Source organism: Pseudomonas sp. SORT22, assembly GCF_018417635.1.
In the GTDB taxonomy this organism is placed as follows: Bacteria; Pseudomonadota; Gammaproteobacteria; order Pseudomonadales; family Pseudomonadaceae; genus Aquipseudomonas.
The window spans coordinates 992,501-1,048,413 of sequence record NZ_CP071007.1 but is presented as its reverse complement, the minus strand read 5'-3'; the positions used below and the strand labels follow the sequence as shown (position 1 = coordinate 1,048,413).

At 58.6% G+C, this 55,913-nt stretch carries 55 protein-coding genes, 7 tRNA genes and 3 rRNA genes (2 of these 65 running past the window's edge); 20 read left to right on the top strand and 45 right to left on the bottom strand.

Going from position 1 to position 55,913, the window contains the following annotated elements:
* The 3 genes from JYG36_RS05020 to JYG36_RS05010 all read left to right on the top strand — a co-directional run.
* Positions 1–428 carry the 3' portion of a TatD family hydrolase gene (locus JYG36_RS05020; protein ID WP_213603267.1) on the top strand. 352 nt of this gene lie to the left of the window's left edge, so only the last 428 of its 780 coding nucleotides appear in the window; the start codon falls outside the window, past its left edge; it ends in the stop codon at positions 426–428.
* Positions 429–526: 98 nt separating this feature from the next.
* Entirely contained in the window at positions 527–1,021 is a 495-nt protein-coding gene (locus tag JYG36_RS05015; protein ID WP_123566525.1) for an Hcp family type VI secretion system effector, read from the top strand.
* Positions 1,018–1,722: a DUF4225 domain-containing protein gene (locus tag JYG36_RS05010; RefSeq protein ID WP_093379504.1), complete on the top strand. Its 705-nt coding sequence runs from the start codon at positions 1,018–1,020 to the stop codon at positions 1,720–1,722. Before JYG36_RS05015 ends, JYG36_RS05010 begins: the two co-directional genes overlap by 4 nt.
* 381 nt (positions 1,723–2,103) lie before the next feature.
* Here the strand turns inward: JYG36_RS05010 and JYG36_RS05005 are convergent, their stop codons facing one another.
* Entirely contained in the window at positions 2,104–2,361 is a 258-nt protein-coding gene (locus JYG36_RS05005) for a nucleotidyltransferase family protein (protein ID WP_213603266.1), read from the bottom strand.
* Positions 2,362–2,364: 3 nt separating this feature from the next.
* On the bottom strand, positions 2,365–3,141 hold the full coding sequence (locus JYG36_RS05000; protein WP_213603265.1) for an AraC family transcriptional regulator: 777 nt from the start codon (positions 3,139–3,141) through the stop codon (positions 2,365–2,367).
* A 95-nt stretch (positions 3,142–3,236) separates the two neighbouring features.
* On the opposite strand from JYG36_RS05000, the gene JYG36_RS04995 reads away from it, so the two are divergent.
* Positions 3,237–4,112 (top strand): EamA family transporter, encoded by an 876-nt coding sequence (locus tag JYG36_RS04995; RefSeq protein ID WP_213603263.1) that lies wholly within the window; start codon positions 3,237–3,239, stop codon positions 4,110–4,112.
* Here JYG36_RS04995 and JYG36_RS04990 read toward each other — a convergent pair.
* Positions 4,109–4,711, bottom strand: a complete 603-nt coding sequence (locus JYG36_RS04990) for a transglycosylase SLT domain-containing protein (RefSeq protein WP_045197126.1) — start codon at positions 4,709–4,711, stop codon at positions 4,109–4,111. The two genes, JYG36_RS04995 and JYG36_RS04990, sit on opposite strands and share 4 nt — an antisense overlap.
* A gap of 464 nt (positions 4,712–5,175) precedes the next feature.
* Between JYG36_RS04990 and JYG36_RS04985 the strand changes: the two genes are divergently transcribed.
* The 3 genes from JYG36_RS04985 to JYG36_RS04975 all read left to right on the top strand — a co-directional run bounded on the left by JYG36_RS04985 (position 5,176) and on the right by JYG36_RS04975 (position 6,203).
* The gene (locus JYG36_RS04985) at positions 5,176–5,403 is read left to right on the top strand and encodes a hypothetical protein (protein WP_045197124.1); all 228 of its coding nucleotides are present in this window, start codon (positions 5,176–5,178) and stop codon (positions 5,401–5,403) included.
* Between the two features lie 65 nt (positions 5,404–5,468).
* The gene (locus JYG36_RS04980) at positions 5,469–5,771 is read left to right on the top strand and encodes a DUF3077 domain-containing protein (RefSeq protein ID WP_195885019.1); all 303 of its coding nucleotides are present in this window, start codon (positions 5,469–5,471) and stop codon (positions 5,769–5,771) included.
* 63 nt (positions 5,772–5,834) lie between these two features.
* A complete protein-coding gene (locus tag JYG36_RS04975) occupies positions 5,835–6,203 on the top strand; it encodes a YcgJ family protein (protein ID WP_249744399.1) in 369 nt (122 codons plus the stop codon).
* Between the two features lie 66 nt (positions 6,204–6,269).
* On the opposite strand, the gene JYG36_RS04970 is transcribed toward JYG36_RS04975, so the two are convergent.
* The 3 genes from JYG36_RS04970 to JYG36_RS04960 form a co-directional block, all read right to left on the bottom strand.
* Positions 6,270–6,800: a hypothetical protein gene (locus JYG36_RS04970; RefSeq protein ID WP_249744398.1), complete on the bottom strand. Its 531-nt coding sequence runs from the start codon at positions 6,798–6,800 to the stop codon at positions 6,270–6,272.
* A 301-nt stretch (positions 6,801–7,101) separates the two neighbouring features.
* Positions 7,102–7,305: a hypothetical protein gene (locus JYG36_RS04965; RefSeq protein WP_213603261.1), complete on the bottom strand. Its 204-nt coding sequence runs from the start codon at positions 7,303–7,305 to the stop codon at positions 7,102–7,104.
* A 140-nt stretch (positions 7,306–7,445) separates the two neighbouring features.
* Positions 7,446–8,282, bottom strand: coding sequence for a hypothetical protein (locus JYG36_RS04960; RefSeq protein WP_249744397.1), 837 nt, complete (start codon positions 8,280–8,282; stop codon positions 7,446–7,448).
* A gap of 604 nt (positions 8,283–8,886) precedes the next feature.
* Between JYG36_RS04960 and JYG36_RS04955 the strand changes: the two genes are divergently transcribed.
* Together JYG36_RS04955 and JYG36_RS04950 are read left to right on the top strand one after the other, a co-directional pair.
* On the top strand, positions 8,887–12,333 hold the full coding sequence (locus tag JYG36_RS04955) for a P-loop NTPase (protein WP_213603259.1): 3,447 nt from the start codon (positions 8,887–8,889) through the stop codon (positions 12,331–12,333).
* The gene (locus JYG36_RS04950) at positions 12,330–13,250 is read left to right on the top strand and encodes an HD domain-containing protein (RefSeq protein WP_213603257.1); all 921 of its coding nucleotides are present in this window, start codon (positions 12,330–12,332) and stop codon (positions 13,248–13,250) included. The genes JYG36_RS04955 and JYG36_RS04950 overlap by 4 nt, the downstream gene beginning before the upstream one ends.
* 108 nt (positions 13,251–13,358) lie before the next feature.
* On the opposite strand, the gene JYG36_RS04945 is transcribed toward JYG36_RS04950, so the two are convergent.
* The 10 genes from JYG36_RS04945 to JYG36_RS04900 all read right to left on the bottom strand — a co-directional run bounded on the left by JYG36_RS04945 (position 13,359) and on the right by JYG36_RS04900 (position 22,485).
* Positions 13,359–14,213 (bottom strand): hypothetical protein, encoded by an 855-nt coding sequence (locus JYG36_RS04945; RefSeq protein WP_213603255.1) that lies wholly within the window; start codon positions 14,211–14,213, stop codon positions 13,359–13,361.
* A gap of 88 nt (positions 14,214–14,301) precedes the next feature.
* Positions 14,302–17,202, bottom strand: coding sequence for a DUF927 domain-containing protein (locus JYG36_RS04940; protein WP_213603253.1), 2,901 nt, complete (start codon positions 17,200–17,202; stop codon positions 14,302–14,304).
* A complete protein-coding gene (locus tag JYG36_RS04935; protein WP_213603251.1) occupies positions 17,199–17,483 on the bottom strand; it encodes a DUF3077 domain-containing protein in 285 nt (94 codons plus the stop codon). Before JYG36_RS04935 ends, JYG36_RS04940 begins: the two co-directional genes overlap by 4 nt.
* On the bottom strand, positions 17,480–17,743 hold the full coding sequence (locus tag JYG36_RS04930) for a hypothetical protein (protein WP_249744396.1): 264 nt from the start codon (positions 17,741–17,743) through the stop codon (positions 17,480–17,482). The genes JYG36_RS04935 and JYG36_RS04930 overlap by 4 nt, the downstream gene beginning before the upstream one ends.
* A gap of 570 nt (positions 17,744–18,313) precedes the next feature.
* The gene (locus JYG36_RS04925) at positions 18,314–18,907 is read right to left on the bottom strand and encodes a hypothetical protein (protein WP_213603247.1); all 594 of its coding nucleotides are present in this window, start codon (positions 18,905–18,907) and stop codon (positions 18,314–18,316) included.
* Positions 18,904–19,167 carry a helix-turn-helix transcriptional regulator gene (locus JYG36_RS04920; RefSeq protein ID WP_033701417.1) on the bottom strand — a complete coding sequence of 88 codons (264 nt, stop codon included), beginning with the start codon at positions 19,165–19,167 and terminating at the stop codon, positions 18,904–18,906. The genes JYG36_RS04925 and JYG36_RS04920 overlap by 4 nt, the downstream gene beginning before the upstream one ends.
* 52 nt (positions 19,168–19,219) lie before the next feature.
* On the bottom strand, positions 19,220–20,173 hold the full coding sequence (locus JYG36_RS04915) for a hypothetical protein (protein WP_213603245.1): 954 nt from the start codon (positions 20,171–20,173) through the stop codon (positions 19,220–19,222).
* 298 nt (positions 20,174–20,471) lie between these two features.
* The gene (locus tag JYG36_RS04910) at positions 20,472–21,767 is read right to left on the bottom strand and encodes a tyrosine-type recombinase/integrase (protein WP_213603243.1); all 1,296 of its coding nucleotides are present in this window, start codon (positions 21,765–21,767) and stop codon (positions 20,472–20,474) included.
* A gap of 161 nt (positions 21,768–21,928) precedes the next feature.
* Positions 21,929–22,004, bottom strand: a tRNA-Thr gene (locus tag JYG36_RS04905).
* Between the two features lie 70 nt (positions 22,005–22,074).
* Positions 22,075–22,485: a pilin gene (locus tag JYG36_RS04900; RefSeq protein WP_093379440.1), complete on the bottom strand. Its 411-nt coding sequence runs from the start codon at positions 22,483–22,485 to the stop codon at positions 22,075–22,077.
* 217 nt (positions 22,486–22,702) lie between these two features.
* Between JYG36_RS04900 and JYG36_RS04895 the strand changes: the two genes are divergently transcribed.
* From JYG36_RS04895 to yacG, 4 genes are read left to right on the top strand one after another with little or no spacing between them, the layout of a single operon-like run.
* Positions 22,703–23,911, top strand: coding sequence for a type II secretion system F family protein (locus tag JYG36_RS04895; RefSeq protein WP_213603241.1), 1,209 nt, complete (start codon positions 22,703–22,705; stop codon positions 23,909–23,911).
* 2 nt (positions 23,912–23,913) lie between these two features.
* Positions 23,914–24,783: a prepilin peptidase gene (locus JYG36_RS04890; RefSeq protein WP_213603239.1), complete on the top strand. Its 870-nt coding sequence runs from the start codon at positions 23,914–23,916 to the stop codon at positions 24,781–24,783.
* The gene (gene coaE, locus JYG36_RS04885; protein ID WP_045200827.1) at positions 24,783–25,406 is read left to right on the top strand and encodes a dephospho-CoA kinase; all 624 of its coding nucleotides are present in this window, start codon (positions 24,783–24,785) and stop codon (positions 25,404–25,406) included. The genes JYG36_RS04890 and coaE overlap by 1 nt, the downstream gene beginning before the upstream one ends.
* Positions 25,403–25,603 (top strand): DNA gyrase inhibitor YacG, encoded by a 201-nt coding sequence (yacG, locus tag JYG36_RS04880; RefSeq protein WP_045200825.1) that lies wholly within the window; start codon positions 25,403–25,405, stop codon positions 25,601–25,603. The genes coaE and yacG overlap by 4 nt, the downstream gene beginning before the upstream one ends.
* 4 nt (positions 25,604–25,607) lie before the next feature.
* Here the strand turns inward: yacG and JYG36_RS04875 are convergent, their stop codons facing one another.
* Both JYG36_RS04875 and JYG36_RS04870 read right to left on the bottom strand, forming a co-directional pair.
* Positions 25,608–26,297, bottom strand: coding sequence for an energy-coupling factor ABC transporter permease (locus JYG36_RS04875; RefSeq protein ID WP_045200823.1), 690 nt, complete (start codon positions 26,295–26,297; stop codon positions 25,608–25,610).
* A gap of 45 nt (positions 26,298–26,342) precedes the next feature.
* Entirely contained in the window at positions 26,343–26,804 is a 462-nt protein-coding gene (locus JYG36_RS04870; protein WP_213603237.1) for a hypothetical protein, read from the bottom strand.
* A gap of 121 nt (positions 26,805–26,925) precedes the next feature.
* Here JYG36_RS04870 and JYG36_RS04865 point away from each other — a divergent pair, with 121 nt between their 5' ends.
* The 3 genes from JYG36_RS04865 (at position 26,926) to JYG36_RS04855 (ending at position 29,277) form a co-directional block, all read left to right on the top strand.
* Positions 26,926–27,555: a DUF1780 domain-containing protein gene (locus tag JYG36_RS04865; RefSeq protein WP_010220617.1), complete on the top strand. Its 630-nt coding sequence runs from the start codon at positions 26,926–26,928 to the stop codon at positions 27,553–27,555.
* Positions 27,556–27,723: 168 nt separating this feature from the next.
* Complete coding sequence (locus tag JYG36_RS04860; RefSeq protein ID WP_045200819.1) at positions 27,724–27,897, top strand: DUF3094 family protein; 174 nt, start codon at positions 27,724–27,726, stop codon at positions 27,895–27,897.
* A gap of 84 nt (positions 27,898–27,981) precedes the next feature.
* Positions 27,982–29,277 carry an NAD(P)/FAD-dependent oxidoreductase gene (locus tag JYG36_RS04855; RefSeq protein ID WP_045200816.1) on the top strand — a complete coding sequence of 432 codons (1,296 nt, stop codon included), beginning with the start codon at positions 27,982–27,984 and terminating at the stop codon, positions 29,275–29,277.
* A 134-nt stretch (positions 29,278–29,411) separates the two neighbouring features.
* Here the strand turns inward: JYG36_RS04855 and JYG36_RS04850 are convergent, their stop codons facing one another.
* The 8 genes from JYG36_RS04850 to rluD form a co-directional block, all read right to left on the bottom strand.
* A complete protein-coding gene (locus tag JYG36_RS04850) occupies positions 29,412–29,942 on the bottom strand; it encodes a dihydrofolate reductase family protein (RefSeq protein ID WP_093379425.1) in 531 nt (176 codons plus the stop codon).
* 96 nt (positions 29,943–30,038) lie between these two features.
* Positions 30,039–30,115 (bottom strand) — tRNA-Pro (locus JYG36_RS04845).
* 100 nt (positions 30,116–30,215) lie between these two features.
* Positions 30,216–30,291: transfer RNA gene (locus JYG36_RS04840), tRNA-Lys, on the bottom strand.
* Between the two features lie 5 nt (positions 30,292–30,296).
* Positions 30,297–30,373 (bottom strand) — tRNA-Pro (locus tag JYG36_RS04835).
* A 10-nt stretch (positions 30,374–30,383) separates the two neighbouring features.
* Positions 30,384–30,459, bottom strand: a tRNA-Asn gene (locus JYG36_RS04830).
* A 303-nt stretch (positions 30,460–30,762) separates the two neighbouring features.
* A complete protein-coding gene (gene clpB / locus JYG36_RS04825; protein WP_045200814.1) occupies positions 30,763–33,327 on the bottom strand; it encodes an ATP-dependent chaperone ClpB in 2,565 nt (854 codons plus the stop codon).
* 124 nt (positions 33,328–33,451) lie between these two features.
* Positions 33,452–34,192: a peptidoglycan editing factor PgeF gene (gene pgeF / locus JYG36_RS04820; protein WP_213603235.1), complete on the bottom strand. Its 741-nt coding sequence runs from the start codon at positions 34,190–34,192 to the stop codon at positions 33,452–33,454.
* Positions 34,189–35,151 (bottom strand): 23S rRNA pseudouridine(1911/1915/1917) synthase RluD, encoded by a 963-nt coding sequence (gene rluD, locus JYG36_RS04815; RefSeq protein ID WP_038998723.1) that lies wholly within the window; start codon positions 35,149–35,151, stop codon positions 34,189–34,191. Before rluD ends, pgeF begins: the two co-directional genes overlap by 4 nt.
* A 150-nt stretch (positions 35,152–35,301) precedes the next feature.
* Between rluD and JYG36_RS04810 the strand changes: the two genes are divergently transcribed.
* Both JYG36_RS04810 and JYG36_RS04805 read left to right on the top strand, forming a co-directional pair.
* A complete protein-coding gene (locus tag JYG36_RS04810) occupies positions 35,302–36,324 on the top strand; it encodes an outer membrane protein assembly factor BamD (RefSeq protein ID WP_045200810.1) in 1,023 nt (340 codons plus the stop codon).
* A 93-nt stretch (positions 36,325–36,417) separates the two neighbouring features.
* The gene (locus tag JYG36_RS04805; RefSeq protein ID WP_038998721.1) at positions 36,418–36,648 is read left to right on the top strand and encodes a PP0621 family protein; all 231 of its coding nucleotides are present in this window, start codon (positions 36,418–36,420) and stop codon (positions 36,646–36,648) included.
* A gap of 74 nt (positions 36,649–36,722) precedes the next feature.
* Here the strand turns inward: JYG36_RS04805 and thiO are convergent, their stop codons facing one another.
* From thiO to JYG36_RS04780, 5 genes are read right to left on the bottom strand one after another with little or no spacing between them, the layout of a single operon-like run.
* Positions 36,723–37,826, bottom strand: a complete 1,104-nt coding sequence (thiO, locus tag JYG36_RS04800) for a glycine oxidase ThiO (RefSeq protein WP_213603233.1) — start codon at positions 37,824–37,826, stop codon at positions 36,723–36,725.
* Positions 37,827–37,853: 27 nt separating this feature from the next.
* Positions 37,854–38,252 (bottom strand): type IV pilin protein, encoded by a 399-nt coding sequence (locus JYG36_RS04795; protein WP_093387269.1) that lies wholly within the window; start codon positions 38,250–38,252, stop codon positions 37,854–37,856.
* Positions 38,253–38,272: 20 nt separating this feature from the next.
* The gene (locus JYG36_RS04790; RefSeq protein WP_213603231.1) at positions 38,273–38,782 is read right to left on the bottom strand and encodes a pilus assembly protein PilX; all 510 of its coding nucleotides are present in this window, start codon (positions 38,780–38,782) and stop codon (positions 38,273–38,275) included.
* The gene (locus JYG36_RS04785) at positions 38,775–39,434 is read right to left on the bottom strand and encodes a PilW family protein (RefSeq protein ID WP_213603228.1); all 660 of its coding nucleotides are present in this window, start codon (positions 39,432–39,434) and stop codon (positions 38,775–38,777) included. The genes JYG36_RS04790 and JYG36_RS04785 overlap by 8 nt, the downstream gene beginning before the upstream one ends.
* Positions 39,431–39,610, bottom strand: a complete 180-nt coding sequence (locus JYG36_RS04780) for a pilus assembly protein PilV (protein WP_213603226.1) — start codon at positions 39,608–39,610, stop codon at positions 39,431–39,433. Before JYG36_RS04780 ends, JYG36_RS04785 begins: the two co-directional genes overlap by 4 nt.
* Positions 39,611–39,776: 166 nt before the next feature.
* Between JYG36_RS04780 and JYG36_RS04775 the strand changes: the two genes are divergently transcribed.
* The gene (locus JYG36_RS04775) at positions 39,777–40,253 is read left to right on the top strand and encodes a GspH/FimT family pseudopilin (protein ID WP_249744394.1); all 477 of its coding nucleotides are present in this window, start codon (positions 39,777–39,779) and stop codon (positions 40,251–40,253) included.
* Here JYG36_RS04775 and ispH read toward each other — a convergent pair.
* The 6 genes from ispH to murJ form a co-directional block, all read right to left on the bottom strand.
* Positions 40,242–41,189 carry a 4-hydroxy-3-methylbut-2-enyl diphosphate reductase gene (gene ispH, locus JYG36_RS04770; protein ID WP_213603222.1) on the bottom strand — a complete coding sequence of 316 codons (948 nt, stop codon included), beginning with the start codon at positions 41,187–41,189 and terminating at the stop codon, positions 40,242–40,244. The two genes, JYG36_RS04775 and ispH, sit on opposite strands and share 12 nt — an antisense overlap.
* Before the next feature lie 14 nt (positions 41,190–41,203).
* A complete protein-coding gene (gene fkpB, locus JYG36_RS04765) occupies positions 41,204–41,641 on the bottom strand; it encodes an FKBP-type peptidyl-prolyl cis-trans isomerase (protein ID WP_045200794.1) in 438 nt (145 codons plus the stop codon).
* The gene (gene lspA / locus JYG36_RS04760; RefSeq protein ID WP_045200792.1) at positions 41,634–42,149 is read right to left on the bottom strand and encodes a signal peptidase II; all 516 of its coding nucleotides are present in this window, start codon (positions 42,147–42,149) and stop codon (positions 41,634–41,636) included. The genes fkpB and lspA overlap by 8 nt, the downstream gene beginning before the upstream one ends.
* Positions 42,142–44,973 carry an isoleucine--tRNA ligase gene (gene ileS / locus JYG36_RS04755; protein ID WP_093379387.1) on the bottom strand — a complete coding sequence of 944 codons (2,832 nt, stop codon included), beginning with the start codon at positions 44,971–44,973 and terminating at the stop codon, positions 42,142–42,144. The genes lspA and ileS overlap by 8 nt, the downstream gene beginning before the upstream one ends.
* Complete coding sequence (gene ribF / locus JYG36_RS04750) at positions 44,970–45,920, bottom strand: bifunctional riboflavin kinase/FAD synthetase (RefSeq protein ID WP_045200788.1); 951 nt, start codon at positions 45,918–45,920, stop codon at positions 44,970–44,972. Before ribF ends, ileS begins: the two co-directional genes overlap by 4 nt.
* Before the next feature lie 118 nt (positions 45,921–46,038).
* Complete coding sequence (gene murJ, locus JYG36_RS04745) at positions 46,039–47,577, bottom strand: murein biosynthesis integral membrane protein MurJ (RefSeq protein ID WP_213603220.1); 1,539 nt, start codon at positions 47,575–47,577, stop codon at positions 46,039–46,041.
* Between the two features lie 251 nt (positions 47,578–47,828).
* On the opposite strand from murJ, the gene rpsT reads away from it, so the two are divergent.
* Positions 47,829–48,107 (top strand): 30S ribosomal protein S20, encoded by a 279-nt coding sequence (gene rpsT, locus JYG36_RS04740; RefSeq protein ID WP_010220592.1) that lies wholly within the window; start codon positions 47,829–47,831, stop codon positions 48,105–48,107.
* Between the two features lie 140 nt (positions 48,108–48,247).
* Here rpsT and JYG36_RS04735 read toward each other — a convergent pair whose 3' ends face one another.
* From JYG36_RS04735 to JYG36_RS04700, 8 genes are all read right to left on the bottom strand, one after another.
* A complete protein-coding gene (locus tag JYG36_RS04735) occupies positions 48,248–50,548 on the bottom strand; it encodes a PqiB family protein (RefSeq protein WP_093379382.1) in 2,301 nt (766 codons plus the stop codon).
* A complete protein-coding gene (locus JYG36_RS04730; RefSeq protein WP_010220589.1) occupies positions 50,541–51,164 on the bottom strand; it encodes a paraquat-inducible protein A in 624 nt (207 codons plus the stop codon). The genes JYG36_RS04735 and JYG36_RS04730 overlap by 8 nt, the downstream gene beginning before the upstream one ends.
* Entirely contained in the window at positions 51,151–51,810 is a 660-nt protein-coding gene (locus tag JYG36_RS04725) for a paraquat-inducible protein A (protein ID WP_045200780.1), read from the bottom strand. Before JYG36_RS04725 ends, JYG36_RS04730 begins: the two co-directional genes overlap by 14 nt.
* Positions 51,811–51,995: 185 nt before the next feature.
* Positions 51,996–52,111, bottom strand: a 5S ribosomal RNA gene (gene rrf / locus JYG36_RS04720).
* A 134-nt stretch (positions 52,112–52,245) separates the two neighbouring features.
* Positions 52,246–55,135 (bottom strand): 23S ribosomal RNA (locus tag JYG36_RS04715).
* 222 nt (positions 55,136–55,357) lie between these two features.
* Positions 55,358–55,433 (bottom strand) — tRNA-Ala (locus JYG36_RS04710).
* A 10-nt stretch (positions 55,434–55,443) separates the two neighbouring features.
* Positions 55,444–55,520: transfer RNA gene (locus JYG36_RS04705), tRNA-Ile, on the bottom strand.
* A gap of 85 nt (positions 55,521–55,605) precedes the next feature.
* A 16S ribosomal RNA gene (locus JYG36_RS04700) occupies positions 55,606–55,913 on the bottom strand; it runs 1,229 nt beyond the window's last position.
* Together the 16S, 23S and 5S rRNA genes with 2 tRNA genes alongside form the textbook arrangement of a ribosomal RNA operon.

The following is a 55,913-nucleotide window of genomic DNA, read 5'->3' as shown; positions in this document are numbered from 1 at the left end:
CCCAGCTGCAACTGGCCGCAGACTGCAACCTGCCCGCCCTGCTGCACGTGCGCCGCAGCCACGCCGTGGTGATCGCCACGCTCAAACGCTACAAACTCAAGCGCGGCGGCATCATCCACGCCTTTGCCGGCAGCGTCGAAGAAGCCCGCGAGTACCACAAGCTCGGCTTCAAACTCGGCCTCGGCGGCGCCGCGACCTGGCCGCAGGCGCTGCGCTTGCACAAGGTGCTGCCACAGTTACCGCTCGACAGCGTGGTGCTGGAAACCGACGCGCCAGACATGGCCCCGGTGATGTTCCCCGGCGTGCGCAACAGCCCGGAGCACCTGCCGCAGATTGCCCAGGCGCTGGCCGCGATCATGGGGATTGAGGTTGAGCGGTTGGCTGAGGTGAGTACGGGTAATGCTTGTGAGTTGTTTGGCTGGGCGTAAATCTTTCAGGCCAAAGCAACAATTTTCGGAAACGACCTACATACCCATCTGCTTATTCGAATCTAGGCTGCGCTCTCTGACTACAGGGAGTAATGCTTATGGCCAATCATGGATACATGACCATCACCGGCAGGCAGCAAGGGTTGATCTCGGCTGGCTGCTCCACCGCAGACTCAATGGGCAATAAGTATCAGTCCGGGCATTGCGACGAGATCATGGTGCTGGCGTACAGTCATAACCTTTCCAACCTCGGCAACACCCAGAACGCCACCCACCGCCCGATTGTCATCAGCAAAAACATAGACAAGGCATCACCGTTACTGGCTCAGGCGTTGGCCAATCGAGAGGAGCTGAAGTGCCTGATCAACTTCTTTCGAATCTCTTCCAGCGGCCACCATGAGAAGTACTACACCATAGAACTCAGGGGCGGGATGGTCGTCGATTTGAGGATCGATGTACCCCACGCGGTTCTCCAGCACGACATGGATGCCCAGGAACACCTTGCCATCCGCTATCGCGACATTTTCTGGACTCATCACCTGGCAGGCACCAGCGGTCATGCCTTTTGGGGGGACAAGCAATGGAGCGAATGAAGAAAAAACCTGAACTGCGCTCACATGATCTATGGGAAGTCAGTAGCGCCGCCGCACGCCTGACCAGCTACGCCTGCTCGATCAGTGCCCGACATCTTCAGGATGATGGTGTACGCATGCAATTCAACCGCGAGCTGGCGTACTACGCCAAGCGCGTGGTCGATGATGTCGAGCAGCGACGCTTGAGCCCTGAGGAAGGGCTTAGAGAAATTCAGGAGGAGCAGCGGAGTTTGCTTAGCCAGTCGGGCGAAATTTTCAACAAAGGGTTGGGCCTGGCAGCGGGTACGGCTCAAGTAGCCGCAGGGGGAGGCATTTGCTACGCCTCGGTGGGAACCCTGTGCGTACTATTTGGCGTACCGCTTATGGCCCATGGAGCGAACAACATTTATGAAAACAGTCAAAACTTATTATTGAGCAGAAACGATACGCAGGGGCCGGTCAGAAAAGGGTACCAGCATGCAGCAAAAATGCTGGGCCATCAGAGCCGGGAGGGCAATATAGCTTATGGTAGTGTTGATTTAGGTCTTTCCGTATATGGCCTTAGCCGGTACGTTCTAAAGAAAGACAGCTGGCGATTGTTTCGATACTTGAAATCAGACTATGAGCGCGGATTCAAAAATTTGGGAAGCGTATCACTAGGCACTGAGATTATAAGCGATGTAATTACAGGCACGCGAATCTATGAGGAAATTAAAAAATGATAATTACTGCTTTTTTCGCGTTTGCAACCCTGGGCATTTCATTAGCACTTCTATTAAAGAAGCGCTTCACCGGGGCTGACCTAGGCTGGACAAAGTTCCTTATCTGCTTGACCTGCAATGTCTTTTTCGGCAGTTGCTACCTCTATCTAGTGAACCATGAAAAATACACCTACCTTAGAATTCAAAACTACTCATCGGATGATTACCCGCTCATAGGTTGGCTCTCCATGGCACTAGTACTATTTCATGGATGGGCTTATCCGCGAAAGCTATAAAACCCGAGTACGAGCCCAGCGAGAAATGATCCCACCAGCTTTCATCGGGTTTTCGCTTTCTGCAGGGACTCAGCCACCCCACAAAAGGACATCAGCCAACACACCGCTACCGTGGCCACTTACTCAACCACGCCTTGCCCGCAATCCGCTCCTCATAAACCTGCCGCTTATCCACCACAAAGCGCCGACTCGGCCTGAGCAGCAGCGCGAATAAGTCATCAAGCCCCAAAGGCGTCGACACTTCACACCTGTCATCAACAGTACGCCGTACCGCAATGGCGGTAGCCGTTTCACACCAGAAGGACATCGCTTCGGCGGATGAACCATAGGGCGCATCGCCGTTGCGGCTGTGCATGCGCGCCATGATTCATAGCGCATCCTTGCTGAAATACCGACTCGGCGCCGCCCCCAGCACCTTGCGAAACACACTGGTAAACGCACTCGGGCTGCTATAGCCCAGGTCCACCGCCACCCGGGTAATCGGCTCGCCATTGCCCAGGCGCACCACCGCTGCCAACAGGCATGCCTGCTGGCGCCATTCAACATAGCTGATACCGGTTTGCTGACGAAACAGCCGGGTAAACGTACGCCGGCTCCGGCCCACCTGCCGGGCCATGTCATCGATGCTCACCTCAAGCGAGGGTTGCTGCAACAGCCGCTGGCACGCCTGGGCCAGGCGCGGATCATCCGGCAGCGGCGCATTCAGCGACAGCGGCGCCATGTTGGCGATTTCGTGCAGCAGCAAGGCCATCAAATGACCGTCGCGCTGTTCTTGCGCATACAGCGCCGGCACGTCTGCTGCCTGAATCAGCAACTGGCGCAAAAACGCCGACACATCGAATACCTGACACAACCCCGGCAGCGCCAAACGTGCCGCCGCCTCGTTGCTGATGTAAGTGTTGAGCATGGTCACCGGCCCGCTCATGACCATCTCATGGGGCACTTGCGCCGGCACCCAGATGGCCCGTTGCGGCGGCACCACCCAGTTGCCCTGGCGGGTGAACACGGTGATCACCCCACAGGCCGCATAGGCGAACTGCCCGCGCTGGTGGGTATGCAGCGCGAAGTGATGGCCATCGGCATAATCAACGGCGGTCACCACTACATCGCGGGGAATGTGTTCAGACGGGTCAATTTCAATCATGGCCCGAATCTACCGATATGCGACCCGATAGCGCAAGCGGGCCAGCGCCTGCATTGCGCATAGTTGCGCCCTGCCCGCCTGTGGATAACAACACCATGCAACCAAAACACTTGCTGCTCGCCGTGCTGGTGACCGCCGTCTGGGGCCTGAACTTCCCCATCAGCAAACTGGCCCTGGCCGAGATCGACCCGCTGTTGCTTACCGCCCTGCGCTTCGGCCTCGCCGCCCTGCCCTGGGTGTTGTTCATCAAACGCCCGTCCGTGGCCCTGGGCTGGCTGGCCGCCTATGGCTTGATCTTCGGCGTGGCAATGTGGGCGCTGATCAACTTAGGCATCAGCCTGGGCGTGCCACCCGGCACCGCTGCCCTGCTGATCCAATTCAGTGCCTTCTTCACCTTGGGTTGGGGCGTGCTGCTGTTTCGCGAAGGCATGAGCCTTGGCCAGTGCGTTGGCGTGGTACTCGCCGCCCTGGGTTTGATCTGCATTATCGCCAGCAGCCCCGGCCAGGCGACGACCGCGGGCTACAGCGTGTTGCTGGTCAGCGCCTTCAGCTGGAGCGTTGGCAACGTCATCATCAAACGCTCGAAAGTGCGTGAGATGTTTGCCTTTGTGGTGTGGGCCAGCCTCTTCCCGCCGATCCCCTTGCTGCTGCTCACCTGGCTCAACCATGGCAGCGCGCCGTTCACCGCCCTGGCCAGCCACCTTGAGGGCATCGCCCTGCTATCGCTGGTGTTCCAGGTCTACGCGGCGACGCACTTCTGCTACTGGGGTTGGAACCTGTTGCTGCGCGAGTACCCGGTTTCAACCGTTGCGCCGCTGTCGTTGCTGATCCCTATATTCGGCATCGCCGGCTCCATCGTCATGCTCGGCCACCTCATCGATCGCAACGAAGGCATCGCCATTGCCCTGATTCTGGCGGCCCTTGCAGCGGGCCTGATCAAGACCCGCCCGCTGCTGCGCCGAACGGTCTAGAACCAACCGCGATCATCTTCCAGCTCCTGGCGACAGGCCTTGAGCTGGGCGCCATAGACCCGCGACTGCGCCTCCACCTTGCGCGCCACCTGCATCAACCACGGCTTGCTGCGATAGGTCCCACGACTAAAACCGCCGCGCCCTTCGTGATAGGCCAGGTACTGATTGTAGGTATCCCACTTGGAAATCCCCAACTGGCGCTGGGTGCCAGCGGTGTACCAGCCGATGAACATGACCGCGTCATCGAAGTTATCGCGCGAGCCGCCATTGCCGGTGCCGGATTTGTACTCACCCCAGACCGGGTCCTGGGCCTGTGCATAACCATAGGCCGAACTCACCCGCCCCCACGGAATTACCCACAGCAAGTAGTCGCGGGGCGGCAGCGCATCGGAGACGAAGCTGCTTTCCTGCTTCATGATCGCCATCGCCACATGTTGCGGCGTGCCGAACTGCTGCTGCATCTTCAGCGAATCTTCGTACCAGTCCGGGTACTGGCGGTAGATATTGCACAGATTGTTCTGATCCCTCGGCGGCGCCGTGGCGCAGCCCGACAAGACCGCAACCATCAACATCAGCGCCCACACTCGCCCTTGTTTCATCCATCGCCCCAGCAGAAAAGAGGGCTTTCGTTGCCCTTCGTATAAAACGCAGCGCCTGGCAGGGCCAGGTTGCGGTGACCTCCTATGATGGCGTGGGTGATGGCAGGGTCACCAGCGTGGAGCGTGGATTTGTAACGAATAGTCGCGAGAACGGTACGTTAACGGCGGAAATCTTCAGAATTTCCTGATTCCATGTAGTCCATTTCCCAATCATACTTTTGCCGCGCGTAAACCATTGCGATGGCATTGGCCTCACTCTAGTCTCGACCGGTCGTTGACCTTTAACGACAGGCTTTGACAGGCCTCCAGATCTCTAGAACACGTGCACGCTTTATGGCGGCAGTACGTGGGGCACCTCGTGTGCGCCGAGTTTCTAGAGTCCTCGGTCTGTCAACCCGCGTACCGCTGCCACCTACTTGTTTGACAGCAGGTCTGTAGCAGCCTCGATGACTCTAGAGGTTCGCATGCTCAAAATCGTCCCAGACCCACCGCATCATCCCAACCAATCCCTTGAAGACCTTCTCGTCCAGACGTCCGGATATTTGGTCCGTGCGCTGACTATTGCTCAGCAGACCGTGCTGCTCCATCCCAGGCCGCCTGAGCAGGTACTGACCTTGGCCACCATGCACGAGATTGAACACGCCCGAAGCTTGATTGAAGTGGCTTTGAGCAAGGTTCAGTTGAAGCACTGAGGTCAATTTCAGAAGAGCGCCAGTGTTGCTTCGGCAATGCTGGCTGCCTGCTTTGGGAGGTATGGATGAGCGAAGATCGTGCTTCAGTTCTGAAAACGATAGGCGTCGGCACCTTCGGCGAAGGCCCGGGCGGGAAGACCACCGAACGACTGTTTCGGGTTGAGCCAGGGCACAGTGTGGAATTTGTGCTGGAACAGGCAGCTTTGTTGATGGGCTGCGTGAGCAAGCTGACTCATCACGTGATGATTGAAGAAGATGAAGCGATGACTTGTGCGGCTCATTTTCTCAGTGGGATGGCGAAGGCATTGATCGAGGATTTGGCGACGGCAAATGAATCGCCTGGTCTCGCAGAAACCTCTTTGCCTTAACATGGTCTGCTAACCTGCAGCGCCGTGGCTTGCGTAAATCTGAAACCCACTGAACGAAGTCCAATGAGTATGAATAAATCACCTCTACTGTTCTCTTTGGCGCTGCTGCTGGCCGTGGGCGTGATGCCCGCACAGGCCAAACAGCGAACCGCACTGAAAACGCCTGCATCGGGCGTACTCTGCGACCGTTACGTGTGCGCCAATGACAAAGGCATCTCCCGCGAGCTAACGGAAAAGTACCTAGGCAAGAAGGCAGCGACGACCGACGTATTCACATCGAGTGACGTTGACCTGACCGAATTCACCTTCGTTAACGGGATATTCTGCGACGTGAAAGAGCGGCTATGTCGCGAGGATCGGTACTACGGCGCGAACGGGGAGCGATCCGGGGCCGTCTCCAAAAAATACACCAAGGCGCTGTTTGGCGAATGACCAAAAGGTGGCGGGCGAGGTTGAGCAAGTTTGGTTATCCTCGCCAACACCGCCTCCCTGTTGCACTCAGCCCTCCGCTGTTCCCTTCCTCAAGCAAGCGCCGGCCTTTCCGAGTTCGAAAAATCTTCTCAAATTATCGAGAACGTCGTACTCGGATACTTTCTCGTCCCGAACCATGATGGCCTTTTGTTTAGTTAGCCATAGATGGTTTTCCTTGTTCTTATTAGGAACTACAGAAATTTCGAAGCTCATCTTTGAGCTCCCCGGCACGGCGCCGGGCACCTTGGCGTGAGTGAAGCTGAACGTGAGTTCATTGTCTTTGCTTGGCGAGGCGTTTTGCACGCTAATAATGGGCATTTCGGCTTTTGCAACTGATGGGAGCTTGGCGGAGTACGACACGCTTCCAGTGTTTACCTGCTTGGTTATTTCTAAAAAATATTTCTCGTTGTCTTCCGCACTTGTCGGAATCTTGCAGTCTTCACCTTCAGTTATGAAGTATGTGCCCTCGTACTCATAAGAGGGTGCTTTCTCACAGGCTACGAGGAACAGCGAAACTGTACCGATTAATACTAACCTCCATTTTTTCACACTGGACACTCCATGAATTCCATTATCCGTAATACTTATCTATGGTACCACCTGAACATCCATACTCAATCCCTGGACCAGCAGAGAGACAACAAGACATCAGAAAAAACCAGAAACAACAAAGCCCGCACAAGGCAGGATTTGTTGGGTATTTCGTAGAGGCCTCAAACAGCTAGAAATCAGATAGCTGGTGCGGAGACAGGAACCAAATCTAGGTGGTTTTGCCTAGTATTTACTGGGCGACAAGCTAAATCTTAGCAGTCTGTATCCCTAAACGTATCCCTAAACGGCAATTCACCTATGAGCTCTCTCAATGACGTTGATGCTTGGCCGCCCCTAATGATTCTTGGTGATGCTCCTGCGCAGCAGCGAACAGGAATTCCACCTCCGCTTTCAACCGCTCAACCTCTGCTGCCGGCAGAACCCCCTTGGACTCTTCGTATCTGCGCAGGGCAGCGACTGCAGTTTCATACAGAGCCATCTGCTCTTTAATGGCTTTTTTCTCGAATGACATGGCTTCACCTCCTGGAAGGGGCTAGCTGAAGGTGCAATCCGCACACTGAAGTGAAGCCTAGTTGATTGAGCGTGAAAGGTACCTGTCCCTGTTCTAGAGCTAGGCATACAGGCAGACATTCCGGCGTTGCCTACCTGCCCTCAGTGGGAGGAGCCGAGATTCGCGGAAGGATCACTTCTCAAGTGCAAGTCCACTTGGCGGATGATTCGTCCCGACTTATCGTCGATTTTGAACACAGTCTGATCGACGAGCAAGAATGTGCTCTTGCCGTCGGCCAAGATGAGGTGGCCAGTGAGCTGCATCTGTTTTTCAGTGACGATCGTTTGCACACGCTCCAATCCATAAGCTGCATCCAACGTGGTGAATTTATTGAAATCTTTTCGGCCTACGTCTCCCCCGTTGATTAAGCCAATCGCTGGGACAAAAAACGCAAAGAACAACAACATTCCAACCCACGTTGAAGAACCAATGATCGCGTTTACCTTTGTTCGATGGGCGATAGCTTTGATGAAAAAGGCTGCGACGAGGACGAATGCCAAGGCTGTCAGACCTGGAACAACGACAGGATAAGAGTCAGAAGCTCTAAAGGTTCCTTCCAGTATGTTTATGTAGCCCTGCAGGAGTAGCGCCGGGGTGTTCAGAGCCACTTCATTGATATCAATGCCAAATTGCTCGTAATACCCCACCTTGTGCGAGTACCCGTAAACCACCAAAGCAGCTTGTGAGGCTACGGCGCCCAAGGTCACCAGCTTGACCGCTAAATCTTTGTTGGTTGCGGAGTCCTGAGCCACAGAGGGTTGAGTTGGCGGCTGACAGGGAGAGGCCGGAACATCAATGGTCACGGGCGTGACCAACTCCACTCTGACAGTCTTCTCTTTTTTCCAGAACATTTCGCTTTTCCACGAGAACCATGAGGTGAAGAAGTTACCCTCAAGGCTATGGTGCGAGCCAGGACATTCGCGACGACGCCAGATCACGAGGGTTTCAATCAGGTGCCAGGAAGGAAAACTGTAGCGCTTTGCCGGCGGCCGGCGTGACGATGATTGACAAGTGACGAAGCCGACGGTCGGCTAATGACGGATCAGTAGCCAGAAGAATGATCAAGCGGGGTTACCACCCGATCGAGTGAGTTCACCCGGTTCACCTGTTCACTAAGCTGGAAACCCTGCTGCTAACAAAGTCCCGCGGGTTCCCGTCCCCGTATCCTTCAGCATACCCCAGGGTCCCCGGGGACTTCCTCCCTCTTCGTACCCTTTCTCTCGAAGTGAATCTGCTCGCTGAAGGTTTGGACTCCACGTGGGGCGTGGGCTCAAGCTCTTCCATCTAAGGGTTTCAGGTGTGACAGGTGTGTCAGCGATCGTAAGCTATTGATTTAAAAGATATAAAATCTTGTCCCCCTGACTGTACGCTCCGTGTAACATTGCCACACGTGCGGATGAGGTGTTAGCAATGCCTCTACGACTTGCGCGCTGTTCGCCGCAGCTGTTTTCAGTGGGTGGCTTAATCGACTTTCCATCCAAGATGCGGTCGTTACAATTGTTAGACACTAAAATTTTGAATTTGCAATGACAAGGAGCTCAAGTGGAAAACAAGGTCAGCGAATTCTGTGAACGTTTATCAAGAGAGCACACGCCGAATTTTTTGGTATTGGGGCAAAACTGCTTAAGCCTTGGTGCAGAATCAGATGTGTTCCTCGACTCTATATTAAAAAAATACAGCGACGAGCACGTAGTAGATGGCGTTGGTTACAACAAAATTTTCAACACTCGCATTCGCAACGATATTGAATCATCCAGAGCCTGGATAAGCGACAAAGCAAACCTTCTAGTAACTCCTACATGGCTAAAGTATATTGCCGAGTTCGCTTGGAGCGGAGTCGCCACATCAACTTTTGACGGGTCCCTGAATCGCGCGTTTCGAAATGAATGGAGAGAAGTTCAACCAATAACATCTCCAGACTTACAACCTCTAGACCCAAGAAACCAAAAGAACCTACACATTACATATCTGTATGGTTCTATCAGCCGCTCCGAAAGAGATCATTCGTCGCCCTTCGATTGGTTTGAGCTGACCTTACGAGCACCAGCCGCAATTGGGTTACTACAGCGTCTACCCGAAGCAATTACTCCACTTGGCACATTGGTAATTGAAGGGTACAACCCAGAAACAGATTGGTTGCAATCACAACAACTTTATCCAATTCTTATGTCACTGGAAAAGGGCCAAGCATTCCTTTTCAGCTGTGGGCAGCAAAAAATTACTGACCCCTTCCTAACACGAGCAATAGAAGAAGGAAAACTCAGCACCTTTGAGCAGTCTCTGGCCTCTGTTATGGCACGGGGAATAGAGCTCGGGATAATTCAACCAGGAACAAAATTCCATTCATCTTCTAAAGATAGAACGCTTACACTCGGTAAAACCGAAGTCCCACTGAACGAAAACCTATGGAATACTGTAAGTCGCTTTGCGACTATATTAGATAGCGATCTTCCTGTTCCATATAAAAGCCAATCCGCAGAAAAAAGATATTCAGAGTTCAGAAAATTTTTATCTGAATCAGGCACAAAACCGTTGTGGTCAGCTTTTTCACAGAATCTGCCTTTTGAAAGAGACTGTGAGGCGACTCTAGTCCGCGCTGCCACCACAAGGTTGCAGGGACAAATGTTCAATGCTGACCCTGTTATTTTCCACGGACAAGCGGGGTCCGGCAAAACAATAGCAATGGCGAGCGTCGCTCTAAAAATTCACAACGAAAGCAAGTATGCGGTTGTTTTTATACCTAGACGAAGTCAAAAATTTAACTTCGCAGACTTGGACGCTTTTTGCCAGTGGGCTGAAGAAAGCGGCTTTCCAGCATCCCTTATTGTATGGGATGGCATGCAAGATCTTGAGCAATACGATCTTCTCCATCAATACTTACTTGGGCGCGGAAGAAAATTCGTCCTACTTGGAAGCGCTTATAGAAACGAGGTAGATGAGCGTGACGGAATAAAATTCATCGAATCGCCATCACTGTTAACAGCAAGCGAAATTCCTCGTTTCAAAAATCACTTATCTTCGTTTGAACCTACGCTTGGCAGTAGTTTAGAGGCTTTCTTGGACGAAGGCGATCCAAGCTTCCTTGTTGCGCTTTACCGACTCCTACCAGAAAGTCGCGGCCAAGTACGAACAGGATTAAACCTAGAAGCGAGTGCTGTCACAGCGGCCATACGCCATAACTCCGAGCAACTTCAACCTGAAGTACAAAGCACCAATATACTAGCGCTTGCCCTAACAAAAGCGGGCGCATTAAATAACAGAATCAGCTTACCTACAGAAGCAAAGCTCATCGCCGGAGAGTGGATATACGCCGAGCAAGAATTAGTAGGCTTAATCTTGGTTCCCGGTAAATTTGGTTTACAGGTACCGATTGAAGTATTACTTCGATCGATGTCTAGAATCGCAATTACCAACTTCCACACAATCTTAGAAGGTCTTGACCTATTCCGCTGGTCAGAGGACTCATCAAACAATTTAACCATTGGCGTGAGACACCCACTCGAGGCGAGCCTCATCGCCCAAGTACGGCTCGGCGGTCCACATGCAGAAGTTGAGTACGCCCTAAAACTTTTGCTGAACACGAGGCAAAATCTAACTCGCAGCGACAACCAAGAAGTTCAGTTCGCCACCGAGTTGATTTTTAATCTTGGACCAAAGGGGCCAGAGGGCCGTATGTACGCCCCTTATTATTTGGAAATAGCCAACGCACTGAAGCAAATCCGGGAAAACAATGGAGTAAAATCGCCAAGACTAATGCTGCAGGAGTCCTCTCTACTTCGAGAAGCGATCGTCTTAAACTTAATCCCTGAAGACGATCTGCCTGGCCGACTCCACCTCCTTGAGCGGGCACAAACAATCTTATCAAGCGCGATTGATGACGTTACGCTCTCACGCAAAACAGCTCGACTTTATGGGATGCTACTTAATGAGCTAGCGTCAATTTTCGGGACCAGAGCCAGAGAATACATAAGAGCTGAAAAAGATACAGGCCTTGTACTTGATGAATTCAACCAAGCGCAAAAAATAGCAATGCGTGCTCGCACACTTATGCCTGAGGACTTCTATCCGATAGACGTGATTTCCTGGAGCACCAAAGACGTCCTAAAACATGCGAACTTGAAGGAGCCTGATCGCATCGAAATCATAGCTGGCATCTTCAATGTATTCTCTCTCTGCGAAGGAAATGAAATCGGGTTCCGCGACAAAGAAAAGCTTCAAAAACGACGTCTTGAATTCAGTGAGCTTCTGAGTGATGAAGACCTGAGAGAAGACTCTCTTCGCGCACTAGCCGCGCTCGGATCGACCGCTGGAATATACCTCCAAGCAATATTTATCGCTGGAGGATTACCTCCTTCTGACACAACACCTGACGAGTCAACCTTAGAAAAACACAAAAGGTCTATAGCCTATCTAGACCAACACTACGACGTTATTAAGCTCGACCCCAAGTGCCTGTATTTGTACTTAAGGTACTGGTGGTCTTCAGAGTCTGGGCTTCCGTTTTTCCCCCCGGAGCGCACTGCAGTACCATTTAACTCTAAGCAATGGAGCAAAGCGCTTGAGATCATCGAGTCACTTATATCGTTAAGCGAAAACTACTCGATCCCAACATTGTTGTACCTACAGGCGATTTGCACATGGCACCTTGGTTATCACGATACGGCCAACGAGCTATGGCGCGAGCTTCAGAGAATATCAGATAGAGTGACTGGACGCCGTAGGGTACTCAAGGCTTATATATCATCTGATGCAGATGGGCTGCCGAAAAAGTATCACGGCACTGTCTTGTGGGTATCCGACGATGGCGGAAAGGGGGAGCTTTTTGTCGAAGGCATTCGCCAGCGAGTTGCGTTCTTCCCTCATGATTTCAAAATGGACGACATCGCGAAAGACGAGCAAATTAGCGATTTCCATATTGCCTTCAACTACATTGCACCAACAGCAGACCCTGCCTATCACTATTCCGCAAATAGCGGAGTTAAAAAATGATCCAGCAGTCCGCTCCGGAAATTATATATAGCGCTCTTACATTACGCGATGAAATAAACGACATTTCCAGCAGACTCGAAGGAGTAGGCGCAGTATTTGGGTCTATTTCACTTCCACTCCCGCGCCTAAGCCCATCTGAGCTTGGCTTCATCCGCGTTGTTTCATGGCTCTACGTTCATTATTTTGAGAGCGGAAAACTAGGAACGGAATTTCTGACAGAACTCGTTGGCGAGTACTCTGTCAACATGGTAGAACTGTCTAAGAGTCACCGCTCTCTCGTTCAGCGCCTACGCACTTACTGCCAACACAATCTAGATCCTAGCCAAAGTCACTCAAAAGAAATAAGGATCGCATGTGAGCAATGGTTTAACCAAAACTGCGGAACCCGCGTCCCCCGCTCAGATGAACACTGGGAAACTATTCTCAGGGTCATCATCCTCGATGCATGTGCTTACCTAGGTTGCTTACGTGACATACTAAGATGCATAGAGACAGACGCTGAAGCCAGCCAAATTATTAACCAATGGACTTTGAGAATTAGTCGCTTTCACGCCCCGCATGAATTTGACGAACTGATAACAGAGGTCGCAGCAGATTTTGGCCGTGAAGGAATCGACCCTATGCGGCTTAGAAAAAGGTATTACGACAGATGGCGAAAAGAATTTGAAGTAAAAACCGACAATTGCGATTTTCATGTAGAAGCAAGAAAGCTTATAGAGCATGTCTTATTATCAGAGCAACAGGAAGTGCTTCCTATCACCGGCAAGGATATCATGGAGAAGTTCAGCATCGCTCCAGGGCCACGAATTAAAGAAATCTTGCTAGAAGCCCGACAAATATACAACACACAACCTTGCAACAAAGAGGCTTTACTTGAGATCATCTCACAGAACTTATTTAACAAAACCGAAGATTAAAACTAATACTTAGCTATGAAATCAACCCCCAGCCAATGAATTGGCTGGGGGGTTCCAAATTACTAACTTTTCACCTTGCCAAACTAATAAGCAGAAGCAGCCCTGCTCTCACCCCTCACAAATCTCCACTATAATTTTCGATGGCGAATATCCTAGGCTCTTCCTCATCAAGTCCTGGTCATTCCAGACAATATGGCTATCGAGCTGACTCATCAGCTTCAGCCCAGCGAAAGCCATTTGCTCACGCCCCATATAACTTTTTGCTGCATATAGTTTTGCCCCAACTTCTAGAAGCTCTTTCGCCGACGCGTCCCATTTTTCTTCGAGCCGCTCAAGAGCCACCAAAATTGCGGATCGTTCAGCTCTGACAAATTCCCGAGCAGCTTCCTCGATATGTGCGTCGATGGTTTCAATCTCCTGTTCCATAGCAGTGATGATAAAAGCTTGACGGCGCTGATGCTCCATTGCCGAGCTCAAAGCCTTCGCCGCTTTCTGCGCGTCATCGGCAGCTTTTTTCTCACCCTCTACATCGCTCCAAGCAACTGCCTGGGCAAAAGCACGCGCTGCAACCTCCTCAGCCCGACGAGCATCAGCAATCATCCTCTCGGATTGGCTCTTGGTTTCCGCCAGCCGTGTGCTCAATACATTACGCTTGCCCTCTAGGTCGTCCTTGTCAGTTGCCCAGTTGCTCATGGTTTCTGTGTACTCTGCCATCAGCTCGGAACTGCTGACTTTTCGGTCCCACCATGCAATGTCCTGATCAATGACGGAGATCTTGTGCTCGATGTTTTCGATTTTAAACTTTGCCTCTCGCAGGCGTATCTGAAAGTCATCGCCGGCCGAAGTCGCGGCGAAGCTTGGATCACTCAGGTGTGCTTCCCACTGAGGGATTTGCCCTTTGAGCTCTTCGAGCTCTGATTGGTGTTGGGTGCGTTCGATGTTCAGTTTGTCAAGGCTTCGCATTTCTTTATCATCCATAGAGGTGAGGTGTGAGTTGAGCGGCTGGCGAGGCCGGACGCGCCGGCGCATGCCTCATGTGGGCTGGCTGCCGTCAGGCCGCCACAGCCTCTGCCAGCGGGACTTCGGTGTTGGGCTCACTCAGCACCACGTAACAACGCTGCATACCCATGCCGGGCAGACGTACGGTGCAGGACGCTTTTCCATCCTTACCGCTCTGTAGAACGCCTCGCTCTATCAACTCGCGGTTCACGGCGGTGATGTTCATGCCACGGAACACCTCCGATCGCCACGCTTCTGGGAGTACGTAGTAGGTGATGGTGGTGTGCATGGCGTCGCCCATGCCGTGCTCCATTGTTTTGCGGAAGCCCAAGCGGTCAATTGTGCGTGGACCGTGTTCATCGATCTTCGCGGCGGTGGATTCCCACCGCGTGAATCGGCTTTCACCAAAGCGCTCGATGACCTGACGCAAGCGCGCCATGATGGCTTCGCCTTCCATGTTTCCTGCGCCGCCGCGCTCAGCTAGCCAGGCATGCAGACAGACGCGTGCCGCAGTGAGTGCCACGCCATCCGGCCAGCCTGTTACGCCCAGGGCGGTGGCCAGCTCGCCAGCAGCCCCGGCCAGACCGAAACGCAACGCCGCACGCTGCACCTGCCCACTCGCCGAAGCGGGGAGGTTCTGTGCGATAAATTGCTCGACGCTGCGGCGCATGATGCTCACCCATCCGGGAAGCTTGCCGGGCGCACACAAGGCCTCTAGGAAGGCGGTGAGCGGCGTCCCGTAGAACTTGCCCACCCGCAGCTTAAGTGCGTCCGAGAGTGCTGCTGCATCCTCGAATCCGCATAGCGTGTCGAACATGCCTAACCCTTTGCTGGCGTTAGCTGGCACCGCCAGCATGCGCACTTCCATACCGGCCTTGAGCTCCTTGTTGGCCTCGGCCATGTGCTGCGCCAGGGTCTTCTCTCCGGTCGAAAGGAACAGCAGGCGCCATTCCTGCACAGACCGGCCTGCTTGCCCGCGATCATTCGCCCGGGCTTTGCCAGTGCCGTTGCCAAGCATATAGACCGTCTCCCCGATGATGCGGGCGTCGCACATACCGATCTCGTCGAGGATCAGCAGTCCATCGGAGTGCGCTGCCGCGATCGACTCCAGGGCGTTATCGGTCGATCGCCAGGAACGGACCAATCGCGGCCCGCCGTACACCGACGCGGCCACCTGCAGGTGCGTGGTCTTACCACCAGAACTGTCGCCGTAGAGGTGAAAACCACCTGACTCGTGCCCCAGTAGGTGAAGCAATGGACCAGCAAAGGCCGTACTGACCACAAACGCCAAGCGATGATTGCCGATGCACAAGGCGCCGATCTGGTTTTGCCACTGCGCCAGTGTGCCCGCCTCGTTGATCGGAGGGAGCTGGGCGCCAGCGTCATAAAAGTGCAGGTGTTCGCCGTGCTGGCCAACTTGGCGATCCGGCAGCAGGAAAGCGTTGTTATGCCAGCCCAGACGGGTGACTAGTCGCGCCCGCTGGGTACTGTCGAAGCCCTGGAGGTAACTCTGGAGATCATTGCGCGCATGCCGGCCCGACCTCGAACCTGCCAGGCGCAAACCCATGTCGACCAATGGGCCCAATACATCTTTGCCGAAGTCCCCCGTCATGGTGCGTGCCGGAATGTTCCAGCGCTTCTTCTCGCCGTCGGGGTCATCGAATTCAACGAGCAGCCCCCAGTTGTGACCCTTCTCATCACGGGTCCGGGCTAGAATCTCCAGGGGCGAGCACACCGGGCGCGCCTCACCATCCTCGGTCGCATAGAACACACCGTCTTCTGTGAGGCGAAAACCGGCAGGGAGCAGGTCACGGTTGGGGCGAGACTTAGGTTTGGCTGGCTTGCCGGACTTCGTATCGGCTGGCTCGACCGTCGGCGGATCGCTCTGAACTACAGCTGAGAACAGTTCACCGCTCTCAGCCAGCAATACCAGGTGTTCGGCAGTCCACCCCCTTTCCAGTGCATCGGCAGCGTCATCACCTTCGAGCCAGCGTCCACCTTTAGCGAAGTGGGGAGCGCCACCTTTGAGCACGGGTTTGCGCTTGAAAGCTGCAAGGTCGACGGTCTGCACCGTGCATCCCAAATCAGCCAGCCTGGCTGCCACGGCCTGCATGCATTTCGCGCCACTGTCATCGTTGTCCGGCCACAGGAGCACCCCACGCCCTTGCAGCGGCGTGAAGTCCGCCTTGTGCCAGGAATTGGAACCGTTCGGCCAGCAGGTGGCCACATGCATGGGCAGAAGTAAGGCTGCCGCATCGGCGGCCTTTTCGCCCTCACACACCACTACCGGCGCATCAGGACGCTCACTCAGCTCTTCCAGACGTAGCAAAGGACGAGGCTCCGCGAGCCCCTGCCAGCGCCATTGGGCCGGCCCGCGATCGCCACGCACGCACCAAGTCAGTGGCGCGAACACCTTCTTGCTGGGCTCACCTTCGGCGCGTTCTTCATCGAAGCGATAGAGCACCATCAATGGCTCGCCCTTGGCGTTGCGGTAGCACCAGACCTTGGACGGGGCACCATGCTGTCGATGCTTGCTGGGGCACTTCGTCATGGCTTCAGCGGGAACCGGCAGCACGGCCTGCCATTCAGCAGCAGCTGGCTTTTTGGCGGGCTGAGGTGGAATGGTCACGCCGGCATCAACGCGCAGAAAGTCCACGAGCTTCTGGCAAGCATCGACATCGGTACCACCGTCGAGGTAGCGCACTAGGTCGATCAGGTCGCCACCTTTATCACCCGTCGCAAAGTCCGCCCATGTGCCTTTGCTCAGGTTGATTTTCAACGAACCAGCGTGCTTGTCATTTCGTGTTGGATTGGGTGCGGTGTATTCCTTGCCACCGTCCACACGCTTGCCGCTGGGTAGCCAATGCGAGAGCACCTGATCGATTTGTCGCAGCGCCTCAGCTTTTACCTGGGCGAAGGTGGGGCGACGAGTATTGCTCTTGACTCCACTCATGCGCCACCGCCTTGGGCAAGTTGTAGCCCTGTGGCGACGTCATCAATGATCGCCTTCGTCATCTCACCGAGGTAATGAGCAGCCCACACCACACTTTCATTTTCATCTTCCATGCCACCCCGAAATGTGAGCTTGTTGATGCAATCCATCAGCAACGAGGCCTGTTCCAACGCCTCTTCGCAGGAAATGCCGGCATTCACACGAAACAGTGGCGCATTCTGCGAATTGCATTGAGCGAAGGTGGCGCCACCGGCGGTATTGATCTGAAGGGTGGTCTTCATTGCGCACCTCCAGCCATCGAGCAACGGGTCGACTGGTCACCATGGATCGCGAGGGTGCGAATCAGCCCCAGCGTCCCGCGGACGTCCCACAGGGCAGCGGCAATGATGTGGTTCGCCAAACGGGGTGTGTCACATTCAAACTGGTCCTCTAGCAACAACAGTACGGCGTTGGCGCGTTCAACTGCACAGGTGATGGCGTCGATGGGAATGCCCGCATCGGCTTGAGTTGGAACACAGAGGAGGTCTTCAGGAAGGGCCATGCTTAGCGAAGTGCTCATTGCGCACCCCCGGTATTCTCCAGGGCGCGAGCTTTGGCAATATGGTCGTTGTAGCGAGCGAGGCGGGTACGAAGGCTGGAGTCGGCGTGCAGAGCGGCGAGAGCCATTGCCCTGTGGGCAGCGGCGCGAATTTTGGACGGATTGAGGGCATGCATCGGGTGTTGCTCCTTGAGTTGAGGAGCCATCACCGCTTGCGGCCAAGCAAGGAATGGTGACGGCTGTACGCGGGTTGGCCGACCGGGACTCAAGGCACCCGGCACACCCGAAGGTGTCCCACGCACAGCCGCCATAACACGAAACTGCGGGCACAAAAAAAGCGCCTGCAATCGTATGGTGGGCGCTTGTGCGCCTTGAGTTGTTCGACCGGCCAAGGTCGGTCGCTGAATTTGCAGCGACGTTCACAGAATAATCGTGAGCGAGCAGAAGCGCAATAGGTGCGCTTACTTGCACAAGCGTGAATGGAAGATTAAATTGAGCAAGCATGAAGAATTACCTCAACGCCCTCGGTAGCCGCCGGGGGCGTTTTCGTTTGAGCAGTGCGGGCCGGTGCTGTCAGTTGCCGGATATCAGTGGGTGCGCTTCGCCTTTCAGCCAGGCGAAGATCCTCGCGTCTTCCTTGCACCGGCGGCGGTACTCCTCAGTGAGCCACTCTTCACGTTTTGCAACGCATTCAGCCACGAAGGTATCCAGGTCTGTTTGATCTCGTCCGAACGCATGGCTTTGTTCGCTGGTGGCTTGCTCTTGCTCCAGGTCGTTCGCTACCCATACGTCCCAAACCTCTAGATCATTCGAATAGGGATAGCTCTCATCGGTGAACCAGTAGGTAACCCATTCGGACAGCTGACTTGCTGTAAGGCCCAAGCGGCGCTGTTTATCCATTGCGAACGGCCCTTCTCCAACAATGGCGGAGAACTCGCGACGGATCCCGTGCTTTCGCATGAAGGCGGGCATTTCCCATGGATTCGCACGTAGCGGGATGGTCAGCCCATCAGGGTTGAAGAAGAACGCCTCCTGTGTTCGGCCGTTCCAGCTCACGCCAGCAATGATCCTGTGGCGCCAGTTGATATCCCCATGCTTGTAGAGGCAGAACGTAGCGCCATATGGATCATGGAATGGGCCAGCGAAGTGATAGCGGCGCACGCTCATGCTGCCACCCGATCACGAGCCTGAATGCGGCTACGCGTCCATGCTTGAACCTCGGAAAGAACCCAGGCTACCGGGGCGCCCCGGGCGGTGCTGTTGCTCAGCTTCACGGGCAGCGGGAAGCCACTCTCGGCCTGCTGCATCAGTTTGTAGATTGTGGGACGGGCCAACCCTACTATGGCCATCACTTCAGTGATGCGTATCAGAGTGGTCTGTGGGTCGCGCCCAGAATGGAGGGAGGTTGCTGCGGAGAAAGTGGTCATAGTCGTGCCTATATCTACAGAGACAGGCACAGACTAAAAACTCAAAAACGAATCAACACGGTCCGCTCGTTTTTCTTTTTTTCCTAGGACCGTACTCTCCCAGCTCTCTTAGATTTTCCCTAATCGTGTCCCGCGTCCCGATTCCCTCTATGCCGACCAGCCTGGACAGCAGTGCCTTAGGTTCAATATCAGGATAGGACTTCTTGATACGCTCAACGGCGGCCCGGGTGAGCTCCCTCTTCTTCTCCTTTCCATCTTGCGTAGCGGTACCTTGCCGACTGTTCCCTCTGCCTGCCAAGCGAGCCCTCTCGGAGCTTTTCACGGTGTAAATTTTGTCGATCATCTTTGGAAAAAAACTACCTGGTTGAAGCTTCCCAGAGCTCAACGCGACTTCAGACTGGCGATAAAGGTCAGCAAGCATCAACACCTTTTCCGACTCACCTACCCACTGGGCAAAAGTCTCTCTGACATCAGCTTCCCTATCCGGTTGAGTACGACGTTGACGCTCAACCAAGGTTTGGAAAAACTCCGAATCATTCAGCCTTAGCCATTCGGCTAAGTCAGGATTGATGCCATAAACGTCGAGCTCAACATTCACCAACCAATCAGCCAGCCTCTGGACAGCGTCCAGCGCTTGCGCAAAGGCATAGCTCGCGGCCATACGAGAACCTGGAATAGCGTCAACTCGGCCTAGTACCTCACGCACTACATCCGGCAGGGAAAAAGACTGGGCATAGCACAATCGCTCGTAAATGAGATCTCGCCGGCTGAACGTCTCATGGATTACCCGCCTAGCTTGAGTCGAATAACATCCTTCTTCGAGCCAATATGAAGCTGCCTCGTTTATGACCTCGAACGCTTGGCGAAAGTGGCCACGAAACTCAGGGAAAAGTGCAGCTTCCGCTACAGCATCTTCCATTACCTGGATCTCATCGAGCAGGCTACTGATATCTGTATTCGCAAGCTCTAACGTGAATTGCTCCACCTCATTTTCGGACCAGATCACACCCCATGCCCCCTTGATCGAAAACTGAGCCTGCGCGATAGATAATCGCTAAGTTGCCGACAGGGTCGAGAGGGTCGAGAGGCAACAATGGTGCGAAACACCATGTAGCGTTGATACACCCGCTTGTCCGCGTGGACCAGCGATGTGTTTCCAGTCCGATGGCTAGGATTTTCAACGGTTCCACTGCCCTCGATACACGAGTTACACATGAAACACCCCGATTGGTGACTGCGATCCACGAGCAGTGACGACCGTAACGCACCGCTGGGTCTCGGTGCCTCACGCGTTTCTTGAAGTCTCAAACGTCGCTCGCTCCAGCATCTCGGTGGGCAAAGTCGTACGGGGTGATTGCTTCCATTCGATTGGCGTCCAAATAATCTGCCCACCACTGCACCATGAGCCTTCGCTCCTGAATGTGTTCTGCTTTGTGAATGTACGCTGCGCGCACCGTGTTTCGTTCCTGATGGCTCATCTGTCGTTCGACGGCGTCTTTACTCCACAGCCCCGACTCAACCAGTGCAGAACAAGCCATTGTCCTGAAGCCGTGGCCGCACACCTCTGACTTCGTGTCATACCCCATGCGTCGGAGGGCCTTGTTGACGGTGTTTTCGCTCATGGGTTTCCAGTGATGGTGATCACCTGCAAATACCAAGTCGAATCGGCCGGTGAGATGTCGGATTCGCTCCAGAACACTAACTGACTGGCGACTGAGCGGTACCAAGTGTGGTGTGCTCATCTTCGAGCCGCGATGGGAGTTCTTCACGCCCTCGATAGGCGCTCTCTCACCCGGGATTTCCCACATCAACCTTCCCATATCGATCTCTCCCCAGCGAGCGAATCGGAGCTCACTGGAGCGGATGAACACCAGCAAGGTTAGCTGCACCGCGAGCTTGGTCAGTCCGCGCCCACTATCGGCATCTATCCGCTGGAGAAGCTCAGGTAAGCGCTCAAATGGCAAAGCAGGCCGATGCGCTGTTTTGCGGGTAGCCGTGGCGCCTTGCAGATCGATCGCAGGGTTGGAATCCAGATGGCCATGCTGAACCGCCATGCGGAGGATGCCCGTCATATACTGGCGTAGGCGTGCAGCCGTATCCAAGGTATCCCGCTTTTCTGCCGCTTTAAGCGGAACAAGCAGATCTCGTGTTTTCAGCTCCGCGATCGGACGATCACCCAGAGTGGGCAACAGGTGGGATTCAATGCGTCGCCAAACGGTGGAGGCATGACCAAGTGTCCACTTACGAGCGCAGGCCGCATGCCATTCCTGTGCAAGCAAACGGAAGGTGTTCGATCGGGCGTTTACCGCTTCCTGTTTGTCCAAGCGCGCCTGCTCAATGGGGTCTTTCCCAGCAGCAAGAAGCTCAAGCGCATGAGCACGTCGCTCCCTGGCCGCTTTCAAGCCGAGCGCCGGATAGTTGCCAAACGTAGCTAAACCATCACGGCCATCAGGTTTGGTGTACTTCATTCGCCAGGTCTTGACCCCTGACGGCTTCACCAGCAGGTAGAGGCCTTTGCCATCGAACAGCTTGTAATCCTTCTCCCGAGGCTTGGCCGCATCACATTTGGGATCGGTGAGAGGCACCACTGTGCGCGCCATAGGGATACGTTTCCTTGTCGAACCGAGATATCCCTAACCATATCCCTAAATCGCGTAGATGCCCAGAGACAAAACGAGACAGACAGAAACAACAAAGCCCGCACTAGGCGGGCTTTGCTGGGTGTTTCGCAGACAGTCATAGACTTCTGGAAACTGGTCTCTGGTGCCGGAGACAGGAATCGAACCTGCGACCTTCGCGTTACGAGTGCGCTGCTCTACCGACTGAGCTACACCGGCGTGGCGATAACGCTACCACTGCCGGATCGCTTACGCAAATCACTGTTTATTAACAGCAATTGCGTCTGTTTCAGAGGGCTTTGCAGCCTGCCGGGGCGAGGTCTTCGTTGAGGGTGCTGGTGCAGGCCCAGCCGCTTGCGGCGCGGGTCAGGGTGATGGTTTTGTCGGTGGCGATGGCCGGGGCGTCGATCAGGGTGCAGACAATGCTGCCCACGCCCGTGGCCGCGGTGCCGCTGGCGGCAATGGCGCAGTGGGCGGTGCGCTCCTGGCCGCCCAGGGCGGCGACGTTGGCGATGTCTTTGCCTTCGTTCAGGCGCAGGTCGAAGGCGGTCTTCAACGCAGAAATTTCTACCAGGGCCGCCGTGGCTTTGGTGCGGACCTGGCTGTTGGTGTAAATCGGTAAGGCGATGGTCGCCAGAATGCCGATGATCGCCACCACGATCATCAGTTCGATCAAGGTAATACCGCGTTGCCCTTTCATGGACACTCTCCCTCACAAAATCAGTTCATGCCGGCCGCAGTGGTGCGGCGCCAGCAGGCGCGCCAGTAGGCCCGAACAGACACCTTTTGTCACCCCGTGACGGTCATTCGGTCGCTCTGGCTCGACTACTCTAGTGGGCGGCGGGCAACCCTGCTCGCCACTCGGGGCCTGGAGCTGTTACCAGGCTTGTGCAAGGCAGCGCAACAAGGATGTGGCGATGACCGAAAGCAACCGGATGTACAGCTGGCAAGGCACTAACGCCCAGGGTGCCTTGATCAGCGGCCAGAGTGCGGCGCGCAGCGCGGCGTTGATCAGGGCGCAGTTGCGCCAGCGCGGGATTCGCCCGGGGCGTATCGCCAGTGTGCGCCCGCCGTTGTGGCAATGGCGGCGGCCACTGGATGGCAAGGCGCTGAGCCAGTTCAGCCGCCAGCTGGCCACCCTGGTCAAGGCCGGGGTGGCGCTGTTGCAGGCGTTGGATGTAGTGGCCCAGAGCAGCACTAACCCGGCGCTGGCCAGCCTGCTGGGGGCGATCAAGGCCGATATCGCCGCCGGCAGCAGCCTGGCCACTGCCCTGCGCCGCCACCCGCAGTACTTCGATCGGCTGTACTGCAACCTGGTGGACGCCGGTGAGCAGTCCGGCAGCCTGGAGACGGTGCTGGCCCAGGTGGCGGCGCTGCAGGAGCAACGCCAGGCCCTGCGCATGCGGCTGAAAAAGGCCATGACCTATCCTCTGCTGGTGTTGCTGGTGGGCTTTGGGGTGTCGGCGTTGTTATTGCTGGAGGTGGTGCCGCGCTTTCAGTCGTTGTTCGGCGGTTTTGGTGCCGAGCTGCCGGCGTTTACTCAACAGGTGATCAATTTGTCGCAGTGGTTGGGCGCGCACCTTGGGTGGCTGTTGATAACGTTTGGCGGCGCTTGTAGTGCGCTGGCTTGGGGTTATCGGCACAAGCCTGGGGTGCGTTTGTGGCTGGTGCGCGTGGCGCTGCGCTTGCCGGTGCTTGGCAGCCTGCTCCGGCATGCCGCCCTCGCCCGCTTTGCCCGCACCCTGTCGACCTCGTTTGCCGCCGGGGTGCCGCTGGTGGAGGCGCTGGGGCCGGTTGCCGGGGCCTGCGGCAATCCGTTGTATGAGCAGGCGGTGCACAAGGTGCGCGACGACCTTGCCAGTGGTCTGGCCTTGAACGTGGCGTTGCGCACCAGCGGGCTGTTCCCGGCGCTGGTGGTGCAGATGTGCGCCATTGGCGAGACAGCCGGCACGCTGGACGATATGCTCGCCAGGATCGCCAGCCATTATGAACAGGCCATCGACCACCTGCTCGACACCCTCACGGCCATGCTCGAGCCGTTGATCGTGCTGATCCTGGGGTTGCTGGTGGGCAGCCTGGTGATCGCCATGTACCTGCCAATCTTCCAGCTGGGCAATGTGATCTGACCATGAACCTGTTGAACACCCTGGCCAGCCAGCCACTGATGTACCTGAGCTTCGCCCTGTTGCTCGGGCTGATTGTCGGCAGTTTTCTCAATGTGCTGGTGCATCGCCTGCCGATCATGCTCGAACGCCAATGGCAGGCCGAAGCCCGTGAGGTACTGGCGTTGCCCAGCGAGGCACAAGCGCCGCGCTTCGACCTGTTTTTACCGCCCTCGCAATGCCCGCATTGCGCCCACCGCATTCGCCCGTGGGAAAACATACCGGTGGTGAGTTACCTGGCCTTGCGCGGGCGCTGTTCCGCTTGCCAGGCGCGCATCAGCCCGCGCTATCCGCTGGTGGAGCTTGCCTGCGGGGCGCTGACGCTGTTTGCCGCCTGGCATCTGGGTTTTACCGTCGCGGCCCTGGCGCTGATGGTGCTGAGTTGGGGCCTGCTGGCCATGAGCTTGATCGATATCGAGCACCATCTGTTGCCCGATGCCCTGGTGCTGCCGTTGTTGTGGTTGGGGCTGATCGCCAATGCCTTTGAACTGTTCGTCCCGCTGGAGGATGCCTTGTGGGGCACGGTGGCCGGTTACCTGAGCCTGTGGTCGGTGTTCTGGGTGTTCAAGCTGGTCACCGGCAAAGAGGGCATGGGCTATGGCGATTTCAAGTTGCTGGCCATGCTCGGCGCCTGGGGCGGCTGGCAGATTTTGCCGCTGACCTTGCTGTTGTCGTCGCTGCTGGGGGCGGTGATCGGCCTGATTATGCTGCGCCTGCAGCGCAAGCAGGCGAGCACGCCGATCCCCTTTGGTCCCTATCTGGCCATTGCGGGCTGGATCGCGCTGCTCTGGGGTGGTCAAATAACCACTTCCTATCTGAAATATTCCGGATTCTGATGACCACCGCTGCTTTCACCCCCTGGATTCTCGGCCTTACCGGCGGCATCGGCAGTGGCAAGAGCGCCGCCGCGCAGCGCTTTGTCGAGCTGGGTGTGCACCTGGTCGACGCCGACCAGGCCGCGCGCTGGGTGGTCGAGCCGGGCCGCCCGGCGCTGGCGAGTATCGTCGAGCGTTTCGGCCCGGGGGTGCTGCTCGAAGACGGCCAGCTCAACCGCGCGGCCCTGCGCGAGCTGATCTTCGCCGACCCGCAGCAACGGCTGTGGCTCGAAGCGCTGCTGCATCCCTTGATCGGCCAGGAGATCTTCAGCTACCTGGCCAAGGCCGAGTCGCCCTATGCGGTGTTTGTTTCGCCGTTGATGGTCGAGTCTGGCCAGTACAAACGCACCGACCGCCTACTGGTGATCGATGCGCCGCAGGCACTGCAGGTGCAACGCACCCTGCTGCGCGACCAGACCAGCACTGAGCAGGTGCAGGCCATCCTCAAGGCCCAGGCCAGCCGTGAACAACGCCTTAGCCACGCCCACGACGTGATCGTTAACGACCGTGACCTGGCCTGGCTGCATTCGGAGGTCGACCGCCTGCACCACTTTTACCTGACTTTGCGAGGAGGCCAAGCATGAGCCAACCAACGACCGTAGATTGCCCGACCTGTGGCGCCCCTGTGGAATGGAGCGCGGCCAGCGCGTTTAGGCCGTTCTGTTCCGACCGCTGCAAGCTGATCGACCTGGGTGCCTGGGCCTCGGAAGAGCACAAGATTCCGGTTGCTCCGGATGCCGAAGACGAGCTGTTCTCCGGCGAGCTCGACCCGCGTCACTGAGGCCTCAGCGCTCGGGGTCGTCATCCTTCCACGGGGCCTGCAGGTAGCGGGTCCGGTTGAAGGTCTCCAGCCACTCCGGGCAGAACACCACCAGGGCGCTGACCACCATGCCGTTGATGAAGGCTTCGGGGAAGATGATCAGCCACAGGTAGCCGATAAAGTCCTCGATCCACTCCGGCATGACGAACCGCCCGTCCATCCACAGCAACCCCAGCCCACCGAGCAGGCACAAGAGTGCCGACAGCGCCGCGGCAAAAAAGCCTGAACAGAAGATATAGACGAACAGGTTGCGCGGCTGGGCTCGCTCCACCAGGATCGCGCACACCTCGGTGACCAGCACCGGCAGGCCGATCAGCAGCAGGCCATTGACCCCCATCGCCGCCAGGTCCTGACGCCCCAGCGCCAGCAGGCCGAGCTGCGCCAGCAAGCCACCGACAATCGCCAGCGGCCAGTCCAGCAGCAGGGTGACGGCGGTCATGCCGATAAAGTGATACGACACCCCGGTGTCGAAGTCGCGGCGTACCAGCCACAGGGCAAACAAGGCGAACACCGTACCAAACAGCAAATGCTGGCGCCGGCTGTCGGCGAACAGTTCCAGCCAGCGGGTACGCGCCACCGCCCAGATCAGCACGGGCACATAGGCGACCCAGGCGATGGTCAGGGTCTGGCTGGAAAGTACGGCGGCACTGATCACGGCAAATAACCCTTGTGCGAGTGAGGCAATAGACCTGGGGGCAGTCTACACCTCGGGGCTGGCTTGATCAGCCTCCGCCGGTGCTTTGGGTGCCTCGAACAGGCGGAACACCGCGCCTTCAACCAGCCAGTCTGCTGGCTGGCAACTCGGGTTGCGCTGCAGCTCGACCACGCTGACGGTGGTCGCCGACACCTGCACATCGGCCCAGGCGCCGTAGCAAGCGAACTCGTTCAGGGTCAGGCGCAAGCGGTAATCGCCGGGCATGACGCTGAGCACCTTGGGGTTGAACTCGGCGTAGCTGCGCACGATTTCGTCTTCTGCGCCGCGATGGTCGATGAGCTTGACGCTGTAGGGCGCTGAATCGCCCTCCTTGAGCACTACATAGCGGCCATCCGGGGTGTCGTAAGGCACGGTAGGCGTCCAGAACAAAAAGCCCACGCCGTACACCACCAGGGCACAAACCACCGTGCCGGAACCGAATATGCCGCCCATCTTCACTACGCTCATGTTTCTTCCCTGATATTCACTGAGCCCACAACGGGTGCGCAGTCTAGGCGCTGGCCCGGCGTTGCAGCAATGGCTTGCAGACATTTCCTGCAAAGCTCAATTGAACGCTAAGCTTGTGCCCATGGACGACTCAGACTACTTGCGCCTGCTCACCATTCAGGCCGAACAAGCCAATGCGTTTCTATCCAATGCCCGTAAATGGGAACGTGAGCGTTGGGTCTGCCAGCGCCTGCTGCAAGGCCTGAATATTCCTTACCGCAGCGAAGATTTTGCCGCCGCCGGGCAAGAGCCGCCTGACGTGCTGTTTCGCGATGCCGCCTTCGAGGTGTTTTTTGTCCTCGATGAGGGCCGCCGCCTGAACGACGAGTGGCGCGAAGAGCTGCAGCGCCGGCGCAGTGCCTTTTCGTTGAGCCAGCTGGTGCGCCGCGAGGCCCGGCCACGGCGGATCAGCGCCCAGGAACTGCTGCAGCGCCTGGCACCGACCTTGCGGAAAAAATCGCACAACTATCAGGAACGCGGCCTCGACCTGAGCGAGCTGGACATCATTGCCTTCGCCAGCCTCAAGCGCGAAGTGCTCGACCTCAATAGCCACTTCCCGCCACCCACCGAATACCTGCGCCAGGGCTGGCGCTCGTTGTCGCTGGTGGGCCCGACCTTCGCCCGGGTGTTGTTTGCCCACCCCGATGCGCCGGATTTCTTGCGTGGCAATCTGGGGCGCAGCATCGTTTTTGATGTCGGAATCAGCCTCTGAGCTGGCCCCCTGCCAAAGCCCGATGGCATAAATTCTGCGCCGGTGATACAAAGCGCAATCATTCGTTATAAAGACAGCCAAGTGACTGAAAGATGGGCGACCTTCGAGCTACTACAGTGAACACTGTAGCTTTCCCACAGTCACAAGCGTCTATCTGACGAGGCCCTCATGACCAGCCGCCTGAATCCCGATGACCAGCGTCGTGTCGATGAATACCTGCAAGCCCCTCAGCACCAAGTCGAGCGCAAGCCTTTCCGGCCCTGGCTGCTCCTTGTGCTGGTGGTGGCCGTAACGGTTGCGCTCGGCTTGTTGAGCCGCCTCTTGAGTCAACTGGTGCTATGAGCTGCCTTGCGCTCGCCCACAACGCCCGCCCCGTGCGGCCTACCACTCAAGACCCGAATTCCGTAAACCTTATGAGATATCTCCATGACTCACCGTATAGTGATTGTCGGCGGCGGCGCCGGCGGCCTGGAACTGGCGACCCGCCTGGGTAAGACCCTGGGCAAAAAGGGTAGCGCCAGCATCACCCTGGTCGACGCCAACCTGACGCACATCTGGAAGCCGCTGCTGCACGAAGTGGCGGCCGGCTCGCTCAACTCTTCCGAAGACGAACTGAACTACGTGGCCCAGGCCAAGTGGAATCACTTCCAGTTCCAGCTCGGGCGCATGAGCGGCCTGGACCGCGAAACCAAGCAGATCCAGCTGGCCGCGACCCTCGATGAGGACGGTCGCGAGCTGCTGCCTGCGCGCACCCTGGGCTACGACACCCTGGTGATCGCGGTGGGCAGCAACACCAACGACTTCGGCACCCTGGGCGCGGCGCAGCATTGCCTGTTCCTCGACACCCGCAAGCAGGCCGAGCGTTTCCACCAGCAACTGCTCAACCATTACCTGCGCGCCCACGCGGGCGATCAGGCCCATGAAAAAATCAGCGTGGCCATCGTTGGTGCCGGCGCTACCGGTGTCGAGCTTGCCGCCGAGCTGCATCACGCGGCCCACGAACTGGCGGCTTATGGCCTGGATCGTATCCAGCCAAAAGACATGCACATCACCCTGATCGAAGCCGGCCCGCGGGTGCTGCCAGCACTGCCGGAGCGCATCAGCGTGCCGGTGCACAAGACCCTGGAAAAACTCGGGGTGACAGTGATGACCAACGCGGCGGTCAGCGAAGTGACGGCCGATGAGCTGCGCACCAGCAATGGCGAGGTGATTCAGGCCAGCCTCAAGGTGTGGGCGGCGGGTATTCGGGCGCCGGGGTTCCTCAAAGACATCGACGGCCTGGAAACCAACCGGATCAACCAACTAGTGGTGCGCCCTACCCTGCAGACTACTCTGGACGACAACATTTTCGCCTTTGGCGACTGTGCTGCCTGCCCGCAACCGGGTAGCGACCGTAACGTGCCGCCACGGGCACAGGCTGCGCATCAGCAGGCGTCGTTGCTGGCCAAGGGGCTCAAGGCGCGCCTGGAAGGCAAGCCGTTACCGACTTATGCGTACCGGGATTACGGCTCGCTGGTGTCGCTGTCGCGCTTCTCGGCGGTGGGTAACCTGATGGGCAACCTGACCGGTAGCGTGATGCTCGAGGGCTGGTTGGCGCGGATGTTTTATGTGTCGCTGTATCGCATGCACCAGATGGCGCTGTATGGGACTTTCCGTACGCTGATGCTGATGCTCGGCAGCCGGATTGGTCGCGGGACTGAGCCGCGGTTGAAGCTGCACTGATTTTGTATTGGCTTTGAGGGCCTCATCGCGGGTCAAGTCGAGGCGTCGCACCGCCGCTCCCACAGGTATGGCGGTGTTTCTGTGGGAGCGGCGGTGCGGCGACCCGACTTGACCCGCGATGGCGTCGGCATTGTTTATTTCAGTACCCGATAAGTACTCTGCACAAAGCCGCTTTCAAAGGTGGTGCTGCGCATATGCTGCAGCGTCACGTCCTTCGCCAGGGCCCCAAACAGCGGGATGCCGCTGCCCAGCAACACCGGTATGCGGGTGATGGTCAGTTCATCCAGCCGGCCTTCGCGCAAGAAGCTCTGAATCACCTGCCCGCCATCGAGGTACAGGCCCTTGGCGCCTGTTTCATTCAAGTGCTCGACCAGGTCGGCGACCGGCCCCGGGTGCACTTCAACGCCATGCTGCATATCGGCCTGCTGCAAGGTGCTGCTCAGCACCACCACACGCTTGTGCGGATACGGCCACTCGCCAAAGGTCAGGACCTTCTCGAAGGTGTTGCGGCCCATGACCAGGGTGTCGATGGTGGCCATGTACGCCGCATAGCCGTGATCGTCACTGGAGCTGGTGGCAACCATCAGCCAGTCCAGCTCACCGCTCTCACGGGCGATGAAGCCATCGAGGCTGGTGGCGATGTACACGGAGGTTTTCAGGGGCACGGCGCAACTCCTTTGCAGGAAATAGCCGGATAGTATCAGCCAGGGCGCAGAAACGAAAAAAGGGCACCTTTTGCAAGGTGCCCTTCTTTCTGAAGATGGTCGGGGTAAGGGGATTCGAACTCCTGACATCCTGCTCCCAAAGCAGGCGCGCTACCGGACTGCGCTATACCCCGGTAAAAAAAAAGGCTCCGATTAAGGTGCCTTTTTTTATGGCTGGCTGCTAATGGCAAACCAACCTTTTAAGATTTGAACCCAGCGTACCGGATTCAAAAATGGTGGGTCGTGTAGGATTCGAACCTACGACCAATTGGTTAAAAGCCAACTGCTCTACCAACTGAGCTAACGACCCTAAGATGGTCGGGGTAAGGGGATTCGAACTCCTGACATCCTGCTCCCAAAGCAGGCGCGCTACCGGACTGCGCTATACCCCGGCTTGAAATTTGGCTCCGCGACCAGGACTCGAACCTGGGACCCAATGATTAACAGTCATTTGCTCTACCGACTGAGCTATCGCGGAACTATCAATTTCAATTACAACAGTGCTGCAATTTCGAGTGCTGTATCACTACCGCTTCGAACTCTTCGACCTTGTGCATCGCTGCGTTCATGCCTCTGAGGCGCGCTATTCTACAACCTTCAAAACCCTTGTCAACCCCTAATTTGCATTCAACTTACTGATTTGCAACTTTTTTTCAGATTCCCAATTTTGCCGGGAAGCTGCGGGGCGACATACAGCGGGGCGCACTTTACAAGCACTCGAGAAAAAATGCAAAGAAAAAAGGCCTCGAAATTCGAGGCCTTAGCGTAACCCGCCGAAAACTCAGGCGAAGACGATCTCTTCGCCCTCGACCTTCGCCGTGATGGCGCTGCCTGGCAGGAACTGGCCCGACAGGATCAGCTGCGCCAACGGGTTCTCGATCCAGCGCTGGATCGCCCGTTTCAGCGGCCGTGCGCCATAGACCGGGTCGTAACCGACGGCGATCAGTTTATCCAGCGCCTCGGGGCTCAGCTCAAGGCTCAGCTCACGTTCGGCCAGACGGCTGCGCAGGCGGCCGAGCTGTATCTGGGTGATGCCAGCAATCTGCTCGCGACCCAGCGGTTCGAACACCACCACTTCGTCGATCCGGTTGATGAACTCCGGCCGGAAGTGCGAACCCACGGCATCCATCACCGCCGCACGCTGCGCTTCACGATCACCCACCAGCTCCTGGATCTGCGAAGAGCCCAGGTTGGAGGTCATGACGATCACGGTATTGCGGAAATCCACCGTCCGCCCGTGGCTGTCAGTCAGGCGACCGTCTTCCAGCACCTGCAGCAACACGTTGAACACATCCGGGTGGGCCTTCTCGACCTCGTCCAGCAGCACCACCGCATAAGGTTTGCGCCGCACGGCTTCGGTCAGGTAGCCGCCCTCTTCATAGCCTACGTAGCCTGGTGGAGCACCGATCAGGCGAGCCACGGAGTGTTTCTCCATGAACTCGGACATGTCGATGCGCACCATGGCCTCTTCAGTGTCGAAGAGAAACTCCGCCAGCGCCTTGCACAGCTCGGTTTTACCGACACCGGTCGGGCCGAGGAACAGGAACGAGCCGCTCGGGCGGTTCGGGTCCGAAAGGCCGGCACGCGAGCGGCGCACGGCGTTGGACACGGCCACCACGGCTTCTTCCTGGCCGATCACCCGCTCGTGCAGCAGGCTTTCCATCTTCAGCAGTTTTTCCCGCTCGCCTTCGAGCATCTTCGACACCGGGATGCCGGTCCACTTCGACACGACTTCGGCGATCTCTTCTTCAGTCACCTTGTTACGCAGCAGCTGGTTTTCCGCCTTGCCGTGCTGGTCGACCATCTGCAGGCTGCGCTCCAGGTCCGGGATCACCCCGTACTGCAGCTCGGCCATGCGGCTGAGGTCGCCCTTGCGCCGGGCCGCTTCGAGCTCCTGACGCGATTGCTCGATTTTCTGCTGGATCTGCGCCGAGCCCTGTACTTCGGCTTTTTCCGAGGTCCAGATCTCTTCCAGGTCAGCGTACTCGCGCTCCAGCCGGGCGATCTCTTCGGTGAGTTTCTCCAGGCGTTTGAGCGCGGCCTCGTCGTCCTCTTTCTTCAGCGCCTGGGACTCAACCTTCAGTTGAATCAGGCGGCGCTCCAGGCGGTCGAGCACTTCCGGCTTGGAGTCGATCTCCATGCGGATGCGGCTGGCCGCTTCGTCGATCAAGTCGATGGCCTTGTCCGGCAGCTGCCGGTCAGTGATGTAGCGATGGCTGAGCTTGGCCGCGGCGATGATCGCGCCGTCGGTGATCGCCACCTTGTGGTGCACCTCGTAACGCTCTTTGAGGCCACGCAGGATGGCGATGGTGTCTTCTTCGCTCGGCTCTTCTACCAGCACCTTCTGGAAACGCCGCTCAAGCGCTGCGTCTTTTTCAATGTACTGGCGGTACTCGTTCAGCGTAGTGGCGCCGACGCAGTGCAGTTCACCACGGGCCAGGGCCGGCTTGAGCATGTTGCCGGCGTCCATCGAGCCTTCGCCTTTACCGGCGCCGACCATCGTGTGCAGCTCGTCGATGAACAGGATGATCTGCCCTTCCTGCTTGGACAGCTCGTTGAGCAAGCCTTTGAGGCGCTCTTCGAACTCACCGCGAAACTTGGCACCGGCGATCAGCGCGCCCATGTCCAGCGACAGCAGGCGCTTGCCTTTAAGGCCGTCCGGCACTTCACCATTAATGATGCGCTGGGCCAGGCCTTCGGCGATGGCGGTCTTACCGACGCCAGGCTCACCGATCAGCACCGGGTTGTTCTTGGTCCGGCGTTGCAGCACCTGGATGGTCCGGCGGATTTCATCGTCACGGCCGATCACCGGGTCAAGCTTGCCGTCTTCGGCGCGCTTGGTCAGGTCGACGGTGTATTTGTCCAGGGCCTGGCGCGACTCTTCGGCGTTGGGGTCATTGACCGCCTCGCCGCCGCGCAGGTTGCTGATGGCATTCTCCAGGGCCTTTTTGCTCACGCCCTGGCTGAGCAGCAACTTGCCAAGCTTGCTGTTCTCGTCCATGGCCGCCAGCAGCACAAGCTCGCTGGAGATGAACTGGTCGCCCTTCTGCTGGGCCAGGCGGTCGGCCTGGTTGAGCAGACGCGCCAGGTCCTGGGACATGTTGACGTCGCCGGTCGGGTTCTGGATTTTCGGCAGCTGGTCGAGCTCTTTGCTCAACGCCTTGCGCAGGCTGTTGACGTCAAAGCCGACCTGCATCAGCAACGGCTTGATCGAACCGCCCTGCTGATCGATCAGGGCCTGCACCAGGTGCGCAGGCTCGATGGCCGGATGGTCCATACCCACGGCCAGGGATTGGGAATCGGATAATGCTAATTGCAGCTTGCTGGTCAAACGGTCTATTCGCATGGGTTACCTTCCTTTATGGGCAGGTCGGAGCGATGGACACACCTGATGAAGAAAAACCTGCCAGAGATACCACTGTAGATAAGGGTGATTCTGGAAGATTCAAGCTAGGCGGGCTTGATCCAGGTCAGCGCGCTGCCAGCCAGACCAGCGAAGCGAAGCGGCCACCCTGCGGGGTGCGCCGATAAGAATAGAAGCGCGGGTCGCTGACGGTGCACAAGCCACCACCATAGACGGCATTGACGCCGCGCGCTGCAAGGCGCAGGCGGGCCAGCTGGTAGATATCGGCCATCAGCTTGCCGGGCTGGGCACCGGGCACGAAGGCCTGGGCAGTTTCCGGATGAACGGTCGTGAACGCATCACGAACCTCAAGGCCGACTTCAAAGGCTTGCGGGCCAATCGCCGGGCCCAGCCACACCAGCACCTCTTCGGGCGGCAGGGCCAAGCGCTTCAGAGTCGCCTCCAGCACACCGTTGGCCAGCCCGCGCCAGCCCGCATGGGCGGCGGCTACGCGGGTGCCGGCGCGGTCGCAGAACAGCACCGGCAAGCAGTCGGCGGTCATGACCGTGCAGGCAATGCCGGGGGTATCGCTGTAGCTGGCATCAGCCTCGGCAATAACGCCAGGGTCGGCATCGGCTACAACTACGCCATGCACCTGCTTGAGCCAGGCTGGCTGGATGCCGAACTCGGCGGTCAGGCGCCGGCGGTTCTCGGCCACCGCTGCTGGCGCATCGCCAACATGGTCACCGAGGTTGAAGCTTTCATAGGGCGGCAGGCTGACCCCGCCGCTGCGCGTAGTGACGCAGGCGCGCACCCGGGCTGGCGCAGGCCAGTCCGGGAACAGCAGCGCTTGCGTCAGCTCGCTCATCCGACGAACGCCTCGCGGTCCTGCTTGAGCAGCGACAGCAGCCAGACGAAGTCGTCCGGCAGCGCCGATTCCCAACCCATGCGCTCGCCGGTCACCGGGTGATCGAGCTCCAGGAAGCGTGCATGCAGGGCCTGGCGCGGGAAGGTCTTGAGCGCGTCGACCATGGTCAGGCTGGCCGCTGGCGGAATGCGGAAGCGCCCGCCGTAGACCGGGTCGCCGACCAACGGGAAGTTGACGTGGGCCATGTGCACGCGGATCTGGTGGGTACGCCCGGTTTCGAGCTTGACCCGCACGTGGGTGTGCGAGCGGAAGCGCTCCAGTACGCGATAGTGGCTGACCGCAGGCTTGCCGCCTTCGGTGACCGCCATGCGCTGGCGCTGACCGCCGTGGCGACCGATCGGCGCGTTGATCTTGCCGCCGGCCGTGACCACACCGATCACGATGCATTCATAGATGCGGCTGACGCTGCGGCTTTGCAACTGGGCAACCAGCTGGGTCTGCGCCTGGATGGTCTTGGCCACCACCATCAGACCGGTGGTGTCCTTGTCCAGGCGGTGGACGATACCGGCGCGCGGCACGTTGATGATGTCCGGCACGTGGTGCAGCAGGGCATTGAGCAGGGTGCCATCGGCGTGGCCCGCAGCCGGGTGGACCACAAGCCCGGCAGGCTTGTTGATCACCAGGATGTGGTCGTCTTCATAGACGATATCCAGCTCGATGTCCTGGGCCACCCACTCGCCCTGGGCTTCCTGCTCGGCATCGAGCGCCAGCAGCGCACCGCCGTGGACGATATCGCGCGGACGCAGGACAGCGCCATCGACCGTCAGGCGCCCCTCCTTGATCCAGGTGGACAGGCGCGAGCGCGAGTGCTCAGCGAACAATTGGGCGGCGACTTGGTCGAGGCGTTGCCCGCCCAATTCGGACGGCACCTCTGCGCGAAGTTGAATGATCTCGGACATGCTCGAATCAGCGGGCGGCACAGCCTTTGGTTTCGACTGCGCGCTTGTGGTTAAATACGACGTCTTTTGCCCCGAGGGTTGCATCGGGGTGCTCATCATAACAGGACGGCCACGCCCAAGACAGCGGCCGTCATAGGGACGCAAGCCGCCATGCAAGTGAAACACCTGCTGCTGATCGCCATCCTCGGACTGACCGCTGCTTGTTCTTCGAAGGAAGTCGTCGACGAAAACCTGAGCGAAGCCGAGCTGTACCAGCAGGCGCAGGCCGACCTGGACAACCACAGCTATACCAGCGCCACAAGCAAGCTGAAGGCTCTGGAATCGCGCTATCCGTTCGGCCGCTACGCCGACCAGGCCCAGCTCGAGCTGATCTACGCGAACTATAAAAACGCCGAACCGGAGGCTGCCAAGTCTGCCGCCGAGCGCTTCATTCGCTTGCATCCGCAGCATCCGAACGTCGACTACGCCTACTACCTCAAGGGTCTGACCTCGTTCGACCAGGACCGCGGCCTGCTGGCGCGCTTCCTGCCGCTGGACATGACCAAGCGTGACCCGGGCGCTGCCCGCGACTCGTACAACGAATTCGCCCAGCTGACCAGCCGCTTCCCCAACAGCCGCTATTCGCCTGACGCCAAGCAGCGCATGATCTACCTGCGCAACCTGCTGGCTTCCTACGAAATCCACGTGGCCGACTACTACCTGACCCGTCAGGCCTATGTCGCTGCCGCCAACCGTGGCCGCTATGTAGTAGAGAACTTCCAGGAAACCCCATCGGTCGGCGACGGCTTGGCGGTGATGACCGAAGCCTACATGCGTCTGCACCTGGACGAACTGGCGGCCACCAGCCTGGAAACCCTCAAGCTCAACTACCCGGACCACCCGAGCCTGGTCGATGGCCAGTTCGTGCCGCAGCAGAACGAAGCCGACAACCGCTCGTGGCTGTCCAAGGCCACCCTGGGCCTGATCAATACCGCCCCGCCGCTGCCGCCGGGTGAAACCCGTGCCAACCAGGACGTGGTGAAGCAGTACCAGGACGCCAAGGACGCGATCCCGCAAGAGCTGCTGCCTAAAGATGCCAACGGTGACGTCATCGAAGAAGAAAACCACGAAGCGGAAGGTAACAACGAAGACCGCTCCTGGTTCAGCTACATGACCTTCGGTGTGTTCGACTGAGCCATCGTGTAAAAGATAAAGGGAGGCCAAGGCCTCCCTTTTTTCATGCTCGAGCCCTAGACTGAAGGCTCTTCACTGACAAAGCTGGACACCATGGTTCGCCTACTTTTCTGGATTGCCCTGATTGCTGCTGCCTTCTGGCTGTGGCGCAAGTTCAAGGCCAGCAATGCTGCTGGGCAAAACAACAGCCTCGAAGACCCGCTGAAGATGGTCCGCTGCGCCCATTGCGGCGTGCATTTGCCCAGTGACCGGGCGCTGCATCGCGGGGCGCAGTGGTATTGCAGTCAGGCGCATCTGGAGCAGGGGCCTGGGGCGCAGCGCTGATTGCGCGGTGCCTGCATCGCGGGGCAAGCCCGCCCCTGCCAGATTGTAGGAGCGGGCTTGCCCCGCGATGAGCCCTAAAGAGCAGCCACCCGCCCAGCCGGTACATATGGTGCCGGATCAATGATTGGCTCACGCCCCAGCAACAAATCCGCAAACAACTGGCAGGACGCCGGCGCCAGCACCAGGCCATTGCGGTAATGCCCGCAGTTCAGCCACAGTCCGGCATAGCCTGGCACCTCGCCGATGTACGGAATGCCCTCAGGCGAACCCGGCCGCAGCCCCGCCCAATGGGCCACCGGGGTGGCGTCGGCCAGCGCCGGCAGCAACTCCACCGCCGATGCCTTGAGGCTTTCCAGCGCTTCGTCGGTTGGGGTCTTGTCGTAACCGGCATGCTCCAGGGTACTGCCCACCAGAATATGCCCGTCGCGCCGCGGGATCGCATAACGCCCCTTGGCCAGCACCATGCTCGGCAAAAAGTCTTCGGCGCACTTGTACAGGATCATCTGCCCTTTCACCGGCTCCACCGGCAGCTCCAGGCCCAATGGCCGCAGCAAGTCGCCGCTCCAGGCGCCAGCCGTCAGCACCACGCGATCGGCCGGAATCGGCCCGGTTGCAGTCTCGACCCCGGTGATGCGCTCGCCCTCACGGCTGAAGCCGGTGATTTCGCACTGCTCGCGAATGCTCACGTTCGGCAGCGCCAGCAAGGCGGCCTTGAGTGATTTGACCAGGCGTGGGTTACGCACGTTGGCAACCCCGGCCATGTAGATGGCGCGGCGGAAACCGCCACCCAGCACCGGCACCGCGTCATAGGCCGCCGAGATATCCACAGCACTTAGCGGCCGTCCTTCGCGCTTGGCCCAGGCCAGGGCTTCGGCTTCGTCGTCGAGGTCCAGCCAGTACAGGCCGGTGGTGTGCACTTCAGGGTCAACCCCGGTGCTGGCGAACAGGCGCTCGCCCAGCTGTGGATAAAAATCCTGCGACCAATGCGCCAGGGCCGTTACCGCCGGGCTATAGCGCCACGGGTACAGCGGCGAGACGATGCCGCCGCCAGCCCAGGAAGACTCCTGGCCGAGCGCGCCACGGTCACACAGCACCACCTGCTCGACCTCGGCCGCCAGGTTGAACGCTGTCAGCAGGCCGATTACCCCGCCACCGACAATCACTACTTGCTTGGTCATGTATTGATCCAACGTCTGAAGTAAACCTCAGCCACCCCAACAGCCGCGGCCGCCATCAACGGCGCCGGGATTGCGGCGCACACCGGCCTGGTCGAGTTCGAAATCGGCGCAGCGGTCACTGTTCATCAAACCACCGCCAATGCGCCGGGCGGTAAGGGTGAATGACGTCGAAAGACGAACGGCCTGCAGCCGGTAGTGCTCGGTCCCGGGCGCCAATGGGGTGACCAGGGCTTCGCTGTCGGCGTACTGGCCGCTGCGGGCATAGTGACGTTCGAGCAGTTGCGCGCTTTCGAACAGCAACCCGGCGATTTCCGTGCGTGCGGCCTTGCGGACCTGTTCGCTGTAGCTGGGATAGGCAATGCCCGCCAGAATGCCGACCACGGCGACGACAAGCAACAGTTCAATCAGGCTCAAACCTTTCTGCAGGGTGGACATAAGTCGAACTCCTAGTGAAGCTGGCGCCAGAGAATGCGCCTGGGTGGCTGGGCGCCCTCTTCTACAGCCTGTGCATAAACGCTTTCGAGCACGCTGCGCCCTACCCCGGCGTGGCTGACGGCGGTGATCCGGTACAAGGTAACGGACAGGTTGGCAGGCCAGTGCGCGGCGTGGGTACTCTGGCCAAGGTTCTGTACCAGGTGGAAGCCGCTGGCGCCGCCTTGCCAGCTCAGGCCGGAGGTCGGCCCTTCGCCGCGGTAGACGCCAGGCGCCCGCACCCGTGCAGCTTCCGGCGGCGGTAAACAGTACGAGCATGGCAGCACGCCGACGACGGTCGACTCTCCCAGCAGCAAGGCCTGCTCCGCCTGCTCGAGGCCGTGCAAGGCTGCTTGCAGGTTGCCGGCCATGCGCCCCTGCAAGGTGGCACTGACCATCGCCGAGACGCCGAGCAAAGCCAACAGCCCCAGCAGCACCAGGCTGACCAGCAGGACCACCCCACGCTGGCTGCCGGGCCTAGCCATTGCGCAGGGCCACTGTCAGTTGATACTGCTGCGGCCTTACCCGCGCCAGCGGGTCAAGCAAGGTCAGGCTCAGGCGCAGTCCGGCGATGCGGGTGGCACTCCGGCTGATAATGTCGACGCGCAGCTCACCGAGGTTGTCGATCAGCGGCGCATAACTGGCGCCGCTGCCGAGCATCAGGCTGGTGCCATCAACGCGATAGGTCTGGCGTCGTATCGGTATCGCGAAGTGCCCGGCCGGCGCCGCCTGGACATCGGGATAGACCCGCGCCTGGCTTATGCAATCGGTGACCAGCGTCCAGTTCGGCCGCCCACCGGCGCCAGCGACTTCGGCGCTGATCAGGCTCAATTGCTGCAATTGGCCGTTCGCTGCGCGGATTACCTCCAGCGGTTGGGCAAACGCCTGTGCCGAGGACGGGTTCACATGGCTGATTGCATCCGCACGCAAGCAGCCGAACATGCCGCTCATGCGAATATCCTGGGCCATGCGCTGCAACGCCAGGCGCGCGTCTTCCTGCAGTTGTGCGGCGATGCCCTGAGCCTGCCAGTTCGAAGTGGCCGCCAGAAACAAGCGGCTGACACCGAGCAGCAGCACCAAGCCGAGGCTGAGGGCCAGCAACACTTCGACCAGGCCGACACCGGCTTGCCGGGTCATCGGCCTGGCCCTGCGTTGATGCGCGCTTGTTCGCGCTCGCCATGCTGCAGATACGCCGCCTGAGTACTGTGCAAGGCACTGTCGGTGGCCTGCAGCGCCCGCACTTGCGCAGCCGCTGCAGCAAACACACCCAGCCCCAGCATCAGCATGGCCAGCAGCACTTCGAGCAAGCTCATTCCTTGTTGCCGTCCGCCATCCATGGCGCCATCCCTCCTGCGACTTTTCCCCAGCCCTTTGCCAACCCGGCCGACTGGACGCTGTTGTCCGCCGGCCTGACTCTATAGAAGCACTTCCAGGGAGGAATGCACGGTGAAGCAACAGGGCGTAACACTGATACAAATGATGTTCGCGTTGGCGCTGGTGGGGATGCTCACGCACATCAGCCTGCCGGCCTACAACACCATGAGCAGCGGGCTACAACAGCACGCCGCCGCCAAGGACCTGGCCCAGGCCCTGCGCACCGCACGCAGCGAGGCTTTGCTGCGCAACCAGGTGGTTCGCCTGCAGGCGCTGGAAGACAACTGGAGTAATGGCTGGCGCATGGTCGTGGAACAGGATGGCCCACTGCTGCTGTACGAGCAGCGGCTTGAGCGGGTGAACGTCGTGGGTAATCAACCGGTGGCCCGGCAGGTGCGCTTCAGTGGGCTGGGGGTGCCCTTGCACGCGGGGGGAGCGTTTCAGGCCGGGACGCTGTTCATTTGCCAGCGCCCCGAGCCCTTCAGCCAGTACCGGGTGGTACTGGCGCACACAGGCCGGGTCAGCCTGCGCGAAGAGCCCGGCGAGCAGCCGCTGTGCGCGGCCGGCGGGTCAGATCAGTGAACGTACGCGCAGCTCTTTGGGCATCGAGAAGGTGATGTTCTCTTCGCGGCCATCAAGCTCTTCGGCGCCCGTGGCACCCCAGGTGCGCAGTTGTTCGATCACGCCACGCACCAGCACCTCGGGGGCCGAAGCACCGGCGGTGATACCAATGCGCTCAACGCCATCGAACCAGCTTTTTTGCAGGTCTTCGGCGCCGTCGATCAGGTAGGCCGGGGTCGACATGCGCTCGGCCAGTTCACGCAGGCGGTTGGAGTTGGAGCTGTTCGGGCTGCCGACCACCAGGACCACGTCGCATTCGTTGGCCAGTTGCTTGACCGCGTCCTGACGGTTCTGGGTGGCGTAGCAGATGTCGTCCTTGCGCGGCCCGCCGATATTCGGGAAGCGCGCGCGCAGGGCATCGATCACCCGGCTGGTGTCGTCCATCGACAGCGTGGTCTGGGTGACGAAGGCCAGTTTGTCCGGGTCGTTGACCTGCAGGCTGGCAACATCGTCCTCGTCTTCGACCAGGTAGATGGCGCCACCGTTGCTGGTGTCGTACTGGCCCATGGTGCCTTCGACTTCCGGGTGGCCTTCGTGGCCAATCAGGATGCACTCGCGGCCGTCACGGCTGTAGCGCGCCACCTCGATATGCACCTTGGTGACCAGTGGGCAGGTCGCGTCGAATACCTTCAGGCCGCGCCCCGCCGCTTCCTGGCGCACGGCCTGGGAAACACCGTGGGCGCTGAAGATGACGATGACGTCGTCCGGCACCTGGTCGAGTTCTTCGACAAAAATCGCCCCGCGCGCGCGCAGGTCTTCGACCACGAACTTGTTGTGCACCACTTCGTGACGCACGTAGATCGGCGGGCCAAACACTTCGAGGGCACGATTGACGATCTCGATCGCCCGGTCCACACCGGCACAGAAGCCACGGGGGTTGGCGAGTTTGATTTGCATGGCAGGCTCCAGGCTCACAGGGCCTTGACCGCGAGGATTTCCACCTCGAAGTTCAGGGTCTTGCCGGCCAGTGGATGGTTGAAGTCGATGGTCACCTGGGCATCATCGAAGGCTTTCACCACACCGGGCAATTCGGCGTTGGCGGCGTCGTTGAAGATCACCAGCAGGCCCTCGGACAACTCCATGTCCTGGAACTGCGAACGCGGCATGACCTGCACGTTCTGTGGGTTTGGCTGGCCGAAGGCGTTTTCCGGGTTGACGGTCACGGTGCGCTTGTCGCCGCTCTTGAAGCCGAACAGCGCCGCTTCGAAGCCCGGCAGCAGGTTGCCGTCGCCGACCTTGAACACCGCCGGCGCCTTGTCGAAGGTGCTGTCGACGGTGTCGCCGTTTTCCAGGTGCAGTGCGAAGTGCAGGGTCACTTCGGTGTTCTGGCCGATACGGGTCTCAGTCATGGACGGGTTCTCCGGACTTTTTGCTCTTGAACATATCCAGCGCCAGCATCACCGCACCCACGGTAATGGCGCTGTCGGCCAGGTTGAAGGCCGGGAAGTACCAGCGGTTCTGCCAGTGCACGAGGATGAAGTCGACTACGTGGCCGAGCACGATGCGGTCGTACAGGTTGCCCAGCGCACCACCCAGCACCAGTGCCAGGGCGACGGCCAGCCAGGTCTCGTTGCGCCCCAGGCGCTTGAGCCAGACCACCAGCACGGCACTGACCACTATGGCGATCAGGGCGAACAGCCAGCGCTGCCAGCCGGAGCTGTCAGCCAGGAAGCTGAAGGCGGCACCGGTGTTGTAGGCCAGGGTCCAGCTGAAGTAGTCGGGAATGACCACGATCTGCTGGTACAGGCTCAGCGCGCCCTCGAAGTAGAACTTGCTGGCCTGGTCGAGGACCAGGACCAGCACGCTCAGCCACAGCCAGCTGAGGCGCCCGAAGCGCCCCACACCAGGGTTAGGCATAGTGGCGCACCTCGCCTTTGCCGCCGATGTTGTCGGCGCAACGGGCGCAGATTTCCGGGTGCTCCGGGTTCGCGCCGACGTCCGCGCGGAAGTGCCAGCAACGACCGCACTTGGCGTGGCCGGACTTGACCACTTTCAGCTTCAGGCCCGGGACTTCGGTCTCGACCGCATCGGCTGGCGCCTGGGCGAATGGCGCAACGCTGGCCGCCGAGGTGATCAGCACGAAGCGCAGCTCGTCGCCCAGCTTGTTCAGGTCGGCGCTCAGGGCGTCGTCGGCGAACAGGGTGACTTCGGCTTGCAGGTTGCCACCGATGGCCTTGGCCGCACGCTGGTTTTCCAGTTCCTTGTTGACCGCGGTTTTGGCGGCCATGATGCGTTCCCAGTAGGCACGCCCCAGCTCGAAGCCTTCCGGCAGCTCGCTCAGGCCTTCATACCAGGTGTTGAGCATCACCGACTCGTTGCGCTCGCCCGGCAGGTACTGCCACAGCTCGTCGGCGGTAAACGCCAGGATCGGCGCGATCCAGCGCACCAGCGCTTCGCTGATGTGGTACAGCGCGGTCTGGCAGGAACGACGGGCAACACTGTTGGCGCCGGTGGTGTACTGACGGTCCTTGATGATGTCCAGGTAGAAGCCGCCCAGCTCCTGCACGCAGAAGTTGTGGATCTTCGAATAGACGTTCCAGAAGCGGTATTCGCCGTAGTGCTCTTCCAGCTCGCGCTGCAGCAGCAGGGTACGGTCGACCGCCCAGCGGTCCAGCGCCAGCATGTCTTCGGCCGGCAACAGGTCGCGGGCCGGGTCGAAGCCGGACAGGTTGGAGAGCAGGAAGCGCGCGGTGTTGCGGATACGCCGGTAGGCGTCGGCGCTGCGCTGCAGGATCTGCTCGGAAACCGCCATCTCGCCGGAGTAGTCGGTGGCCGAAACCCACAGGCGCAGGATATCGGCACCCAGGGTGTCGTTGACCTTCTGCGGCTCGATGGTGTTACCCAGCGACTTGGACATCTTGCGACCGTTCTCGTCGACGGTGAAGCCGTGCGTCAGCAGCTCGCGGTACGGTGCGTGGTTGTCGATGGCACAACCGGTCAGCAGCGAGGAATGGAACCAGCCGCGGTGCTGGTCGGAACCTTCCAGGTACAGGTCGGCGCGCGGGCCGGTTTCGTGGCCGATGCTGTGCGAGCCACGCAGCACGTGCCAGTGGGTGGTACCGGAGTCGAACCAGACGTCGAGGGTGTCGGCGATCTTGTCGTACTGGCCGGCCTCGTCACCGAGCAGTTCGGCGGCGTCGAGCTTGAACCAGGCTTCGATGCCTTCTTTCTCGACACGCTTGGCCACTTCTTCCATCAGCTCGACGGTGCGCGGGTGCAGCTCGCCGGACTGCTTGTCGAGGAAGAACGGGATCGGTACGCCCCAGTTGCGCTGACGCGAGATGCACCAGTCCGGACGGTTGGCGATCATCGAGTGCAGGCGCGCCTGGCCCCAGGCCGGGACGAACTTGGTCTCTTCGATGGCCTTGACCGCACGCTTGCGCAGGGTGTCGCCGTTGTCGGGCTGCTTGTCCATGCCGACGAACCATTGCGCGGTGGCGCGATAGATCAACGGGGTCTTGTGGCGCCAGCAGTGCATGTAGCTGTGGCTGATGGTTTCGGTGTGCATCAGCGCACCGACTTCCGAGAGTTTTTCGACGATGGCCGGGTTGGCCTTCCAGATGAACTGGCCGCCGAAGAATTCCAGCGACGGCACGTACACGCCGTTGCTCTGCACCGGGGTGAGGATGTCGTCGTTGACCATGCCGTAGCGTTTGCAGGTGACGAAGTCGTCTTCACCGTAGGCTGGCGCGGAGTGCACCACACCGGTACCGGCGCCCAGCTCGACGTAGTCGGCCAGGTATACCGGCGACAGGCGATCGTAGAACGGGTGACGGAAGTTGATCAGCTCAAGCGCCGAGCCTGGCGCGGTGGCGATCACCGAACCTTCCAGCGCATAACGCTTCAGGCACGACTCGACCAGCTCTTCGGCCAGCACCAGCAGCTTGTCGCCGGTATCGACCAGGGCGTACTTGAACTCCGGGTGGACGTTCAGCGCCTGGTTGGCCGGGATGGTCCACGGCGTGGTGGTCCAGATCACGATCGAGGCAGGCTTGGCCAGCGAAGCCAGGCCGAACGCGGCGGCCAGCTTGGCCTCATCGACCACCGGGAAGGCGACGTCGATGGTCTGCGATTTTTTATCGGCGTACTCGACCTCAGCTTCGGCCAGGGCCGAACCGCAATCGAAACACCAGTTGACCGGTTTCAGGCCCTTGAACACGAAGCCGTGCTTGACCATTTCGGCCAGCGCGCGGATTTCACCGGCTTCGTTGGCGAAGTTCATGGTCTTGTACGGGTTGTCCCAGTCGCCCAGCACACCCAGGCGGATGAACTCGGTCTTCTGCCCTTCGATCTGCTCGGCGGCGTAGGCGCGGCACAGCTCGCGGGTCTGGTCGGCGCTCAGGTGCTTGCCGTGGGTCACTTCGACCTTGTGCTCGATCGGCAGGCCATGGCAGTCCCAGCCCGGGACGTACGGGGCGTCGAAACCGGACAGGGTCTTGGAGCGGACAATCATGTCCTTGAGAATCTTGTTCAGCGCATGACCGATGTGGATCTTGCCGTTGGCGTAGGGCGGGCCGTCGTGCAGCACGAACTTCGGACGATCCTTGCCAATTTCGCGCAGCTTCTGGTACAGGCCAATGCTGTCCCAGCGCTGCAGGATCTGCGGTTCGCGCTGTGGCAGGCCGGCCTTCATCGGGAAGGCGGTGTCCGGAAGGTTTAGCGTGGCTTTATAGTCGGTCATTTCAGGCTCTTCGTTAGCGGTTGACCGTGCCAATGGGCACGTGCGGCGGCGATATCCGCATCGATCGCCGACTTCAGCGCCTCCAGGGAGGCGAATCGCTGCTCTTCACGCAGCTTGTGGTGGAATTCCACCGTCAGACGCCGGCCATAGAGATCGCCGGCAAAATCCAGAAGATGTACTTCCAGGTGGGCTTTGCCATCACCTGAAACAGTTGGCCGTACGCCGATGTTGGCGACGCCCGGCCAGTTCTTGCCATCGACCTCGACGCTGACCAGGTAAACCCCGGTAAGCGGTACCCGATGGCGCTTGAGCTGGATGTTGGCTGTCGGGGTACCCAGCTGGCGTGCCAGCTTCTGCCCGTGCAGCACGCGCCCGCGGATGCGGAACGGCCGCCCCAGCAAACGCTCGGCCAGGGCGAAATCGGCATTGGCCAGGGCATCGCGCACTTGCGTGCTGCTGACCCGCAGGCCATCGAGTTCGACGGTTTGCGCCGCTTCGACGGTAAAGCCCTGAAGGATACCGGCCTGCTCGAGGAAGTCGAAGTCGCCAACCCGGTCGCAGCCAAAGCGGAAATCGTCGCCCACTTCCAGGTGCTTCACGCCCAGGCCATCGACCAGGATGGTGTCGACGAACTCGGCGGCGCTGAGCTTGCTCAGGCGCTGGTTGAACGCCAGGCACAGCACCCGGTCGACACCGGCGGCGGCCAGCAGGGCGACCTTGTCGCGCAGGCGCGCCAGGCGTGCGGGCGCAGTGTCGGGGGCAAAGTATTCACGCGGCTGTGGCTCGAAAATCACCACGCAGCTGGGCACGCCCAACTCGTCCGCTCGCTCACGCAGGCGCGCCAGGATTGCCTGGTGGCCGCGGTGAACACCGTCGAAGTTGCCAATAGTGGCGACACAGCCCCGGTGCTGGGGGCGCAGGTTGTGGAGGCCTCGAACCAGCTGCATAACGCGCTTCTTGCTCATAAAGTGGTCGATTATAACCACACCCGGGCGCTGACGACAGGCAGCAGCGTCACCCCGTGGCGTGGAATGTGTAAAACCGACGTCTGACCGCCGTTACGCCTTAATGCAACGCCTTGCGGGCGAAGTCACGCGGGCGGAATCCGAACAGCAGCAGACAGCCGAAATAGGTCACGACTCCGGCCAGGATCAGCGCGCCAAGGCGCAGAAAGCGCTCAAGCATCTGCCCTTCGGCCCAGGCCGGCATGTAGTGCATGCCCACCAGCAACACCGCCGACATCAGCAGCACTGCCACCACCAGCTTGGCGAGGAACTTGGCCCAGCCCGGTTGTGGCTGGAACAACTGCTGCTGGCGTAGCTTCCAGTACAGCAGGCCGGCGTTCAGGCAGGCGCCGAGGCTGATGGCCAGGGCCAGGCCGGCGTGCTGCAGGTGGCTGATGAAGGCCAGGTTGAACAGCTGGGTGCAGACCAGGGTGAAGATGGCGATCTTCACTGGAGTACGAATGTTCTGCTGGGCGTAGAAGCCAGGGGCCAGGACCTTGACCAGGATAATCGCCAGCAGCCCGAGGGAATAGGCAATCAGCGCACGCTGGGTCATGGCCGCATCGAAGGCGCTGAATTTACCGTATTGGAACAACGCCACGGTCAGCGGCTCGGCCAGGATCGCCATGGCCAGGGTGCACGGCAGCACCAGCAAAAAGCACAGGCGCAGGCCCCAGTCGAGGATCCGCGAGTATTCGTGCCGGTCGCGGTTGGCGTAGGTCTTGGCCAGGGTGGGCAGCAGGATAGTACCCAGGGCTACACCCAGCACTCCGGAAGGCAGCTCCATCAGGCGGTCGGCGTAGTACATCCACGACACCGAACCTGCGACCAGGAACGAGGCGAAGATGGTGTTGATGATCAGCGAGATCTGGCTTACCGAAACCCCGAGGATCGCCGGCAGCATCTGCTTGAGCACTCGCCATACACCGCTGTCGCGCAGGTTCAGGCGCGGCAGCACGAGCATGCCGATCTTCTTCAGGTGCGGCAGCTGGTACACAAGCTGCGCCAGGCCTCCAGCCAGCACGCCCCAGGCCAGGGCCATGATCGGCGGGTCGAAATATGGCGTGAGGAACAGGGTAAAGCCGATCATCGCCACGTTGAGCAGGGTCGGCACGAAGGCCGGCACCGAAAAGCGGTTCCAGGTATTGAGGATGGCGCCGGCCAGCGATGACAGCGAGATCAGCAATATATAAGGAAAGGTCACCCGCAGCAGGTCGGTGGTCAGCTGGTATTTTTCTGTGCTGTCGACAAAGCCTGGGGCGGTGACCCACACCACCCAGGGCGCGGCGAGGATACCCAGGGCGGTGACCAGGGCCAGCACCAGGGTCAGCAGGCCACTGACATAGGCGATGAAGGTGCGGGTCGCCTCCTCGCCTTGCTGGGTCTTGTATTCGGCCAGAATCGGCACGAACGCCTGGGAAAACGCGCCTTCGGCAAAGATGCGCCGCAGCAGGTTGGGCAGCTTGAAGGCAATGAAGAAGGCGTCTGTGGCCACGCCGGCACCGAATACCCGCGCCAGGATGGTGTCGCGGACAAAGCCCAGCACCCGCGAGATCATGGTGATGGAGCTGACCGCGGCCAGGGATTTAAGAAGATTCATCGAAAGTTTTTCACGCCTGAGGATAAAGGGCTGTGCCGCAACGCGCCCAGTTGTGCGATACTCCGCGCCGCAACGCAAGCAGAGCAAAAGCTCCCGAGTTTACAGGTCGTACCGCAGAAGGGAATCACTCCCTTGTACAGAACGACCACTCAGCGGAACCATGCAAGTGCCCTTGACAACCGATCAACTCATCGGCATGATTCGCGGCCTATTTTGTTTGCTATTTACCAAGTCTTTCGAGGAGCTCGACGGTGGCCAACTCACCTTCCGCCAAAAAACGTGCAAAACAGGCTGAGAAGCGTCGCAGCCACAACGCCAGCCTGCGTTCCATGGTTCGTACCTACATCAAGAATGTAGTTAAAGCCATCGACGCAAAAGACGCCGAAAAAGCGCAAGCTGCTTACACTCTGGCTGTTCCAGTTATCGACCGTATGGCCGATAAAGGTATCATCCACAAGAACAAGGCTGCTCGCCATAAAGGCCGTCTGAATGGCCACATCAAGGCGCTGAAAGAAGCTGCAGCTGCCTAAGCGACATGCTTGTTGAAAAACCGACCCTAGGGTCGGTTTTTTATTGCCTGTGATTTGTGTTGCGGGCAGAAAAGCATCGCAGGCCAATCCCGCTCCTACAGGTTTGTGTAGGAGCGGGTTTGACCCGCGATGGCTAGCGACTACTTACCAATCTGAATCTTCGGTGCCCACTGCAGCCATTCATCCTCGGCCTTGTCGAACAGGGCGAAGGTCTGCTGCGGCCGCGCCGGATTGCCCATCTTCTCGCCGTCTGGCGTGGCGAAGGCGATGCCGCCCTCTATCAGGGTCTCCAGCGACTCGGTACGCACCGTCGCGCCCTTGAACAGGCCGATATCGAAGCCGAAGCCGCTGCTGTTCCAGAAACGGCTACCGCCACGCACCAGCGCTGCATACCTGGGCTCGATCAGGATATGGATCAGTACCCGGTCGGCGGTCTGGCCCAATTCGAATCCGGTGACCTTGCCGACCGGAATCTCGCGGTAGGTAACCGGTACGCCCGGCTTGATCGAACCCCGCCGCGCAGCACTGAGCACCAGCGACAGGCCAGCTTCGCGCTCAGAGAAGTCCGGCGCCTGAGGCAAGGCATTGAAGTTGAGCTGCGGCCCGGTGCTTCTGACTGCCGGCTGCACTTCCAGGTACTGGCCGGTGACCAGGGTTTCCAGGTTGGCGGTCTTGACGATGCCCAGGGCCGGCTTGACCACCCAGAACTGCGTACCTTCGCGGGCAATGCGCTCCGGCACTTCGGTAATCCGCGCCTTGAGTAGCACCGCCTGCAAATCATTGGTCAGGTCGACCTGTTCGATTTTGCCGACATCCAGACCCTTGAAGCGAACAGGCGTGCCAACCTTGAGGCCGTCTGCGCGATCGACGCGGATGGTCACCGTGGTACCGCTGCGGTTGGCCGCTTCCTGGCTTTCATTGAGGCGGAAGAACGGAATGCGGCGCTTGAGCTTCACATTCGGGATAGGTGTGTCGAAAGCGATACCGCCAGCCATCAGGCTCTGCAGCGATTCACTCTTGATCTGGATGCCCGACAGGCCGCCACTCAGGGTAATGCCGCTAGCATTCCAGAAGCGCGTCGAACCGTTGACCAGGCCGGCGTACTCTTTCTCGATGTGCACACCGATCAGCAGGCGCTTGCTCTTCTTCGAGAACTGGTAGCTCTGCACCGTACCGACCTTGACCTGGCGGTAGAGGATCGGGCTGCCGACTTCCAGCGAGCCAAGGTTGTCGCTGTACAGCACCAGGTGCAGGCCGGGCGCCTTGAGGTCCAGTGGCGGTGCCTTGGCTCGCGCCTCGAACTCGCGCTGCGGCGTCGCGCCCTTGTCGCCCGGGCGGATGGCAATGTAGTTACCCTTGACCAGCGCCTCAAGGCCGGTAATACCGGCGAGGGAGATCGATGGCTTGACCACCCAGAACTGCGTACCGTCGACCAGGTAGTCTTCGGCCAGCGGATCGAGGGTCAGCTCGGCCATGGCACTGGCCAGGTCGGGATCAACCTTGAGGGTCTTCAGCGAGCCGACCTGGATGCCTTTGTACATCACCGGGGTACGCCCGGCCTGCAGGCCCTCGAAGTCGCTCAGCTTGACCTTGACGCGAATCCCGGCCTGGGCCGCATCAAAGTCTTCGTACAAGCGAAACGGCAGGTTCGGATCAGTGGGCGGGCTGTCCTTGCGGTGCTCGGGGGTGGCGAAGGCAATACCGCCGGCGACGATGCTGGCCAGCGACTCGCTGCGTACCTTCACCCCGGAGAGGTTGGCGTCGATGCTGATGCCGCTGGCATTCCAGAAGCGCGTATGTTTGCGCACCAGGTCGGCGTAGGCCGGCTCGATGAACACCTTGATCTCGACCGTGCCCTGGTCTTCGGCGAGGCGATAGCTCTTCACCCGGCCAACCTGGATCTGCTTGTAGAACACCGGGCTGTCGCGGTTGAGCGAACCCAGGCGGTCGGCCTTGAGGGTCAGGTGCAGGCCCGGCTCGCTGTCGGACAACGGCGGCGCTTCATCCAGTGCCTTGAAGCGCTTGGTCGGCTCGCCCTGCCCCGGGCTGACGGCAATGTAGTTGCCCGATACCAGGGTTTCCAGGCCGGTGATCCCGGCCAGGCTAACGCTCGGTTTGACCAGCCAGAAGCGCGTACCGGTGTTCAGGTGCGGCTCGGCCTCCTTGTTCATTTCGATGGTGGCGATGACCCCGGTATTGCTGCCCTTGGCATCCAGCACCAGCTCTTTCACCTTACCGACCGACATGCCCTTGAAGACCACTTCGGTCTTGTTGGCGACGATACCTTCACCGCTCTCAAAGCGGACCTGGATGTTCACACCTGACTCGCGATAGGCCTGCCAGCCAAGCCAGCCACCAATCACCAGGGCGATCAGGGGCAATATCCATATGGCCGACCAGTTCGAAGCTGGGCGGGTTTTAGCCGTAGGCAAATCACTCATGGTCGTCATCCGACTCCGTGTTATCCCAAATCAGTCGGGGATCGAAGGTTACTGCAGCGAGCATCGTCAGAATCACCACACTGGCGAAGGCGACGGCGCCCAGATTGGCTTCGACACTGGCGATCCTGCCGAAATTCACCACCGCCACCAGAATGGCGATCACGAAAATATCCAGCATCGACCAGCGTCCGATGAATTCGATGAAGCGGTACATCAGGATCCGTTGCCGGGCCGACAACGGTTGGTGGCGCTGCACCGAATAGAGCAGCAGGGCAATGCCGACCAGCTTGAAAGTCGGCACCAGAATACTGGCGATGAACACTACCGCGGCGATCGGCAGCATGCCGTGCTTCATCAGGGTGATGACGCCGGACATTATTGTGTCCGGGCTACCCTGCCCCAGAGCGCTGACGGTCATGATCGGCAACACGTTGGCCGGGATGTACAAGATTGCCGAGGTAATCAGCAACGCCCAGGTTCGCACCAGGCTGTTTGGCCGCCGGGCGTGCACCACCGCACCACAGCGGGTGCAGGTTTGCGCGTCACTGTCCGGCTCCTGGCGATTCAGTTCATGGCATTCGCCACAAACCAGAATCCCGGCATCAATCGCACGCATGCAGGTCTTCCCCCGATAAAGCACTCCATATCTGGTGGGGCGACATCACCACCTCCAGCCACACCTGCACCAACAACAAACTGATAAAGCAGGCCAGGCCCAGGCCGAGGCTGAGCTCAGCCAGGTCGACCAGCTTGACCATCGCCACCAGCACGCCCATGAAATAGACCTCGAGCATGCCCCAATCGCGTAGATGGTGATAAATCCGATAAAGCAATAAACCGTAACTGCGACCAACGTTCAGGCGAATGCTCAATAGCACTGCCAGCTGGCACAACAGTTTGAGCAACGGAATCGCCATGCTGCAGAGAAACACCACCACCGCTACGCCGCGCATACCGGTGTTGTACAGCCCGACCACGCCGCTCCAGACCGTATCGTTGGAGGTTTGCCCCAGCAGGTGCAGTTGCATGATCGGCAGGAAGTTGGCCGGTACGTAAAGCAGCAAGGCGGCCAGCACCAGGGCCAGGCTGCGCTGGACCACATTGTGTCGATGGGCGTAGAGCTCGTAGCCACAGCGCGGGCAGTGGGCCTTTTCGTCTTGCTTGAGCACAGGCTTGCGCATCAGCAGGTCGCATTCGTGACAGGCCACCAGGTCTTCCAGGGGCAGGTCGGCGAGCTGATGGGGGTCGGCAGGTTCTGACATAGTGAACTTCTGAGTCAACGCGAGGGCGCTATTCTAACCGATGTAGAAGCGGGCTTGCCCCGCGATACCCTTCTGTCAGCCACATCGCATCGCGGGGCAAGTCGAGGCGTCGCACCGCCGCTCCCACAGACGCCAGAAAGACAAAACCCCTACCTGCATGCGCAGATAGGGGTTTCGGAATTTAATCTTGACGATGACCTACTCTCACATGGGGAAACCCCACACTACCATCGGCGATGCATCGTTTCACTGCTGAGTTCGGGATGGGATCAGGTGGTTCCAATGCTCTATGGTCGTCAAGAAATTCTGTTGCCAGAAGGTCTTGTTAGACACTCCAGCGAATCGGGTATGTGATGTTTGTGAGTTACAAATCTTCGGCTGTGCAGTCTTCACAACACCGCAATCTGGCTTTCGCTCAAATTGCTTGGGTGTTATATGGTCAAGCCTCACGGGCAATTAGTATTGGTTAGCTCAACGCCTCACAGCGCTTACACACCCAACCTATCAACGTCGTAGTCTTCGACGGCCCTTCAGGGAGCTCAAGGCTCCAGTGAGATCTCATCTTGAGGCAAGTTTCCCGCTTAGATGCTTTCAGCGGTTATCTCTTCCGAACATAGCTACCCGGCAATGCCACTGGCGTGACAACCGGAACACCAGAGGTTCGTCCACTCCGGTCCTCTCGTACTAGGAGCAGCCCCTCTCAAATCTCAAACGTCCACGGCAGATAGGGACCGAACTGTCTCACGACGTTCTAAACCCAGCTCGCGTACCACTTTAAATGGCGAACAGCCATACCCTTGGGACCGGCTTCAGCCCCAGGATGTGATGAGCCGACATCGAGGTGCCAAACACCGCCGTCGATATGAACTCTTGGGCGGTATCAGCCTGTTATCCCCGGAGTACCTTTTATCCGTTGAGCGATGGCCCTTCCATACAGAACCACCGGATCACTAAGACCTACTTTCGTACCTGCTCGACGTGTCTGTCTCGCAGTCAAGCGCGCTTTTGCCTTTATACTCTACGACCGATTTCCGACCGGTCTGAGCGCACCTTCGTACTCCTCCGTTACTCTTTAGGAGGAGACCGCCCCAGTCAAACTACCCACCATACACTGTCCTCGATCCGGATAACGGACCTGAGTTAGAACCTCAAAGTTGCCAGGGTGGTATTTCAAGGATGGCTCCACGCGAACTGGCGTCCACGCTTCAAAGCCTCCCACCTATCCTACACAAGCAAATTCAAAGTCCAGTGCAAAGCTATAGTAAAGGTTCACGGGGTCTTTCCGTCTAGCCGCGGATACACTGCATCTTCACAGCGATTTCAATTTCACTGAGTCTCGGGTGGAGACAGCGCCGCCATCGTTACGCCATTCGTGCAGGTCGGAACTTACCCGACAAGGAATTTCGCTACCTTAGGACCGTTATAGTTACGGCCGCCGTTTACCGGGGCTTCGATCAAGAGCTTCGCGTTAGCTAACCCCATCAATTAACCTTCCGGCACCGGGCAGGCGTCACACCCTATACGTCCACTTTCGTGTTTGCAGAGTGCTGTGTTTTTAATAAACAGTCGCAGCGGCCTGGTATCTTCGACCGGCATGGGCTTACGGAGCAAGTCCTTCACCCTCACCGGCGCACCTTCTCCCGAAGTTACGGTGCCATTTTGCCTAGTTCCTTCACCCGAGTTCTCTCAAGCGCCTTGGTATTCTCTACCCAACCACCTGTGTCGGTTTGGGGTACGGTTCCTGGTTATCTGAAGCTTAGAAGCTTTTCTTGGAAGCATGGCATCAACCACTTCGTCGCCTAATGGCAACTCGTCATCAGCTCTCGGCCTTAAGATCCCGGATTTACCTAAGATCTCAGCCTACCACCTTAAACTTGGACAACCAACGCCAAGCTGGCCTAGCCTTCTCCGTCCCTCCATCGCAATAACCAGAAGTACAGGAATATTAACCTGTTTTCCATCGACTACGCTTTTCAGCCTCGCCTTAGGGACCGACTAACCCTGCGTCGATTAACGTTGCGCAGGAAACCTTGGTCTTTCGGCGTGGGAGTTTTTCACTCCCATTGTCGTTACTCATGTCAGCATTCGCACTTCTGATACCTCCAGCAAGCTTCTCAACTCACCTTCACAGGCTTACAGAACGCTCCTCTACCGCATCACCTAAGTGATACCCGTAGCTTCGGTGTATGGTTTGAGCCCCGTTACATCTTCCGCGCAGGCCGACTCGACTAGTGAGCTATTACGCTTTCTTTAAAGGGTGGCTGCTTCTAAGCCAACCTCCTAGCTGTCTAAGCCTTCCCACATCGTTTCCCACTTAACCATAACTTTGGGACCTTAGCTGACGGTCTGGGTTGTTTCCCTTTTCACGACGGACGTTAGCACCCGCCGTGTGTCTCCCATGCTCGGCACTTGTAGGTATTCGGAGTTTGCATCGGTTTGGTAAGTCGGGATGACCCCCTAGCCGAAACAGTGCTCTACCCCCTACAGTGATACATGAGGCGCTACCTAAATAGCTTTCGAGGAGAACCAGCTATCTCCGAGCTTGATTAGCCTTTCACTCCGATCCACAGGTCATCCGCTAACTTTTCAACGGTAGTCGGTTCGGTCCTCCAGTCAGTGTTACCTAACCTTCAACCTGCCCATGGATAGATCGCCCGGTTTCGGGTCTATACCCAGCGACTAAACGCCCTATTAAGACTCGCTTTCGCTACGCCTCCCCTATTCGGTTAAGCTCGCCACTGAATATAAGTCGCTGACCCATTATACAAAAGGTACGCAGTCACCTAACAAGTAGGCTCCCACTGCTTGTACGCATACGGTTTCAGGATCTATTTCACTCCCCTCTCCGGGGTTCTTTTCGCCTTTCCCTCACGGTACTGGTTCACTATCGGTCAGTCAGTAGTATTTAGCCTTGGAGGATGGTCCCCCCATATTCAGACAAAGTTTCTCGTGCTCCGTCCTACTCGATTTCATGACTAAGAGATTTTCGCGTACAGGGCTATCACCCACTATGGCCGCACTTTCCAGAGCGTTCCGCTAATCTCAAAGCCACTTAAGGGCTAGTCCCCGTTCGCTCGCCACTACTAAGGGAATCTCGGTTGATTTCTTTTCCTCAGGGTACTTAGATGTTTCAGTTCCCCTGGTTCGCCTCTTGCACCTATGTATTCAGTACAAGATACTCAGCTTATGCTGAGTGGGTTCCCCCATTCAGAGATCTCCGGATCAAAGTCTGTTTGCCGACTCCCCGAAGCTTATCGCAGGCTACCACGTCTTTCATCGCCTCTGACTGCCAAGGCATCCACCGTATGCGCTTCTTCACTTGACCATATAACCCCAAGCAATCTGGTTATACTGTGAAGACAACATTCGCCGAAAACTTGTAATTACTCACAAATTTTACCTTAGCCTGAACACACACCAGTGAAAGTGCTGTCCAGTCTATCTTTCTATCACATACCCAAATTTTTAAAGAACGATTCTGAAAAAGTTCAGAAATCAATATTCGAGGCGAATATTCATTTCTAAGCTTTGACACGGTAGCAAGGGGTGGTGGAGCCAAGCGGGATCGAACCGCTGACCTCCTGCGTGCAAGGCAGGCGCTCTCCCAGCTGAGCTATGGCCCCAACAAGAAACTGGTGGGTCTGGGCAGATTCGAACTGCCGACCTCACCCTTATCAGGGGTGCGCTCTAACCAACTGAGCTACAGACCCAGTTAAGAGCTGTTACCGATATCGTCTTCTTCAATGAATCAAGCAATTCGTGTGGGAGCTCATAAGACAGCTGATGTCTGTCGATTAAGGAGGTGATCCAGCCGCAGGTTCCCCTACGGCTACCTTGTTACGACTTCACCCCAGTCATGAATCACACCGTGGTAACCGTCCTCCCGAAGGTTAGACTAGCTACTTCTGGTGCAACCCACTCCCATGGTGTGACGGGCGGTGTGTACAAGGCCCGGGAACGTATTCACCGCGACATTCTGATTCGCGATTACTAGCGATTCCGACTTCACGCAGTCGAGTTGCAGACTGCGATCCGGACTACGATCGGTTTTGTGAGATTAGCTCCACCTCGCGGCTTGGCAACCCTCTGTACCGACCATTGTA

Coding starts and splice junctions, on each gene's coding strand:
- JYG36_RS05015 (WP_123566525.1), top strand. CDS start 527: ATGGCCAATCATGGATACATGACCATCACCGGCAGGCAGCAAGGGTTG.
- JYG36_RS05010 (WP_093379504.1), top strand. CDS start 1,018: ATGAAGAAAAAACCTGAACTGCGCTCACATGATCTATGGGAAGTCAGT.
- JYG36_RS05005 (WP_213603266.1), bottom strand. CDS start 2,361: ATGGCGCGCATGCACAGCCGCAACGGCGATGCGCCCTATGGTTCATCC.
- JYG36_RS05000 (WP_213603265.1), bottom strand. CDS start 3,141: ATGATTGAAATTGACCCGTCTGAACACATTCCCCGCGATGTAGTGGTG.
- JYG36_RS04995 (WP_213603263.1), top strand. CDS start 3,237: ATGCAACCAAAACACTTGCTGCTCGCCGTGCTGGTGACCGCCGTCTGG.
- JYG36_RS04990 (WP_045197126.1), bottom strand. CDS start 4,711: ATGAAACAAGGGCGAGTGTGGGCGCTGATGTTGATGGTTGCGGTCTTG.
- JYG36_RS04985 (WP_045197124.1), top strand. CDS start 5,176: ATGCTCAAAATCGTCCCAGACCCACCGCATCATCCCAACCAATCCCTT.
- JYG36_RS04980 (WP_195885019.1), top strand. CDS start 5,469: ATGAGCGAAGATCGTGCTTCAGTTCTGAAAACGATAGGCGTCGGCACC.
- JYG36_RS04975 (WP_249744399.1), top strand. CDS start 5,835: ATGAGTATGAATAAATCACCTCTACTGTTCTCTTTGGCGCTGCTGCTG.
- JYG36_RS04965 (WP_213603261.1), bottom strand. CDS start 7,305: ATGTCATTCGAGAAAAAAGCCATTAAAGAGCAGATGGCTCTGTATGAA.
- JYG36_RS04950 (WP_213603257.1), top strand. CDS start 12,330: ATGATCCAGCAGTCCGCTCCGGAAATTATATATAGCGCTCTTACATTA.
- JYG36_RS04945 (WP_213603255.1), bottom strand. CDS start 14,213: ATGCGAAGCCTTGACAAACTGAACATCGAACGCACCCAACACCAATCA.
- JYG36_RS04940 (WP_213603253.1), bottom strand. CDS start 17,202: ATGAGTGGAGTCAAGAGCAATACTCGTCGCCCCACCTTCGCCCAGGTA.
- JYG36_RS04935 (WP_213603251.1), bottom strand. CDS start 17,483: ATGAAGACCACCCTTCAGATCAATACCGCCGGTGGCGCCACCTTCGCT.
- JYG36_RS04930 (WP_249744396.1), bottom strand. CDS start 17,743: ATGGCCCTTCCTGAAGACCTCCTCTGTGTTCCAACTCAAGCCGATGCG.
- JYG36_RS04925 (WP_213603247.1), bottom strand. CDS start 18,907: ATGAGCGTGCGCCGCTATCACTTCGCTGGCCCATTCCATGATCCATAT.
- JYG36_RS04920 (WP_033701417.1), bottom strand. CDS start 19,167: ATGACCACTTTCTCCGCAGCAACCTCCCTCCATTCTGGGCGCGACCCA.
- JYG36_RS04910 (WP_213603243.1), bottom strand. CDS start 21,767: ATGGCGCGCACAGTGGTGCCTCTCACCGATCCCAAATGTGATGCGGCC.
- JYG36_RS04900 (WP_093379440.1), bottom strand. CDS start 22,485: ATGAAAGGGCAACGCGGTATTACCTTGATCGAACTGATGATCGTGGTG.
- JYG36_RS04895 (WP_213603241.1), top strand. CDS start 22,703: ATGACCGAAAGCAACCGGATGTACAGCTGGCAAGGCACTAACGCCCAG.
- JYG36_RS04890 (WP_213603239.1), top strand. CDS start 23,914: ATGAACCTGTTGAACACCCTGGCCAGCCAGCCACTGATGTACCTGAGC.
- coaE (WP_045200827.1), top strand. CDS start 24,783: ATGACCACCGCTGCTTTCACCCCCTGGATTCTCGGCCTTACCGGCGGC.
- yacG (WP_045200825.1), top strand. CDS start 25,403: ATGAGCCAACCAACGACCGTAGATTGCCCGACCTGTGGCGCCCCTGTG.
- JYG36_RS04870 (WP_213603237.1), bottom strand. CDS start 26,804: ATGAGCGTAGTGAAGATGGGCGGCATATTCGGTTCCGGCACGGTGGTT.
- JYG36_RS04865 (WP_010220617.1), top strand. CDS start 26,926: ATGGACGACTCAGACTACTTGCGCCTGCTCACCATTCAGGCCGAACAA.
- JYG36_RS04860 (WP_045200819.1), top strand. CDS start 27,724: ATGACCAGCCGCCTGAATCCCGATGACCAGCGTCGTGTCGATGAATAC.
- JYG36_RS04855 (WP_045200816.1), top strand. CDS start 27,982: ATGACTCACCGTATAGTGATTGTCGGCGGCGGCGCCGGCGGCCTGGAA.
- clpB (WP_045200814.1), bottom strand. CDS start 33,327: ATGCGAATAGACCGTTTGACCAGCAAGCTGCAATTAGCATTATCCGAT.
- pgeF (WP_213603235.1), bottom strand. CDS start 34,192: ATGAGCGAGCTGACGCAAGCGCTGCTGTTCCCGGACTGGCCTGCGCCA.
- rluD (WP_038998723.1), bottom strand. CDS start 35,151: ATGTCCGAGATCATTCAACTTCGCGCAGAGGTGCCGTCCGAATTGGGC.
- JYG36_RS04810 (WP_045200810.1), top strand. CDS start 35,302: ATGCAAGTGAAACACCTGCTGCTGATCGCCATCCTCGGACTGACCGCT.
- JYG36_RS04805 (WP_038998721.1), top strand. CDS start 36,418: ATGGTTCGCCTACTTTTCTGGATTGCCCTGATTGCTGCTGCCTTCTGG.
- thiO (WP_213603233.1), bottom strand. CDS start 37,826: ATGACCAAGCAAGTAGTGATTGTCGGTGGCGGGGTAATCGGCCTGCTG.
- JYG36_RS04790 (WP_213603231.1), bottom strand. CDS start 38,782: ATGGCTAGGCCCGGCAGCCAGCGTGGGGTGGTCCTGCTGGTCAGCCTG.
- JYG36_RS04785 (WP_213603228.1), bottom strand. CDS start 39,434: ATGACCCGGCAAGCCGGTGTCGGCCTGGTCGAAGTGTTGCTGGCCCTC.
- JYG36_RS04780 (WP_213603226.1), bottom strand. CDS start 39,610: ATGAGCTTGCTCGAAGTGCTGCTGGCCATGCTGATGCTGGGGCTGGGT.
- JYG36_RS04775 (WP_249744394.1), top strand. CDS start 39,777: ATGTTCGCGTTGGCGCTGGTGGGGATGCTCACGCACATCAGCCTGCCG.
- ispH (WP_213603222.1), bottom strand. CDS start 41,189: ATGCAAATCAAACTCGCCAACCCCCGTGGCTTCTGTGCCGGTGTGGAC.
- fkpB (WP_045200794.1), bottom strand. CDS start 41,641: ATGACTGAGACCCGTATCGGCCAGAACACCGAAGTGACCCTGCACTTC.
- lspA (WP_045200792.1), bottom strand. CDS start 42,149: ATGCCTAACCCTGGTGTGGGGCGCTTCGGGCGCCTCAGCTGGCTGTGG.
- ileS (WP_093379387.1), bottom strand. CDS start 44,973: ATGACCGACTATAAAGCCACGCTAAACCTTCCGGACACCGCCTTCCCG.
- ribF (WP_045200788.1), bottom strand. CDS start 45,920: ATGCAGCTGGTTCGAGGCCTCCACAACCTGCGCCCCCAGCACCGGGGC.
- murJ (WP_213603220.1), bottom strand. CDS start 47,577: ATGAATCTTCTTAAATCCCTGGCCGCGGTCAGCTCCATCACCATGATC.
- JYG36_RS04735 (WP_093379382.1), bottom strand. CDS start 50,548: ATGAGTGATTTGCCTACGGCTAAAACCCGCCCAGCTTCGAACTGGTCG.
- JYG36_RS04730 (WP_010220589.1), bottom strand. CDS start 51,164: ATGCGTGCGATTGATGCCGGGATTCTGGTTTGTGGCGAATGCCATGAA.
- JYG36_RS04725 (WP_045200780.1), bottom strand. CDS start 51,810: ATGTCAGAACCTGCCGACCCCCATCAGCTCGCCGACCTGCCCCTGGAA.